Here is a 51,200-nt window from a genome sequence, read left to right as displayed (position 1 = left end):
ATTGTTACACTTGAACACTGGTTTATTTGGCTTGTACGTATGAATACGGTTGGTGCAAGAAATGAGTAACCCCCTTCCCTAGTAGGGAAGGGGGAAAAGTTAAAGCTTAAGTAGAAAACAGGAGATAAACTCTATTTTTTCAGGAGCAAGAATATTCTTACTAGCAAATATACGTAAATATAGCTTGAGAAAGAAAGTTTTTTGACTGGAGTGATAGATCGTAGATTGCAACAGGGTAAGTTCGTTTTAGAACAGAGCGATCGCCCTCTACTTACCCCAAACTTCAGGAGAAACCCATGCTCAAGCCAGAATTGCAAGCTAAATTCCTCAGCCACCTCAGCAATCGGAAGAAGAAAGAAGACGAAGGTTTTACCTTAATTGAATTGCTAGTTGTAGTAATTATTATCGGTGTACTTGCTGCGATCGCGTTACCTTCGCTACTTGGTCAGGTTAATAAAGCCAAGCAAGCTGAACCCAAAAATAACATCGGTACTATCAACCGCGCTCAACAAGCTTTCTATCTGGAATACCAGAAGTTTGCAGCAGATATGTCAGAGTTGCAAGTAGGGGTTAAAAGCCAAACTGAAAACTACCTTTACACTGTTGCTTTAGATGGTGCTAATGGTATTGGTTATGCTTTCACATTTAAAGATGCACTTAAATCCTATTATGGTGCAGTAGGTACTATCTCTGGTGATACTGCAACAAACGAGGCTCTCACAGTAGCAATAGCTTGTGAGACTACAGCCCCATCAAAGGTAGCTAATGGTGCGGCAATGATTGCGGCAGTAGCTTCTCCAACCCCTTCAAGCTGCATTGCTAATTTCACAAGTTTAGCTAGATAGAGCAAATAAAAAGAATTCCTTTTTCATGGTCATTTACCCATCTAAATGACATATCCATTACACAAGGTGAGTAGTGTTTACACTGCTCACTTTTATCTTATATATATTGAGTGAGTTGATATGAATAAAGCTCTTTTAAGCTATTCTTCCAATCAATGGCAAAAGCAAGGTGAGAATTTGTTAGTTAAAGGTAACTACCATGAGGCTGCTAGTCTTTATGAACAAGCCATTGCTACAGAACCTCATTTAAAATCCCACTACTGGTATTTAGGTTTAATGTATCTTTTACTAGAGCAAGAGGTGGAAGCACAGACTACTTGGTTAATGGCAATAATGGAAGGAGAAGCAGAACAAGTAGACGAGTGGAATGCGGAACTAACAGATATTTTATACACTGAAGCCGAACGTAGGGAAAAATTAGAAGAATATCTCATTGCTTGGAAAATTCGGCGACAAATTAAAGAAATTTATCCTCAAGATATTCATAATCTTTTACATCTGGTACAACTATCTATCACATTAGAGAAATACACAGAGGAAGAATTGCAAGAATATGGATTAATTGAACTACTTCAATCAGAACCTCAGCCACAAATTAAGCTAGAATTATTAAAATTGGTTCTGCGCTCTGCCTTAGATTATGCTCCTTTAAATAAATCATCTTTAGATTTAGTTACAGCCAGTGTCAGATATTTTAGCAATGATGCTCAAAGTTTAATAGATAAATTATTACCGACGGCGGTAGATATAGCTTACTCTCACTGGAACTCAAGAGTAGCAGCACGTTTATCCGAGATACTGTTAACTCTAGACTATGGCAACAAAGATATATTAAAACATTTAGCTGGTTTTTATCAAAATGCTGGTGAACTAGAACAAGGTATAGAAACAGCTAAGAAATTATATTCATTAGTCGATAAATCATCAGATTTAGTTGTTGCTAATCGGCAAATTCTTAGGGGATTAATGACCGCAGGGGTCTATTGGCAAGAAGCTTTTTATATCAACCAAAGGCATGAGGAATTAATCAATATACTTATAAAAGATTATCCAACTAATCTTGATCAATTGACTGTAGCTAGACTTTTAAATTCTAATTATTATGCTCTATATATTGAAGATAATCCCCATAAAAATAGAATTATTCAAAATCAGATACTTCAACTTTGCCATGCTAACAAAGAAGTCTATGCTCAAGAAAAGTTAGGAAAATATTCTCAAGGAAACTTACGCAGAAAAAAACAAAGTATATCTGATAAAAAAATCAAAATAGGATACTTATCTCATTGTCTTAGAGGTCATTCTGTTGGTTGGTTATCACGCTGGTTATTTCAATATTATGACCATGATAAATTTACAGTCAATGGTTATTTTATCCACAATCAAGCAATAACTGACCCTTTACATATTTGGTATGTTAGCCAAGTAAATAAAGCTTACAAATCAAATAATGTTTACGAAGTAGCAGACCAAATATACAACGATGAAATTGATATATTAATTGATCTAGATAGTGTTACTCTAGACACTGCTTGTGAGATTATGGGATTTAAGCCAGCACCCATACAAGCTACTTGGTTGGGCTGGGATGCTTCTGGCAGTCCATCAATAGATTACTTTATTGCTGACCCTTACGTTCTACCAGAATCAGCCCAGGAATATTATAGAGAGAAAATTTGGCGTTTACCTCAAACCTATATAGCTGTAGATGGTTTTGAAGTAGGTGTACCTACATTAAATCGCCAAGATTTAGATATTCCCCATGATGCAATAATTTATTTTTGTCCTCAACGGGGGTTTAAACTAAATCCAAATATCATCAAGTTGCAATTGCGAATTATCAAAGAAGTACCCAATAGCTACTTTCTGGTTAAAGAATCAACAGATAGACAAGCGGTTCAAGATTTCTTTTATCAACTAGCAAACGATGAAGGTGTAGATACATCAAAATTTAGATTTATTCCAGATGTACCTTCAGAAGCAGTTCACAGAGCTAATTTAGGAATTGCTGATATTGTCTTAGATACCTATCCCTACAACGGTGCTACAACAACCTTAGAAACACTGTGGATGTGTATCCCTATGGTGACGCGAGTAGGTGAACAATTTGCAGCACGTAACAGTTACACCATGATGATGAATGCTGGAATTACAGAAGGTATCGCTTGGACTGATGAAGAATATGTAGAGTGGGGTGTGCGTTTGGGTAAGGATGAAGCTTTAAGACAACAAATTGCTTGGAAGCTTAAACAGTCGAGAAAAACAGCACCACTCTGGAACGGTAAGCAGTTTACCCGTGAAATGGAAAATGCTTATACCCAAATGTGGCAGAGGTATATTAGTTCGTAGTGAGGGCTTTAGCCCTCAAAATTAGACATGACTAAGGGCTGAAGCCCTTACTACAAACTTTTGTAACTAAGTATCAACTTGATCATTCAAGATAGAGTTGATACTCTTTTTGATGGGATATTATTTCATCATCAGTTGACAGCATTGGGACAGTTTATCAACTATAGAGGCGCACTGAGACTACGACAGCCAGAGCGTGTTTTATATTTAGCAGTACCTTTGACAACCTATAAAACATTTTTTCAACTTGATTTCCCTCAAGAAATGATTGAAGAGAATCAAGTCAAAATAATTATTTATGATGCAGAAAAAGAGGTAATTGTCAAATGGAAAAAATAGCCAATTATCGCCAGATAATACAACAAATATTACAGGAGTATAGTCAGCAAAAACCTGCTAACGGAAATATAGAAGTTGAAAATATTTTTGATACAGAACGTGATCATTATCAAATAGTTCATGTTGGCTGGGAGGGACAGGATTGGGTACATAGTTGTATCATCCATATCGATATTAAGGGTCAAAAAATTTGGCTTCAGTGGAATGGTACAGAGGATGATATTGCAGCCAATTTAGTTACGATGGGAGTACCTAAAGAAGATATTGTGTTAGGTTTTCAGTCTCCTTTTATGAGGAAATTTACAGCATATGCAGTGGGTTAACTCCAGATAATTTGTAAGTCTAAAGTAAAACCAATTAATATATCTTCTCCAGATAAGTTGGTAGGAGATTCTAATACTTCTTTTGGTTGCCCTTGACGATAAATTTCTACACGGCGTGTTTTTCTGTCTATCAACCAACCTAGCTTTACTCCCGCATTCATATATTCTTGTATTTTAGCTTGTGTTTCACTCAAGCTATCGGATGGAGACATCAACTCTAAAACAAAATCAGGCGCAATGGGAGGAAATTTTTCTCGTTGTTCTAATGAAAGTGCATTCCATCGGCTAATTTCTATCCAAGAAACATCAGGAGAACGGTTTGCACCATTAGGGAGTCGAAAACAAGTAGAAGAGTCAAAAACTTCACCTAGTTGTGTTTGCTAATTCCACAAAACAAATCTTGTTGTAAGTTTAGCGTTACTTTTTCCAGTTTCTCCCCCTGTAGGTGGCATAACTATCAATTCTCCGTTAGCATTGCGCTCAAACTTAATATCGGGATTATCTCGACATAGCTGATAAAATTGGTCTTCGCTGAGTCTAACTACGTTGTTCAAGTTAATAGTAATAGTAGCCACGGCGATTTTTATAAGATATGGGTATAGTATTGAGATATAGAAGCCCTAGAATTGATCTTAGTTGATCAATACAGACATGGAAACAATGAAGTTGCGATCGCAGTTCGTAGTGATGACTTTAGTCCTCTCAATTCAGTATAACTAAGGGCTAAAGCCCTTACTACAAACATTGTTGCGATCGCAGTTCGTAGTGAGGACTTTAGTCCTCGCAATTCAGCATAACTAAGGGCTAAAGCCCTTACTACAAACATTATAAATCCCAATCTTTGCCATAATCTCGCACTGGATATTTAGCCCAGCAATCACGTAGCCATTGTCGTCCGTAAACTTGTAAATACCAGTGAACACTATTTTCACTCCAGTTATAAGGAGATGACGCGAAACCATGTTTGACTGGGTTGTAATGAATATAGTTAAGGGTCGTATAGTAATGTCTTTCAGATCGAATCATGCGATCGCTCCAAGAATACCAAATTTTTCGCTTGGTTACATTATCTTCAAGATTCCATTGGCGTGAAGTATTACCATGTATTTGGCGAAACAAGTCACTTAAAGCATCAAAATTTACAACCTGAACCAATAAATGATAATGATTTGGTAAAATTACCCAAGCACAAATCGTTATGTTTGTAGTAAGTGCTTTAGCACTTTCTTCTTCATCTCCAGTATCCCCAAATCTGTCAAAAATCATATTTAGCAATTGCTGACGACGAGATTCAGAGTGCATATAACACTGATGTTCATAACAAGCCGCCGTCAACAAATAGAGTCTTCTATCTTTTATTGGATGTGGTGGCGCATGAGGAGGATAACCACGAATCAAGCGATGTTTAATTAGTTCAGCCTGTTGTTTTGGTGTTAGGTTACGATATTCATACATATATTTTCTAAGCACTAAAGTGCTTACTACAAACTTTTTGTTCGTAGTGAGGACTTTAGTCCTCATCTTGGAATCAGCACTAAAGTGCTCACTACGAACTTAATTCAACAACTTGTTTATAGAATCTTTCCAAGCCTGCAACACAAACTTTATCATCAAATAATTTGTCATGACGCTGACTAATGCGTTTTGAAATCTCCCATCGCCAAGCAGGATTTTGTCCTAATTTGACAGCAATATCAATATATTCCGCTTCATTTTGAGCAATAGTATCTGTCACTCCTATCATTTTCAAAAAGCTATCAGAGTGACGACCCCGCATAAATTCGCCAGGACAAGTAACAATAGGAAGATTACAAGCGATCGCTTCTAAGGTAGTATTACCACCAGACCAAGTAAATGTATCTAGATAAACATCTGAAAGTAAATTAATCATCAGATAGTCGAATCTTTCTGGAATACTAAGAAATACACAGCAATCCTCAAATTTTAGCCCTAAAGCAGCAAAAGCTTTTTGTAGGCGTTCTTGAAGTAAAGTACCACGCAAAAATATAAATTTAGCTTGCGGCACACGACACGCTATTTCTGCAAAAATAAAATCATATTGTGGTAAATATTTAAACGGTGCTTGACAGCATAAATAGAGAACATCATCATCTGACAAGCCAAAATCAGCACGACTTTTAACAACTTGTGGAATATAAGGCTTAGGATAAGAAACGCCAATATTCGGTAAGCGAATTAATTTTTCTGAGTAATGTTCTTGAGCATTTTCTGCTTCCATTAATTCGCTAGATAAAAAGTAATCAATATTAGATAAACCAGTGGTTACAGGATGTCCCCAAGCAACACATTGCACTGGTGCTAATCTCAAAGCACCCATGAGTAAAGTTTGGGGATTCATGCCAATTTCTGGATACACTAAAATGTGTAAATTATCCGCAATTATTTGTTGACAAACACCCGATAAGTTGTAAGGAATATGGTGAAAGCAATCACTATATTCTCTAAATTTTTCTGTCACTGCATCTGATTCATTACCTGTGTAATAACAGTAAATTTCAAAATCTTTATGATCACAGTATTTTAACCAGCCAGTTAACCAAAGTGTACCACTATAAGAATGCAGATAATGCGAAACATAACCAACCCGAATTTTCTGATTATGTTGTAGTTTAGGCATAGATAAAGGGGCAACCCATTGAGGAAAATTAGCCGCCATGATTTCATGTACTAACTTCCCATATTGACGTTGTAAATCTATATCATTTTGTGCTTGATATGATAAATAAAAATTAGTTAGCCGACCTATACCAGCTAAAGCACTCTGCTTGTCTTCAAGAGTATTGAGAGATGTTTGCTCAATTAAATCTTGCAGTCCTTGAGTATAGCGTTGGCGATAAAATGGTATTTCTTCTTGATTATTGTAAATACTTGGAACTGTCAAATATTTAAGAATCTTAAATGTATAATCATCAGGTAAATCTTGACAAGCCTTTTCCGCACTTACAATAGCTTCTTGAATACGCCGATTACGCCGCAAATCAATAATCAATGTAAAGTGAAGTCTACCGTCGGTAGGGTAAAGTTTAATTCCTTGCTGTAGAGTCTCAAAATACTCATCTAGCAAGTTTAAATTTCTATAACACTGGCTTAAATCCCAGTAAATATCTGCATTACCTCGGTGTAATTCTAGCAGTTTTTGATATGCGGCGATCGCGTCTTGCCATCTTCCTTGATTGAATAATTTTTTACTTAAGCAAAAAAAAACTCTTCGTCTCGCACTTGGCTAAAGCTTGCTAATTCGTATGATGTCAGAGTCTCGGCTTTTGCTTGTATAACGGCTTGTTGATTGTCATGTTCCAAAACAATTCGTCCATGAATTTGTGGGAGTAAAGCCCTCCACTGGATCTCAGCCAAATTTACCAGCAATGTAATTTCTAATCCATCAGTAATATCTAAATCTTCTTCCATTAAAAGACTCATGGTGACGCTAGATAACAATAAATCAGCGTCTTCATCTGAAATACTAGTAGTATCAATCAGTAAAGTTGTCTTGCTACTCTCAGTATTAGTTGCTAGTGTCTTAATTACTTGTGCTAGTTCTAAACCTATCGAATCTTCAGGTTGTGACCAATCAGGGAAAATAATTAAATTAATCTCTCTCAGATTTAAAGATAGAAGCGTCGCATCAATTAAAGCAGCACTAACAATTTCTGCCATTTTTGACCAAGAAAACTTTTGTGCTTGAGCTAAACCCGCAGTAACTAATGATTGACGAATAGCAGGTTTTTGTACTTCACATAGTGAATTGGCTAATCCATCTACATCATCATCATTGATATATATTGCAGCTTTTTCCGCCACCTCTGGAATCGAAGCATTAGGACAAGTAATGACGGGACAGCCACAAGCCATAGCTTCAATTATTGGCATTCCAAATCCTTCATATTTAGAAGGATAGACTAAAGCTACAGCACCAGAATAAGCTATTACTAAGTCTTCATCACTAAGTTGCAATGTATGAACAATACTACCAGATGTATAGGCTCTATATTCAGGTGCTAATACCCCACCGCTACCTGTTAAAACAATATCAAAACCATAGTTACTAGCAATCTGAGAAAAAGCCTGGAAGAATAAAATACTATTTTTATAACCAGACCCAGCGCCTACTAAAATAAAGTATGGTTTTGTAATTCCATACTTGTTTTTAAACATACTAATATCTTCAAGTTTAGCTGGTGCAAAAATATCGTTAACTCCACAATGAGCTACAGTGATAGCCTCTCTTGATCTATCTGTAAAACATTTTTCCAAGTCATGCGATGTATTTTCTGAAATTGCTATATATGTAGACGCGTGTTGAATAGCTTTATGCTTTTCTCGCCACATCGGATTCCTCAAATCCCATCCCATTACTTCTGGTATCATGTCATAAGCCATGAATACAGAAGGAGTTGCAATTGGCGTTGTATAGTAAGAGGATATAAATAAAGCTGCACCTTCCTCATCACACACTTTCTGTAGCATCTCTCGATCACTATCAGTCTTGTCGTATTCGTAAAGTGGTACAGTTATATACCTAATACCATTAATTTTGGGAATGCTTCCAGCACGATCAAGCACAATAAGATGTTTAGCAAAATCACTGTTTGCCCACTCTTTTAATAGTGAACTCCAGACGCGTGCAATTCCAGTTTGATAGAGTTGGAAAAATACGCCGTCAATGATGATTATCGGCGATGGTTTACTGATTTGTAAAATCTGCTTTTGTATTTCTTCTGATTGTAAAAATTGCCACTTATTACTGCTATTATCTTTTTGAGCAATTGGAACTATGCTCCGCCTATTTGCAATATCTACTTGAGTATCATCTTGCACCCAAGGAAAATATTCCCGTAATAAAATTGGAAATTTAGTATTTTTTTGTAAGGTGTTCCATTGAGAAACAGCATGACTATAACCGTAGTATTTTTCTTTAAAACTCAATTGTTCTTGAGTAACATAAGCAAAATGCTGAAATACTAAACCATGCTGTTCTGTTTCTTGATGCAAGAAAGGATTTTCAGCAGCTACATTTTTATATTGACCATCTGCTAAAGTTTCTACCAAAACAGGAGGCTCATGTGCAGCCCAAATATATCCCGGTTTAAATCGCCAAGTCCTTAGCCACTCTTGTTGAGGATTCTGTGCATAACAGTTACGAGTGCTAATAATTAGTTTTTCACCTACAAAATACCAACACCAATAGAAAGCAGCAGTTTTATTGGGATTGCTGATGAACATTTCCCTAGCACTACAAATTTGCTCTAAAGTCCATAATTCATCTACATCTACCTGCCATAACAAACATTCTTCTTGAATACTTGCTAGTGGTGCGTTAACCATTTCCCGCTTTCCATCCCAGAAAACACCTTCTGGTTGACGGTAAATTGTGATGTTATCTGGATAAAGTTGCGCCAATTCATCTATATATTCTGTAGTACCGTCACAACTCAACCCATTTTTATGCAGTTCATCGCTAATACTTCCACCCAGTTTTATACTCCAACTTGTGTCATGTTTTAAGTCAGCTACACCTTCAACAATATGCCAATGCCATTTAAAAGGTAGTTGTTTAAAAATTTCAATGTGGTAACGAATAAATGGTTGTCCATTTAGGACAATAGTAAAAAAGTTAATAGGTAATTCTGTGTTTGAATGATCGTTTATTATTGGCTGTAATGAGTTTCTTTCAAATATTGCATAACCATTACGTAGAGTTAAATTCGATCTAATCAACGTATAATGAGAATCTTTCAACAGTCTATGGAAATTTTGATAATTCTTAAATGTATTAATATCATCTAGACAAATATATTTAGCCCCGTATACTTCATTTAATTCAGCCACACCAGTAAATTCAGAGCCATCTATTAAAACAAAATCAAAAAACCTAATTTCATTTTCTTGCTTAATATTTTGAATACCTTCTTCAGAAACTCCAGAGTTTTTTATATAATCTATATCCTGCTGTAACCAACCAAGGATACGTTCAATATTGTAAAAATTTAAATTAGTTTTAACGCTATTATAAAAATCTATAATTTCTTGTTTGTCAGGAAATTTATTCAAAGAAATAGACGACATATTATAACATTTTACAAACCAGTCATCTTTATAAGTTTTTACTAATTGACTAAACCTATTATTTGAAACTTCCATGCAAAATAATCTCGGATTACTAGGATTAATACGAAGACCTTTAACCAAAGCTTCTGTACTTCCACTGCCTGAAGATGATCCAATCTCTAAAACCGTTTTAATATCTTCTCTCTGAACAATTTCTAAAATTGTATAATAAAATTCATCATTCTTAATCTCTGCGGGGATTAAATTATTTAATTCTGATTTTTCAATATTAGGATTAGATAAATTATTCAGTAGATTTTTTACTTGAGTTTTAATATTTTCCATATCTACTTTTTCCAATTTTATTTCTTGCATATTAGGTAAGTAGTATTTGGTTGAAGCATCTCGTATATCTGATCCAGAATAATTACTTACCTTTCCTTTCCGCTTTTTTTCACTATTAACAAATAAATCTAAATGGTATATACCTAGTTTATGTAAAATTTCTCCCTGATGAGTTAAATTAAAAATAGTTTCATGGATTAGCCCTTGATAGTAAACATTTTTGTTATATTTAAACAATCTACGTTGGTAATCAGGATAATGAGGTTGACTCGCAATGTAGTAATCTTTTTGATTTGGACTAATCCATAGTCTAGGAAACCAGAAATTATCAGTAGGTATATATTCGTTAGATGATTTCATTATCTTGATGAAATCTATTAAATTATTATCAACAAACTCATCGGAATCAATAGCAAAAACCCAATCTGTCTTGACATTTGCCAGATATACATTACGCTGTTGAGCATGATTACCGCACCAAGGAGAATATATAAGTTTTGCTCCATATTTCAATGCTATTTCACAAGTAGAATCATTGCTGCCACCATCAACAATTATTAATTCATCATAAATATAATTAAGAGATTCCAAAGCAATATTTAATGTTTTTTCAGAGTTTTGCACCATCATACATACAGAAAGACTAGGCATATCATAATCTCACTTTTTTTATGGGTTTAATATTTTGATGAGGCTGTTGATTTTCTAAACTAGCGATCGCTCTCTTTTTCGCGCTTCTTAATATCCTCCAAAATAACCTTATAATCTTGTCTATCAGGATGCAGCTTAACTAGCTTCTCTAAAGATGCGATCGCACCTTGAAAATCTTTCAATTGTACCCGCACTAAAGAAAGCTTCTCCAACGCGATTTGGTTATTTGGTTCTCGCTGTAAAACTAAGTCGTAACCTTTGGCTTGTTCTTGTAATGAAGACTCAAGAGATGTAGTGGTAGTTACTGGCTGCGGATTCTGGATAGCCTGTTGAATTGCTGGAACGACTGCAAAAACCGTTGAACCTACAAAACCAATAACCGAAACTATTGTTACAATCCTTGTTTTCCGTTCAATTTGCTTTTTACGAGCAATTAAATATTCTTCTCCTGGACTAGCCATATTTTTACATTACTTGTGGTAAATACTTAGTTACAGCAATCTTCTAGATAAGAGATTACCCATTACCACCCAGAAACTAACATCTGAACTAAAAACTTTTCATGTTTGAAGGGAAATAGTGCCGCAAGACGGAAGTCAAAATTCAAAAAGTTTGTATATCAAGACTTTTGCCTGTTTGAAATGGTAGCTTGATTTACTCCGTGCTGTACGAAGGGGATTGCACTTCCCAGAGGGAACGGAGAGAACTAGTAGGCTCAGTGGGGACTGGAGACAGGGGAGAAAATTTCGATACCCAATTCCGATATGTCTGCTTAATCTCTAGAGAAAAATTAAATCTATGTTAAGATTTGCTATGGTTTGATTTAACTTTAGATGTTTGCGTTATTGTGTATAACGGTTGAACCTACAGAGCAAACATTCGCTCACTGTTCTTTCGACATCTTCAATCAGCCAGTATTTTATGGGCTTTATAAAAATTGCACAGATTCTGGTAGATACAAAAAATAAGTTTTTACGCGTCGTCCCTGCTTGTGCTGTTATTGCAACCTTGAGGACGGCAGATTTTTACTTCCTGCATTCACCATATGTGCTTGATGAAATCTAAGTTTTGTGGAGTAATTACCGTACAAAACCGAATTTCATCATAAATGAGCAGAGTTTGTTATGGTATAGTAAGAAAGTTAAGACTAGCTTTGCCAAAAACACACTCTACGCATTGTTGACATTTGCAAGACGGAAAGCAGTTTTGATTAAGCATTTACCCAATAAAATTTTCAATTGATATAGAGGTTATGACTCAGCAAGTAATTCACCCAATGGTGAAATTGCAGCGTAACGTGCAATCACTCCTTGAATCGAATATTATCAAGCCAAATGATAGCATTTGGAAAATCGCGCTGCTTTATGGCAATGACTGGCAGCACTGGAAACAGGAACTGCTAGATTTCGGTTTCACTATGCAAGACCCAATCGGCGATTTACTTGATGTTGAAACGTGGGATGAGGAATAGATTGGGGACTGGGGACACGAGCAATATACATGAAGCGCAATCTATCTAAATAGTGATAGCGTCCGTAGCCCTCAGCTATGTTCAGCAAAACGCTAGAAGCTGCTCTGCGTGAATGATCGCTCAGATTGTAACGTTCACAATCTGGTAATCTATTTGCCAGTCGATAAGCAAGGCTTTCTGATAAGATATCGAGTATCTTGACCACCAATGCCGTAAGCTAAAAACAAGCTAATAGGTAAGTGTCGCCAGGAAAAGATTTGGGTCTTGGGAATCAGGACTCCTGCCCTTGGAGGGAATGTCAGACCAATAGAATTATGAAGTTCTGGAGGCTATTCCCGATGAATTGGGAAGCCCACACTGTACCTTCAAGTCAGTGTGCGTAGTTCACTAACTTGAGACTGTCTTGATAGAAGTCCAAAGACTCAAAACCCCTATCTGCCATATCATGCCAATAAAAAGTCCTTCAATTTTATGAAGGATTGTCACCAATTGCCCAATCCCCAATCCCCAGTCCCTTAATGACAATTAGCTAATACTTGGGCTAATTCCTTCGCCGTTTGATAACGATCGCGTGGTAAAGGTTCGGTAACGCGCTCGATAATCTCTCTTAGTTGGGGCGTAACAGTGGGAATTTTGCTCACATCGAAGTGAAAGTTACGTCCTTTTTGGCGATAAAACTTGAACGGGTTTTCACCTGTAAGCAGAAAAATTAGTGTTGGTCCGATCGCATATAAATCAGATTGTGTCAGAGGTTGTCCCCGTTCCTGTTCGGGAGCGCAATAACCCTCTGCACCTATACGAGTACCTGGCGTTGTGCCAATTTCCTTAACTGCGCCAAAATCCAGCACAACTATTTGATTATCTGCATTCCGCACCATCAGGTTAGCGGGTTTAATATCGCGGTGGATTAGTGGTGGTTCTTGGCTATGAAGGTAATCTAGAATATCGCAGGTTTGAATCATCCAGGCGATCGCTAGCTTTGGTGTAACTGGCCCAGTGGTATAGATTCGTTTTTCCAAATCCTGTCCATGAACTAATTCCATTGCCAAGTATTTTTTACCAGCTTCTACAAAAAAGTCATAATACTGAGGAATTCCCTGATGATTCAGGCATTTAAGGGTGTTAGCCTCCCGTTCAAACAATTCCTGAGCTTTAGCAATTTTCGCCATATCAGCATTCATTTGCTTCAACACGAATAATTGCTGGCGTCCCGCAATCAAGCTATCTCCATCCCAAGCCAGATAAGTAGTACCCATACCGCCCTGTCCCAGAGTTCGCAACACCTGGTAACGGCGAATTGTCTGCTGTACAGTGATAGGCTGACCACAATGAACGCAGAACAGATTCCCAGGAGCATTACCTTCATGCTTACAACTGTGGGATGAACCACTCGATTTGGTACTAGAAACAACTGGTTTAGCAATATTTCCCGGTATCTCGCCAGCAGCAGATAATGGGTTATGCCCCACCGTAGGCGTTGGCAAATTAGGATTCGGTGTTGTCTCCTCCTGAATCTGGAACTGCAAGATTGGCCCACCCTGCGCCAGTTGTAGCTGGGCATTATTAGGCAACGAACCCTGAATTACCAGTACACCGTCTAGAAAAGTGCCGTTTGTACCTTTACTAATTATTTGCCATGAGCCAGCATTCTTAGCAGAACTAACTTGCCGAATTTCGAGATGATGCCGGGAAACCAAACTATCAGTTAAAACAACATGATTATCCGCCGCTCGACCAATCCGAATCACGGCGGAATTTTCAAAGCACCACTGTTTGAGGGGTGTTTTTTGTTGCGGTTCTAACAAAGTGAGAGTAACCACAATACAACCTGGATAAGAGTTAGGGACTAGGGACTGGGAATTTTAGATTTTGGGTTTTGGATTAAATAATCTAAAATCCAAAATCTAAAATCTAAAAGTTGGGGACTGGGGACTGGGCAAAAAAAGTTAAAAATAAGAAGATTCTTTTTTTGTCTTTTAACTTCTACCCGTTGATTTCCTAGTTCCCCAAAAGGGCTTAAATTTTGAATTTTGAATTGATTACTCCTTACTTCCCACATTCGGGCGCACTTTTGCCCGGATTAGTATAGCAGTAATGTTGTCATGACCGTTATATTGGTTTGCCAAGTCGATTAATCCTGTGACACCTTGTTCCAAGTTATTGGCAAAACTTAATAAGGGCTGGAGGTGCGTTTCCCAGTATGTTTCTAGTAAGTCATTGTCTGATAGACCATCAGAAACCAGAATAAACAGGCTATCCTCATTAATATCGAAAAACTCGACATCAGGATTGATGGCACTTTCGTCACGAGGCCCCAAGGCTTGAGTCAGTTGATAAGCATCAGGACGAGAATAAGCGATACTAGCTTCTACACCTTTATTGATTTCCCGTTGACCAACTTCATGATCTACCGTCAATTGTTCCAAGCCCCGCTTGCGAGTCAGGCGGTAGAGGCGACTATCTCCCACGTGGGCAACGGCGGCTTGATTACCTTGAATCAGGAGCATCACCAAGGTAGTACCCATGCGTCCCACCCCAGAACGGGCATCTTGTTGATTCTGCTGGTAAATTGCCTCATTAGCTAAATAAACCGCTTCCCGAATGATTTCTTCGGTCGGTAGTTGATGAGTATTCCAGTGTTCTTGAAAATATTGCCGTAGGGTCTGGACTGCCAATTCACTGGCTACCTCACCGCCAGCGTGTCCGCCCATACCATCGCAGAGAATATATAACCCTTGTGCTTGTAAAAAGCGGTTTTTGGGTAAATCTACTTTTTCAATTTTAGTTGCAATGCCGAAGCAGTCTTGATTATGCTGACGTTGACGACCAACATCAGTACATCCTGCATCTTCTAAACTGCTTAACTGTACTGATAAGACAACTGTCGGTAGGTCATCCGCTCTACTGGCAGAATCTTCAAAATCATCTACTTGTAAGAGAGTGGGTGAAGTTGTTTGTTCTGCTTCCATTGGCTGAAAAATGGGGGATGTTGTAACTTCTAATTCTGTGGCTACTTCTTGTAAACGCGATCGCAATTGTGCGATCGTTTGAATAGTACCTTGCTCTAAATCATCCAAAACTTGTATTAATAACCCAAATTGAGTACGTTGTGAACTTCTAAACAACGCCTGCCAAACTCGCCCCAAGGCTTTCAAAGTTAAAGGCTCTGCTGAAAGCCCCAAAGGTTCTTCTTCCTCCTCTTGTAATTCAGACGATATTTGATTATCTCGTGTTTCTGCGTACAGTCTTTGTAGCCCTAATGACTGGTCTTCATCCAAACGCAGATTCGACAAATCTAACAAACTGTAATGACAGTTAAGTGGTTCTAGTAAAACCCAGAGTTGGGTCATTTGATAACACCAGTGTAAAATTTGTGACGAACTGGTTGTTTCCTTCTTCCACGAATCTAGTAGAGACTGCCAATCAGAACGGTCTTCAATGAGTATCACCTGAACATCACCATCTTGCCAAGCATCATGAATTTTCGGTATTTCTGGGTGATGGGGGGATTGTAAAGAAATATAAGCCTCTGCAATTTTGGGAATCCCATTGGGTTCTGTCACTGGCGCAATCAAGCCCTGTCGTTGATTAGCTAATATAGTCTCCACTAGTGAGACTTGATAAGGTTGACAATCTAAAACCCTGGCACACACTTCAGCATTTTGGGGTAATGGCGTTGCCAAAAACTGATAGCGTTGCTCTTGATCTAAATAAGAGCCTACAGAGAATTGTGGTGACAAAACTGGATCATTGGGCATTGGGAACAAGGCATCGGGCATTTCCTCATCGATGTTCTTCTCCTCCCCTGCACCCCCTGCTTCCAATCCCCATTGCCCCTTATCCCCAGAGGGGGCCGCGAGTTCCCCAATCCCTTCTTTCTTAACAATCGCCCACCAAACTGTTCCACAGTCTGCACCACAGTTATGGCACTGTAGAGCATTGACAGGAACATCGGTACTACATTTAGGACATACCTTGTAGGACAAGGAAGCACCACATTTTTGACAGAATTTGTTAGCGTTAGGGTTTTCAAATTGACACTCAGGACAAATTAGCATAGTGGAAGTTCCTTAATTCCTGTTCCAAGGTGCTTCTAGCCACTAAGATCCAAAGTGCCACAATTGGCCGCACCTGCCTACAGTAGACCTACAAAAAATTGTGGTTTCACCCGTGAATTTTGGTGGCAGTATTAATTGTGACGCATATTAGCTAAATATTTCAGACATCGACAAGGGAATTTTGGTGAAATGGGGGAATGGGGATTGGGGATTGGGAGCAGGGAGTGCAGAAGGGCAGAAGTTATTCAATGCGTGAATTTATCCTTTCAGCGAAAGTTGGATAGTAAAACAGGTACGATTTGACCTACTCTCAACTGTAATTGTACCGCCCAATTGTTGGGTCAGTTTCTGCACTAATGCCAATCCTAAGCCTGTACCGCCTTGCTTGGTAGGGTCGTTAGTAGGAATGCGATAAAATTTGTCAAAAATGCGGGGTAATTCAGTGCTAGGAATTTCTACACCGGAATTAATGACTTGCAAGAGGATGTTGTTGGCTTTTTTCTCGGCAGAAATGATAATGGCTGTATCTGGAGGGCTGAATTTACAGGCATTGCTGAGTAGTTCTATGAATATACGTTCTAAATTAGATGAATCGCAGGCTAGAGGCGGTAGAGAGTGAGGTATCTTGATGCTGAAATTTTGTTGACAAAGGTGAAAATTAAGTTGTTTAAATTTCTCCACCACTTGCCATAGCCATTGCTGGATTTGAATTGTTTCTAATACCAAAGGTTGAGAGTCGCGCTCTAGACGCTTTAAATCAAGAAAATTATTAATAAGATTTATTTCGCGATCGCACTCATTATTTAAAATCTCAAAATAGCAAGCTGCTTTAGAAATTTCTGTATTCCCTTCAAATTTCTGCTCTTTACGTAGTGCGATTCCCAACATCTGAATCGCCATTTTCATATTAGTGAGGGGTGTACGTAATTCGTGGGAAACCGTACTGATAAATTCTTCTTTCAGACGAGTGAGGCTTTCTAGTTCTTCTAATTTATCTGGTATTAATACTTGATTATGTTGTTCATTGTGTATCAGCGTATGGCGGGATGATTCATTGGCTCGCCAAGTGTCTTCCGCTTGCTTGTGAGCAGTAATATCTTCACAAAGCATAATAATTACTGGCTTGTGAACCTCATAATCAGGTATAAACCGCAGTGTTACTTTTACCCATTTTATTTGACTTAGGGGACAGTTTAAACGAAAATCGCCACATTTAACTGCACTTTCTGCGGCATCTGTCAATAAAGCTTTAAATTCATCAGCTAGCCTTTGTTTCTCTGACTCGCCAAACAATTTTAACATGGGCTGTTGAATTAATTGTTCTCGTGTGTAGCCGAGACAATTAGCTCCAAACTGGTTAACAGATAAAATTACCCCTGTTACATCTAAACTCAAGTACACAGACGGGATATTGTCATACAGCATCCGATATCGTTGCAGTTCCGCTTGGGTATGGCGTAGCTGTTCGGCTAACCCCATATCTAAATCAGAGACTGGTTCAGGTACAAGTTCTAAGCAACTAGGATTTGCAGACAAGATATTTAGTTGGTGAGTTTGAGTCCAGAGCGATGTCTGAGGAGAAGCAGCTATGCGTCTACGCTGATTTAGGCTCATAAGAGTTAAAATTGCGCTCCAAGGCGGATGTTGACTATTTGGGAATAAAAAAACAGCATTATAGTGTTTTTCCTGGCTTTCTGGTAAAAATCAGCAAATAAAAAGATTATTATGCTTTCTGCACCTTGGAAAATTTTCTATCTACGCCTAGCTATGATTCTTTTCCCGCTTTGCAGGCGAATTATGTAGCAGTTTAACTTCCGATGGCGTTAAATCTCGCCACTCACCCAAAGCTAGACCATCTAAGCGCAAATGAGCTATGCTCACCCTGACTAAACGCAAAGTCGGAAACCCCACCGCCGCAGTCATGCGCCGTACTTGGCGATTTTTACCTTCTGTTAAGGTCATTTCTAACCAAGCTGTAGGTACATTTTTGCGAAATCTAATTGGCGGATGGCGATCGCACACAGGCGGATCTGCTGGTAATAACCTGACCTGTGCTGGTCGCGTGCGGTAATCTTGAATTTCTACCCCTGTTTGTAATCTGGTTATAGCATCTACATCAGGAATACGCTCTACCTGTACCCAATAAGTTCGTTGATGTCCAAAACGCGGATCAGACAGACGATGCTGCAACCTCCCATCGTTGGTTAATAGCAATAACCCTTCACTATCCCAATCCAATCGCCCCACAGCATAAACATCCGGTACATCGATATAGTCCTTGAGGGTCTGATGTTTGGGAGTTTCCTGAGTAAACTGGCTCAAGACACCATAGGGTTTGTGAAAAATAATATAGCGATAGTCATTAGTCATTAGTTATTTTCCCCTGCACCTCTACTGAATTGTCTCCCCAATTACCTAATAGTCAGCTTACCTAAACAGCTTCACACCTTATAAATTGTTAACCTTCTTGTCCCCACCCATAAACAAGGTGATACACTACATCCATGCTAGGGGTGCTTGCACCAACAGGCTGAGATCACACCCTTAACACCTGAGACTGGGTAATACCAGCGAAGGGAAGCTGTTTATCGAGGGAATTTCATATGCGGAAAGAATGGGTTGCTAAACGTGGTGGGCAAAGCAATGTAACTCAAATGCACTACGCACGTCAGGGTGTCATCACCGAAGAAATGCAGTATGTCGCCCAACGAGAAAATCTACCTGCTGATCTGATTCGAGAGGAAGTGGCGCGGGGACGAATGATTATCCCTGCGAATATTAATCACACCAACTTAGAGCCAATGGCGATCGGCATTGCCTCTAAGTGTAAGGTTAATGCTAACATCGGTGCTTCACCCAACTCTTCCAATCTTCAAGAAGAAGTAGACAAATTGAATCTAGCGGTGAAGTATGGTGCTGATACCGTGATGGACTTGTCTACAGGCGGCGGTAACTTAGATGAAATTCGTACTGCTATCATCAACGCCTCCCCCGTTCCCATTGGTACAGTGCCAGTTTACCAAGCTTTAGAAAGCGTCCACGGCACAATTGAGAACCTCACGCCAGAAGACTTTCTGCACATTATCGAAAAACACGCCCAGCAAGGGGTAGACTATCAAACCATCCACGCCGGGATTTTGATCGAACATTTACCTTTAGTAAGAAGCCGCATTACTGGTATTGTTTCCCGTGGTGGCGGTATTTTGGCGCGGTGGATGCTGCATCACCACAAACAAAACCCACTTTACACCCATTTCCGCGACATTATTGAGATTTTCAAAAGATATGATGTCTCCTTCAGTCTAGGGGATTCTCTCCGCCCCGGCTGTACTCATGATGCCTCCGATGATGCCCAGTTAGCCGAACTCAAAACCCTCGGACAACTCACTCGCAAAGCTTGGGAACATGATGTCCAAGTCATGGTAGAAGGGCCAGGACACGTCCCAATGGATCAAATTGAGTTCAACGTCAAAAAGCAGATGGAAGAGTGTTCTGAAGCCCCCTTCTATGTACTTGGCCCCTTGGTGACAGACATTGCACCAGGTTATGACCATATCACTTCCGCAATTGGTGCGGCGATGGCTGGCTGGTATGGTACAGCAATGCTATGCTACGTTACACCAAAAGAGCATTTGGGACTACCCAATGCCGAAGATGTGCGAAATGGTCTGATTGCTTACAAGATAGCCGCCCATGCTGCCGACATTGCTAGACATCGCCCAGGCGCAAGAGACAGAGACGATGAACTCTCTCATGCTCGTTATAATTTCGACTGGAATCGTCAGTTTGAATTATCACTCGACCCGGAAAGAGCGAAAGAATACCATGATGAAACTTTACCAGCAGATATTTACAAAACTGCTGAGTTTTGTTCCATGTGTGGCCCTAAATTCTGCCCCATGCAAACCAAAGTTGATGCTGATGCGCTGACTGAACTAGAGAAGTTCTTGGCAAAAGAACCTGTAACGCAAAGTTAGTGACTTAGGGTGGGCAGCTTGCCCACCTGATTAAATACCAGAGATTACTATGCTCCCCTGAAGAATTACTCTGACAGCATTCCAAGCTTTGCCTGCTGTCTACTGGCTTTTTTAATTGTATTTATGGATTGCTTAAAAAATTGGGGAGATTCAATTGTCGTACCATCTGTTCGCGTAGCGTCTCCGCAGGAGAAACAAATGAGGAATGTACGCAAACCAAAATCAAAACCAGCGATTTTACCCGTCTTAACTTCAATTTCTGATTTACTACCCTCATCAACAACTACAACCATAAATAACTCACCTAGTGCAGTACGTTTTATGGTTAGATTTTTGATTGTCCCCTCAATTTCTCTGGACTTCCAAAAGTAAATCTTCAACTGTATTGGCAGTTTTAATTGCTTGTTGAATTGATTTTAATTGCTCTAAATCATTAACTTGAGAAATTGCAGGCATCAATTCTAAACCTTCACTACCAAACTTCATCTCTAACAGCATTTCAATACCCTGTAATGCTAATTCAGTACCTTCTTGTCTTCCTCGGTCTAAAATTTCTTTATACCAAGGCGATTCGCGTAATACAGCCATATCCCACCTCATAATTTCTTGAACTAGGGAGCTTTCTAATACAAAAGTAGCAAAAAATGCTAATACCGTCTCAAGTTGGTTTAACTGTTCATCAGACCGGAGTATTTGTAGAGCTTCTCGAATTGTAGACTCATTCTCACCACCTTTGAGAATTGGTACAAAGGGTAATAAAGATGGTAGTGGTTGATCAAAAGCGATATTTACATCGACTTCCCATAAATTGATGACGCGATAATCTTGAATAGCCCGTAAACCAGCAATATTTGATTCATAAGTTGCAGATATTTCTGAGTTTATAGTTTTGAGTATGTTGATTAATACAGGATATGTAAGTAATTTATATTTTTCCTCTGCAAGTGCTGCATAAGCACGCATTCTTCGTGGCATTTCCAGTGTCGGACGCAATTGTAATTCGTTGAGAACAAGAAAATTACCATACTGGGGATTTTTTACACGAATTAAAACGTCACTTTCTCGACTTATCCACTGAAATTCTGAGTTGAGTATTTCCCCTGCTGTAATATCAGGAATTTGCGTTACCCATTTCACCCAGTTATCAGGTGCGAGGCTAATCAAGCGTTTTGTGCTGACATCTGCGGCTTTTGTCATCAAGTTTTAGGTACGCTTATTATCAAGATTTGACACTACTGGAATTAGTAAGAAGTATCCCAGAACGAAATCAAAAATTTGCTTGGGAGAGTCGCTATGCGACCCTAAAATTCCCAATTAATTGCTTAATTCCCGATACCGTTCTTGAAGGTCTTTAATTGTAAATACCACCTCAAACTTCAACCCGACAGACTGGTAAAATTCTGCTCCCCCTTGTTGTCTGTCTACTAGTGAAATTACTTCATCGACGACATAACCAGCCGCCCTGAGTCGTTCAACTGCTTTCATCGCAGATTGTCCAGTCGTGACGACATCTTCCAAAACCACCACCTTTGCACCTTCCGGTAAGTTAGGTCCTTCAATATACGCTTTAGTCCCATGACCTTTAGCTTCTTTGCGAATAATCAAGGCTGGGATTGGTCGATTTTCATAAGCAGAAACTACACTCACCGCCGATACAATTGGATCAGCCCCCAGTGTTAAACCCGCTACGGCTTGAGTATCTGAAGGTAATAGAGATAAGAGAATGCGACCAATTGCTAAAGCACCTTGGGGATGGAGTGTTACCTGCTTACCGTTGATGTAGTAAGAACTGGGTTGTCCAGAAGAAAGAATAAAATCACCCTCTTGATAGGCGAGTTGACAAAATAAATCCAGTAGTTTTTGACGCAGATTAGTGACATCCGCAGTAGCTGCCCAATTATCTGACTGGGTAAGGGTTTCAGTAGAATACGTCATTACAAAACGGTAAAAGTTATGCTACACCAAAGGTTGAACTCATAAAAGTTCTGAACTTAAGCATAAGTTAAGATTTACCCAAAAATTGAGGAGTAAACAAGATGGGTATAAAATTTAAGTCTCTTAGTGGTTTGTTAGTGCTTTTAGCTACTGGTATGGCTTTTCCCGCGATCGCTAATGCTGAGTCAGAAGTACCCAATTATGAAAGCACAAGTGATGTATTTGAGCGTGCTTATTTCCGCCATGATCGCAATTTTTATGAAAATACTACCCCCAAGCGTCAATTAGACTCATTTTTGGGTTCTGGATCTGGTTTTCGCAATTCCTTCCCCGAAAACGAGATTGCCCGTGATGCTGAATTGCTAAACACTCTTTATAAAGATGTCTTAACACAGCAGTCAATGAATGATCCTTATCTTCGTACACCAGATTTACCCAATCCTTACAATTCATCTCTACTCATGTCCCCCCGCTTGAATGCTAATAAGTTAAAGGTAGGGACAGAATTCCGCTTTGATACTTCACTACAAAGATAGGAGTGGTGAGTGCTGAGTAGTGAGTAATGAGTTCTGAGTGCTGAGTAGTGAGTGAAACAATTTATAGTATTTGGCTTTTAGACCTAGTTTTTGTACTGTAGTCACTTAAAAATACTCTTATTGATCACTTAAGGCTCATAACTCAGCACTCATAGCTCATAACTCAGCACTCATCACTCATCACTCATCACTGATTAAATCCAGGGTGCAGGAGTTGAACCTGCCTTGGGCGAATTATGAGTTCGCTGCCTCAACCGCTCGGCCAACCCTGGTTAGAATTAGATTGTATCCTATTGTTTAGGCTTTGTGTACCATCGCAAATGGTCTTAATTGATTTTTATACTACACAATTTATTTATGGCATAGTGCAGACTATGATTAATTAAGTTATCTTAAAGATTTTAAGATACAGCTTTAACACTCTTAATATACTCCAGCTAATATAGACCAGCATTCTTTTGCAATAGCTTGTCAGCAATGAAGATAAATTCTACTGTAATTCTTACTCTGGTTTTGTTAATCCTCATGTTGGGGTCAGGTTCTGTCAGTGCATTTTTGGGGTTTAACTTGGGAAGTTCTGCACTCAAAGGTGTCACCACGCCAGATAGTCGTCCCCCTAGCAAATTTGCTAGCACTAAGTCCAATAGCTCCCAATCTGGAGAAGTGACACTCTTAAAAGAGGAGGACATCCTGAAAACTGTTAAGGCGCGAATTGAAGGTAAAGCTAAAGTCGCTAACTCAGACAAGCTAGATGAAGACGATGAGGAAATTAACAACCGCAAGCAGAAGCAAAAACAAAAAACGGAGGTAGTAGTTGAAGAGAAGCCCCAAGCAGGATTTCCTGTGACGGCTGAAAGTGAAGGTGTAACTTTCGCCGTGCAATCTGCTCGATATTCTGGTGGTGATTTACTACTGAAAGTCAAAATGCAGAATAAAGGTGCTGATTCTGTGCGCTTTTTGTATAGTTTCTTAGATGTGACTGACGATCAAGGTAGAACTCTGAGTGCAAGTACAGAGGGATTACCAGCAGAATTACCCGCAAGTGGCCCGGCATTTTCTGGTACAGTGAGCATCCCTACAGCTTTACTAGATGATGTGAAGAAAGTCTCCCTTGCGCTGACAGATTATCCTGATCAAAAACTGAAGCTAGAAGTATCAAATATTCCTGTAGATAGATAGGGACTGGGGACTAGGAATTTTAGATTTTAAATTTTAGATTTTGGATTGAATAATCTGAAATCCAAAATTGCAAATCCAAAATTGAAAAGCTGGGGATTGGGGATTGGGGAAGGGAGGAAAACTAATAACTTTTGACTTTTTTCTGCTCAATTCCCCAATCCCCAAGAGGAAGAGTTTTGTATGAGCTGTGGCGGTGAATGAATTTCCTAGTTTGAGGTTGACAGATGTGGGGCTGCGGTTGTTATCGGTACTCTTACTGATTTTAATCAATGCTTTTTTTGTAACAGCAGAATTTTCTATGGTGACAGTACGCCGATCGCGTATTCATCAACTAGTTCAGGCTGGTGATATCCCAGCGATCGCAGTCGAAACACTGCAACGTAGTATTGATAGAGTATTATCAACAACCCAGCTAGGTATTACCCTCTCTAGTTTGGCTCTGGGGTGGATTGGTGAAAGTTCGATTGTGGTGGTCATCGGTTCATGGCTCAAATCCTTTCCTTTAACCGCCAGTATGAGTAGTGCGATCGCTCATTCCATATCAATTCCTCTCACCTTTTTTTTAATTGCCTATCTGCAAATTGTTTTAGGGGAGTTATGCCCTAAATCAGTAGCCATGCTCTATTCTGAGCAGTTGGCTCGGTTTTTAGGGCCTTCAGTTAAAGCGATCGTGCGTTTTTTCAGCCCCTTTATCTGGATTCTCAACCAATCTACTAGTTATCTGTTGCGACTCTTTAGGATTGAATACACCGGCCAAAGTTGGCGGCCGCCTGTAACGCCTGAAGAGTTACAGCTAATTATTTCCACAGAATATGAATCTACTGGCTTAGAAACCACAGAACGAGAATTGCTCAATAATGTTTTTGAATTTGGTGATGTCACAGCCCAAGATGTGATGATTCCTCGTACTAGTATTGTTTCTTTGTCCAAAGATGCTACTTTTGATACCTTACTCCAAGAAATGCTCTCTACTGGGCATTCTCGTTATCCCATCATCGGTGAATCTTTAGACGACATTCGAGGAATTGTTTACTTTCGGGATTTAGCCAAACCCTTAGCTACGGGACAACTCAATTTAAACAGTCAAATTCAAGCTTGGATGCGTCCAACTCGGTTTGTACTAGAAATTACGCATCTAAGTGAACTTTTACCAATGATGCAGCAAGAAAAGCCAGCTATGGTGATAGTCGTAGATGAATTTGGGGGAACAGTAGGGCTTTTGACTATCCGAGATGTAATTGCGGAAATTATTGGCGATGTGGGCGAATCTCAAACCAGTGACGATTTGCTCATTGAGATGTTAGATCCGCAAACATTTTTAGTACAAGCCCAGGTTAACTTAGAAGACCTCAACGAAGTGTTGCATCTCAATTTACCCTTAACCAAGGAATATCAGACTCTAGCTGGTTTTTTACTCTACCAATTACAGAAAATGCCTCATATGGGCGAACTTTTTCGCTATGAAAATCTTGAATTCACAGTTGTATCTGTTGATGGGCCGCGCCTGCATCAAATTCAACTGCGTCGGTTAATTGAATAGTGACTGGGGAATAATCCAGTCAAAAGTCAAAATTAAATAATGCCCTATTCCCATTAAGCATAGGGTAGTGGATCAACAAGTCCTAATTCGGCGAAAGCGGCTAGTCGCAAACGGCAAGAATCACAAACACCGCAAGCGACATCACCACCGGCATAGCAAGACCAAGTGAGATCCCAAGGTACTCCTAATTGGTTGCCAAGCTGGATAATTTCGGTTTTTTTCAGTTCCAGCAAGGGAGCAACAATTTTGATTGGTTGCCCAACCCGTCCTTGTTTCGTTCCCAGTCGGAAAACTTCTTGCATTGCTTGGATATAGTCAGGACGACAGTCAGGATATCCTGAATAATCTAGGGCGTTGACTCCAATGTAAACACGTTCAGCTGCGATCGCTTCCGCATAGGCTAGAGCAAAACTTAAAAATATTGTGTTCCGTGCAGGTACGTAGGTTACAGGAATACTTTGTGACATCTGATCCAGAGAACGGTCTTCAGGTAAGGCGATCGCATCGTCGGTCAATGCTGAACCACCCCATTGTCTTAAATCAAAGTTAACTACCTGATGTTGGACAACCTCAGCTTTTTGCCCTACAAGTAAAGCTGAATGTAACTCTCGGCGATGTCGCTGTTGGTAATCAAATGACATTGAGTAACACTCACAACCATCAGATTTTGCTTGGTAAAGAATGGTGGAAGAATCTAATCCTCCCGATAACAAAATTACAGCTTTCATTTCCGCTTCAAATTTTTAATGTAAATCGCCAAATCAAAATCACCGCAAAGAACGTGGTTTTCCTGATGAGCATCCGTAAAAATCATTGGTTAAATCTCTAAGGGATGCAAATAATTATGCAAAAATCACTTGAGTATAACCGTAGTGGACATCTTAGATAAATCTTTTTTTGTGTAAGTATTCCAGTATGATATTGTTGTTAATTAATTTGTAATTTTCCTCACAATGGAATTGCTAATCTTTAATCCAGATAATTTATTGTCTAACTGTCTTTTAAATATTTCCACTTAGAACTACTAGGTTTTTAAAGGTAATAAAAAGGCTGATTGTAGTTTGTGTATAACAGAAAAAACCGTACACTTGAGCAATGTCTATACAAAAGACAGCCAAATTACGGGAACTCATCGCAAACTTTGAAATTCTTCATAAACAGAGCCTCTATGTTACCATCTGGATGGTTTTAGACGGATAATAATCGGCTGTCAAGTATAAACGCCAACGGCCATAGCGTCTCTAAATTTGGTGGTTGAGGAGAGAACAATAGTGCAAAATAGCATGTCAGTGGCAGAACCAAATTCATATACACAGCGCAACCAGCCACGACCGATTCGCATAGGTGTAATCGGCGTAGGCAACATGGGACAACATCACGCCCGGACACTGAGTTCAATGAAGGATGTTGAACTAGTCGGTGTGTCAGATATTAATGTCGAACGAGGCTTAGAAACCGCCAGTAAATACAAGGTGCGTTTTTTTGAAGATTACTGTGACCTGCTCCCCCATGTAGAAGCTGTGTGCATAGCTGTTCCCACTCGCTTGCATTATGCTGTGGGCATCAACTGTCTTTTGGCAGGCATTCATGTCTTAATTGAAAAACCCATTGCTGCTAGTATTTCTGAGGCGGAATCCTTAGTCAATGCTGCTGCTGATTCTCAGTGTATCCTGCAAGTAGGTCATATTGAGCGATTTAATCCAGCCTTCCGCGAGCTGCACAAAGTCCTGAAAACAGAAGAAGTTTTAGCACTAGAAGCTCATCGGATGAGTCCTTACTCTGACCGAGCCAATGATGTTTCGGTGGTGCTGGATTTGATGATTCACGACATCGATTTGCTGCTGGAATTGGCAGCTTCACCAGTCACAAAATTAACCGCCAGTGGTACTCGTTCCTTAGACTCCGGTTATTTAGATTACGTGACGGCTACCTTGGGATTTGCCAATGGCATTGTTGCTACTTTGACAGCTAGCAAAGTCACACACCGCAAAATCCGCCGCATCGTCGCCCACTGTAAAAACTCATTTACTGAAGCAGATTTTCTCAAGAATGAAATTTTAATTCATCGACAAACACCTGCTAACTCTCTCAACGATCATAAGCAAGTTTTATATCGGCAAGATGGTTTGATTGAAAAAGTTTATACTACCAACATTCAACCCCTAAGTGCAGAATTAGAGCATTTTGTCAACTGCGTACACGGTGGTAATCAGCCTTCCGTAGGTGGTGAACAAGCACTTAAGGCTTTGAGATTAGCTAGTTTAATTGAACAGATGGCTCTGGAAGAACGGGTATGGAATCCATTAGATTGGGAGTCTGAATCAAGAGTGCAATCATTGACTCCCACAGCGTAAAAAAGTTAAAAGTTAAAAGTTAAAAGTTAAAAGTTAAAAGGCAAAAGTCAACAGTAAAAAATTTGACTTTTGCTTTTTTATTTTTTAGTTGTTCGTAGTGAGGACTTTAGTCCTCAAAAGCATAAGGACTAAAGTCCTCACTACAAACATCAAGTTTTGAGATAACTATTGTATGTCATCGGATTGGATCAAAAATATTATTGAATCTTTAGGCTATGGCGGAATTGCTCTGTTGATGTTTGTGGAGAACCTGTTTCCACCAATTCCTTCAGAATTGATTATGCCACTAGCAGGTTATACAGCAAATCTTCCAGATTCAAGGCTAAATATCTTGGGTGTGTTTTTTGCCGGACTGTTCGGTTCTGTCACTGGCGCACTTATTTGGTATTATCCCGGTAAATTTTGGGGGGAAAGGCGTTTGAAGGTCTTTGCTAGAAAGTATGGCAAGTGGATTGGTGTATCTAGCAAGGATATTACTAAAGCCAAGCGGTGGTTTGATACTCAAGGTAATAAAGCAGTTTTCATTGGTCGCTTAGTTCCTGGGGTGCGGACTTTGATTTCCGTACCCGCAGGTATGAGCAATATGAGTTTGCTACCATTCTTATTTTATACAACATTAGGTAGCGCAGCTTGGGTTGGTTTGCTAACATACTCAGGATATATGTTGGGTAGTCAGTATGAACTTGTGGATAAGTACCTAGCCCCTGTATCCAAAATTGTACTTGGGATTTTGGTTTTAGCATTTGTCGCCTGGATACTCAAACGTAAGCGCAGAAATAGCAGAATTTGAAAAACAGTTACTTTTAGTTGTCAACTGGGGGTTACATCTGGTAAAAATTCGCCTACACTATGCCAAATAATGCTGAAGAAAGCGATCGCCTAAATTTTATTAAAACTTTAAATTTTGGCGTATTTGTAGTTACACTTGACGAAGCTGAAAATTTCTGGTATCCCGCATATTTGTACGATAGGCATGGTAACTTTTTACAGTTAAGAAAGGACTAGGAGCTTGTATGACTGACCAACCTTCCGCCGCTACCCCGATGAATGCTGCTGCCATCCCTCTCAACAGGGTATCAGCATCTACCCCCCTCAATACCACAGTGCCTAAATCTAATAATGGTTTGGGCAAATCTATTCTCAGTGTCGATTTGGGCAGAACCTCCACAAAGACCTGTGTGAGCCGCGAACCTAACAATGTGATGTTCGTACCTGCCAACGTCAAGCAAATGTCCATCGAACAGGTACGCGGTGGCGTGTTTGAAGCTCGTGCTACTGACCCTCTCATGGACTTATGGCTGGAGTATCAAGGCAAAGGCTACGCCGTTGGTCAACTAGCAGCAGACTTTGGGGCTAACTTAGGAGTTGGCCAGTCCAAAGTGGAAGATGCACTGGTGAAAGTTTTGGCGTGTGCTGGCTACTTCAAACTCAAAGATGAAATTTCTGTAGTCCTGGGTCTACCTTTCCTCTCGTTAGAACAATTTGAACGAGAAAAAGCCCAGATAATCAGCCAAGTCACCGGGCCTCATATGTTGAACTTCCGGGGCGAATCTTTATCTTTGAATATCTCTAAAGTTTGGGTAATGCCAGAAGGCTATGGCAGTTTGTTATGGTCAGAAGCCCAACCCAAAAAAGGTGGTAGCAGCCCTGATTTTACAAAAATATCTGTGGCGATCGTCGATATCGGACACCAAACCATTGATTTATTGATGGTGGATAACTTCCGGTTTGCTCGTGGTGCTTCTAAGAGTGAAGACTTCGGCATGAGCAAGTTTTATGAGATGGTAGCAGCTGAAATTGAGAGCGCAGATAGTCAATCTCTAGCGTTAATTTCTGCCGTTAACAAACCCAAAGGCGATCGCTTCTACCGTCCCAAAGGCGCAAGCAAGCCTACTAACCTAGATGATTTTCTACCCAACCTCATTGAGCAGTTTTCACGAGAAATTTGCAGTCGAGTTTTAGCTTGGTTGCCAGAACGTGTCACCGACGTAATCATCACCGGCGGCGGTGGAGAATTCTTCTGGGAAGATGTGCAACGTCTACTCAAAGAAGCGAAAATTAACGCTCATCTATCAGCTCCTTCTAGACAAGCTAACGCTTTGGGGCAGTATATTTATGGAGAGGCGCAATTATCCTCCAGTCGCTCTTCTAGGGCTTAAAAAGAATGTTCCAATGGTCAAAAAAGGTAGTTAAATCGGTTACGTTCAACCCAGAGGTTGCTGACGAAAGTTTGTTGGCGGTTGTAGAAAATTATTTAGAAAAACAACCAGAAAAAACTTTCAGCGACCTCTGTAAAGAAGCCTTATGGCAAACTCTATGCGTACCGGAATCCGTAAAACCTGGTCTCAAAACAGCAGAGATAGCTTCGGTTGAACAAAAAATCGATGACCTGCAACGTCAAGTGGCTGGCCTTGAGGAACGTTTTTTTGCCAAAGAATCCCATCGGTTGGAGGCATTGGAGAGCCAAATTTTGCAACTAACGCAGCAAATGGCGCATCTGGCAATTATGGTGACAGAACGACCTGTAATATACTCTTCGCCTCCACCCGCACCAGCAGCAGATGTAGTCAACACTACTACCTATCCTGTTGAACCACCAGAAGAGGTTGACCCAGTTATTAGTCGTTTAAGTCAGTTTCTGGATGATTTTTAACGAAGCACCATAAATTGTGAGCATCTCATGCTCCTATAAAAACTCCTTAATAGTTTTGACTATTAAGGATTATTAATATCTATAGATTGGGAATTTTGAATTTTGAATTAGTTTGAATCTAAAATCTAAAATCTAAAATCTAAAATTCACCTGTCATCTATCACCTTCTTACGCTTCTTTTGCTACTGAGCCAACTGTACAAATGCTAGAATCCTCAAGTGTACTACCGAGGATACCTGAATGCCAGTTATAGCTAGCCCCATCAAGTTTGGTACAGACGGCTGGAGGGGCGTAATTGGTGATGAATTCACCTTTGAACGTCTAGCTTTGGTCGCGCCAGTTGCAGCAAAAGTATTATATGATACATATTTTTCGGAAGTAGGTAGCCGCACTATTATTGTGGGTTACGATCGCCGATTTATGGCAGAAGACTTTGCCCGTGCCGTTGCCAATTCTGTTACAGCCATCGGCTTTGATGTTCTGCTGAGTGAAAGCTATGCCCCAACCCCCGCTTTTAGTTGGGCAGCAAAACAACTCAACGCTTTAGGTGCGTTAGTAATTACAGCTAGCCATAACCCAGGTGCATATTTAGGATTAAAAGTCAAAGGTTATTTTGGTGGTTCAGTATCACCAGAAGTTACAAAAAATATAGAAGAACAGTTATCAGTAGGTGTACCACCAGCAGCTACCCCCGGTAAGTTAGAAACATTTGATCCTTGGCCGAGTTATACCCAAGGTTTAGAAAAAAAAGTTAATATCGCCAAACTCCGAGAAGCGATCGCCTCTGGTAAACTCACCGTATTTGCTGACGTCATGCACGGTGCAGCTGCGAGTGGTTTGGGCAGATTATTAGGTGAACGTGTCCAAGAAATCAATAGCAGTCGTGACCCCTTATTTGGTGGTGGTGCGCCAGAACCCTTACCTAAATACCTATCTGGGCTATTTGATGTCATCAAAACTCACCGAGAGAGCAATAAATCAGGTTTAACAGTAGGGTTGGTATTTGATGGAGATTGCGATCGCATCGCCGCCGTTGATGGTAACGCTAACTTTTTAAGCTCCCAAGTTCTCATCCCCATATTAATCGACCACCTCACCCAAAGACGCAACTTTACAGGCGAAATCGTCAAAACCGTTAGTGGTTCAGATTTGATTCCCAAGGTAGCCGCACTACATAACCTCTCAGTATTTGAAACAGCAGTTGGGTATAAATACATTGCTGACCGGATGTTAGCCGCACCAGTTTTGTTAGGTGGGGAAGAATCGGGAGGGATTGGTTATGGTAGCCATATACCAGAAAGAGATGCCCTATTATCAGCATTGTATGTCTTAGAGGCGATCGTGGAATCTGGGCAAGATTTAGGAGATTATTATCGCCACTTACAACAGCAAACAGGCTTTACCTCAGCCTATGATCGCATTGATTTGCCCCTAGCCAGCATGGAAGTAAGAGCGCGTCTTTTGCAACAACTGGAAACTCAACCATTAACAGAAATTGTCGGTAAAGCTGTAATTGACTGTAAAACCATAGACGGTTACAAATTCCGCCTCGCTGATCATAGCTGGTTAATGATCAGATTCAGTGGAACAGAACCAGTTTTACGCCTCTACTGCGAAGCTTCCAGCTTAGAAGAAGTACATAAAACCCTAGCTTGGGCAAAACACTGGGCAGAGTAAGATTAAATAATTCGTAATTCGTAATTCGTAATTCGCAATTATGAACTACGAATTAGAAATTACGAATTTTCTCAGAACTAATGACTATACTTATCGTAGCTACAAGTAATCCTGGTAAGTTGCGGGAAATGCAAGCTTACCTCAAAGATACCGACTGGGAATTAAAACTGAAGTCGGAAGAATTAGAAATTGAAGAAACCGGTGATACTTTTGCGGCAAATGCTTGTCTGAAAGCCTCTGAAGTAGCGAAAGCGACAGGAAATTGGGTGATCGCAGATGATTCTGGTTTACAAGTAGATGCCCTCAATGGCGCACCAGGGGTATATTCTGCCCGTTATGGTGCATCTGACTCAGATCGCATTGCCAGATTACTTAGGGAATTAGGTAGCGAAGTTAACCGCAAAGCTCAATTTGTGTGTGTAGTGGCGATCGCTTCTCCTGATGGTAATATTGCTATTCAATCTGAAGGTATTTGTCCTGGCGAAATTCTTCATGCACCGCGTGGTGATGGTGGTTTTGGCTACGATCCAGTTTTCTATGTTCCGGAAAAACAATTGACTTTTGCCCAGATGACGCTAGAAGTAAAGAAATCAGTTAGTCATCGAGGTAAAGCTTTCGCTGCTTTACTTCCTCAATTGACCGCACTAAGTGCTGAGTAAGAAAAACGTGAGTTCGATGACCTCTCCCCAACCCCTCTCCGACGCGGAGCTACGGTGTACACACAAGTGCTACCCGCATAGATTTTGCATCTGCTGTTGGCGCAATGCGGTTGATTTTTCTAAGCTCGTGCTAGTAGGGGAGCAGCAGCTAGGAGAGTTTGGGTGTAGGGATGTTGCGGGTTAGCAAATATCTGTTTGGTGGGGCCAAGTTCGACAATTTTACCACCGTGCATCACGGCAATACGATCGCACAAAAATCTTGCTAACCACAGGTCATGAGTAATAAACAAATAGGTCAACTCAAACTCATCTTTTAATTGCAACATCAATTCCAGCACTTGGGACTGTACACTCGCATCTAACATACTCACGGGTTCGTCGCAGATTAATAGTTTAGGACGAGTAATTAAAGCCCGTGCGATCGCTACCCGTTGCTGCTGTCCCCCAGACAAGTCTGATGGATAACGTTGATAATATAATTCCGTTGGTGTTAAGCCGACTTTCTCCAACATCCATAACACCTGTTCTTTGGCTTTGGTTGCATCAGCTAGATGATGAATTAATAAAGGATCGCCTATACTTTGTCCCACCGTCATAGCTGGGTTAAGACAAGCATGAGGATCTTGAAACACCATTTGGATTTGTCGCCGGGAAGCACGAATTTCTGGACGGGACAGCTTAGTTAAATCTTGTCCTAAAAACTCTACCTTTCCAGATGTCGGACGAATTAACTGTAATATTGTCCGCGATAGGGTACTTTTACCACATCCAGATTCACCTACTAATCCCAGAATTTCCCCTGGATACAATTCCAGATTAATTCCATCTACAGCCTTAATAGTTTGACTTTCCGCCTTAAACAGTCGTTCTATAAAGTTAGGTTCGATAGTGTAATACTGCTTAAGTTCCGTTACTCGCAGGATTGGGGATTGAGTGTGATTTTCTCCAGTCGCCAGTCCCCAGTCGCCAGTCCCCACCTCATCAACTGATTGAATGTGTAACGCTGCTTGCAAAAGCGATCGCGTATATTCATGTTGGGGATTCTTAAAGACAGTATCTGTATAACCCATCTCTACCATTTTACCTTGGTACATTACCCCAATGCGATCGCAATATTCCGCCACCATTGCCAAATCGTGAGAAATTAGCAGCAGTGCCATATTTTCCTCACTACAAAGGCGGGTTAATTCTTGTAAAATCTGGGCGGAGACAGTGACATCTAAGCTAGTGGTAGGTTCATCAGCGACAATTAATTTAGGATTTAGAAGTAAAGCTAGGGCGATCGCTACCCGTTGACGCATCCCGCCGCTAAACTCATGGGGGTACTGATTCCACCGACTAGCGGGAATCTTCACCTTTTCTAAAGTAGCCAGTGCTTGTTCCTTGGCTTCCTTGGCTGATAACTCTGGTAAGTGGGCTTGCAAAGTTTCGATGCAGTGATTCCCAATTGTCATCAGAGGATCAAGCCGCGTCATCGGGTCTTGGAAAATTAATGCTACCGCTTCTCCCCGAAATTTCCGCAATTGGGTTGGTGTTAAATCAAATACCGATTCTCCTTGAAATGTCACGCGCCCTTCCACTTGACTAGAAGCTGGTAGTAGACGCATTGCCGCCCGTCCCAAGGTAGACTTACCACAACCCGATTCACCAACTAACCCCATTTTTTCACCAGGTTGTAAGGTAAAAGATACGTCATCAACTGCCCACTGTAGTTCTTCCCCGTTACGCTGCGGATAAGCGACACGCAAATTTTCGATACAAAATAACTCTTTACTCATAGTTTATTTATCAGCCCAAAGCTACCAGCTTGGATATTTTTAAATTTAAGCTAGTGTATCAAATTCTTTAAATTAAAGTATTGGATTTGAATAGGGAAATATAATCAAATATTATTGCTACTGATGCTAAAATCTGGCTTCATATTCAAATAAGAATAGATTTTCATTTCCCAAATTAGTCGCGCCACGTACAAGAATTTCGTCATTGAGACGATAAAGCAAATTGTAACGGAAAGACTCATTGGTAGCAAAAGCGCGTGATAAGGAGACAGATAAGTTACGGTTGACGTTAAACACACCCTCTGCTGACAAATTGAGAACTGAAGATGTAGTTGATTCTTGACTAGTAGCAGGAGTAGGAAATATCCGAAATTCGTTAAAGCCAACCGCCTGTCCGATAGCAGTGATAGTTCCTTGCAAACCACCTAAAACAGTAGAGCCGGCGAAATTAGTCAATCCTTGTGTTAAATCTCCTGGCTGACTGAGAGAATTAAGAATCGAGCCACCCAACAAACCAACAATTTCTCCCTGACTTCGGCGAGGTTCACTCGTCAATTCCAAATTGTCTGCTAATTCACTGGCCTTACCTGTCGCCCTTGCTTGGACGCGAACGGTACGTAAAGTCCCAAAGTTGTTAGCGGAAATATCGCTAATTTCCGAAGACAAAGGTGATTCTAAGATTTGACTACCTGTTGCCGATGTCTCAGATACAATTGTCACCAATCGGACATCTAGGCTGGGGTCAAGTCCTTGGCTGGGAGTAAACGTCGCTGTTTGTTCATAGCCCCGCGCCAAGGTAAACTCTGTAGAAAATAAGCTGATTCGTCCTCCTGTCAAACGGATGACTCCTTGAGGGAGGGGCTTGGCTAGAGTACCATTGATAGTCAGGTCGCCTTTAGCATCAAAGCTCAGTACAGGTTGACTAAATGCCGATGCTCCTGGTATAGAGCTGAGTAGAGACTCAGTTGTAACCCGAATATCGTCGCCCAGAACCAATCGTAAATCTGCAAACTCTATAGGTAAGTTGGGTGTAGTGCTAACCTCTGTTGTAGTTACTGGATTACTGCTAGCCTCTGGTGTATTGAGAGTAATAGAAGTAGGCTCTGGTGTCGTTGCAGTCGTGTTTGCTGGGTTTGAGCTATCAGCCGCAGATTTGCCAATAATGACTTGACCATCACTCAGTTCTATCTCTCCACCAATTACAGGTTTTAGTGCTGTTCCCCGAATTACGGCATTACCGCTAACATCACCTTGATACAATCCTGGAACTTGAAAATCTAGTTGTTCTTCTATAGATACGGTTAGGGGATTGGATGCGTCTGGCTGAGGAGTAAAAATAGGTAAAATTCCTGTGACAGCTACTAGCCCTTGATTATAATTGGCTTGAATACCCTCTACATTTAGCGTACTACCATCAAATACCAGTGTTCCTGTGACATTTGTGAGGGGTTCGGATAAAGCTTGAGCGCGAATAGTAGCATTATTAACTCTGGTAGTTCCATTGATAATTGGCTCTTTTAACGTACCCTGAACATTAACATCTACTTGGCCTTGACCATCTACCCAACTAACTTGATTATTGGTAAATACATTTAACAGTGCCAATCCTTCATTATTCAAACTGGCGTTGACACTGAGTTGATTATTATCTGATGGCACTGCCGCAAAAGGTAGCGGTGCAGGTACGCTACCTGTAATTGATAGGGGTTGTGTCCCAGTCAATAACAAGGTGCTATCAAAACCCAGACGAGCATTGTTGTAATTAAATTTTACCTGTCCTGTTTGCACAGGTTGCTGATTTACAGTGGCATTAGCTAACGAAACTTCACCATTAACTTTAGGGTCATTTAAACTACCTTGCAAGTTAGCTACAGCATTTACTTGACCTGTGACATCTACAGGGTATTGCTCGATAAAAGGCTGTAAAAGTGACAGGGGTAAACTTGCTACATTTAAGTTTCCAGATAGTTGTTCTGTTCCTAACTGTCCAGAAAAAGCGATTAATCCTTGATTTATCCCCAGAGTTAATGGTGAGAGTGTAACTACACCATCTGCAAAATTACCTTTAGCTGTGACTTGATTAATCGAATATTCACCCCATCGCCAGTTATTACCCTGGAAATTAAAGCCGACATTCAAACCAGATTTTAATGAACCACTAGCTGTAATTCCCCCACTTAAAGCACCTGTTAATTCTGCAAGGGTAGGTAAAGAGGTTGCTTGTTCTTTCTCTTGCTGCTGTTGTTGTGCTACCGATGTTTCAATTTGGGAAAAATACTCTAACTGTGTTTGCAAGTCTGCATTCGGTAAACTCACAGGTGTAGTGTCGAGTACCTCTGCTCCGGCTAACGTTGGAGACTCCAACCCGCTACCAAGGTCTTGGAGGTCGAAGATATTAAATGCTTGCAAGATTTGCTCAATTTTAGTTGGCTCTAAATCAGCTTGTACTTGAAATTTGGGGTCATTACCGGTTTGCAAATTTCCACTGAGAGCTATGCTGCTGTTTCCTAACCGCAATAGACCATTAGTTAAGCTAGCAGTCCCATCGGCATAGTTGATATTAGCTCGAAATTCTTCTGCTGAGACTCTAGCAACACGGGGTTTAATTATCTCTATGTCTCCACTTGCTGCATAACTATTCAGGTTAACAACTAAATTTCCCGATAGTTCTCCCCCTAGAGGTTTCAAGCTATTGTCAGGTAAAAAGCCACCAACCAGAGCTATAGGAAACTGTTGGGCGTTGATAATTAAGTTATCTGCTGCGATTCTACCTGTGCTAATCGCCTGACCGCACTTGAGTAAAAATGAGGTGGGGAGATAATCTGCACCCAGATTAACTGCTATTTTGTCTTGTCTCCCTGCAAGTTGCAGTGTTGCTCCTTGTCCTCCTTGAAAAATCACGTCTCCAGTTAAAACTGGGTCAAATGCTAAGTTACCGACATTGAAATTCCGCAGCTTGATATTACCAGTAGCCTTGGGAGTTTCCAGAGTCCCTGTAACTTGCCCATTAAAATCAAGTAAACCTGCTATTGCTATATCTCCAGGGACTTGCAAGCCAGTGTTTTGCAGGTTGAAATTCTCTGCTAGGACATTCAAATTAAACCCAGTGATTTGGGGTGTACCCGTCTGGGGTAATTGTACAGCGATCGCACCACTAGCACTAAATCCTGGAATACTCGCACGTTGGACTATAATCTGCTGTCCATTCCACTGAAATTGGGCTGTTAGCGGTTGCGCTAACTGGGGTACGACTTGGGAAGCGCGGATTTGTCCGGCTGCGCGAATATCTGCAACCTCGAAAGACTCCGTTGTCCCTGTCAATTTGATATCGCTGTTCAGCCGTCCTTGGAGTTGTGGTGAGAAACGGTTGAGTTGTATTTGGTCAGCGTTGACAACGGCTTGCCAGCGACCAGCATTGAGGTTAATGTCTCTCAGATTAACGCCACCTCCTGCTAAACTCAAGCTGGCCTCTCCTGTAGCTTGAATATTTGCAGGTTGAAAAGCCGTAGTGCTTCCTGACAAATTTACTGATGCACTATTTACAACTCCCTGGAACTGTGGTGGTATCTCCTGAAAACGATTTAATTGTAAACTTTGGGCATTGACAGCAGCTTGCCAGCGTTGTTGAGTAAGCTGACCATTGGCTGTAATTGTACCACCTACTACGTTAAAAACAGCACTTGGCAATAGGATATTCTGCCCTTGTTGAGTAATCACAACTCGCCCCGTAGTTGGATAGGTAGCAGTAGGTGCTTGCAGTTGTGCTACTGTCCGCAGATTGCCAAGAGTACCGGAAATTCTCGCATTGGCTGATATAGAACCGACTTTGATTGTAGATGCAGGGGTGTTGGTTTTAGCGATCGCATCCCCTGGTAAATTTTGGGCTTTAATATTGAATAATACATTCCCTTGGGGTGCTAGCTGAACTTGACCACTCCCCACGATTTGTCCCCCGGCTGGCGGCTTCACCTCTACACTAGAAATGTTCAGTGCCAAAGATTGTTTATCTAATGAGCCAGTAATTTCTGCTTCTGCTGAGACATTACCCACATTGATGGGAGGAGTCAAGCCATAGCTACGTGCTAGTATATCCCCGGATATATCGACTGCTTGAATCTTAAAATTTACTTGATCACCCAGAGTAGCTTCACCGCTTCCTGTAATTTCACCACCTGCGGCGGGGACTAGTATTAAATTTGAGACAAAAATTCGAGAAGCATTTTCAGATATACTCAAACGAAAATCAGTATTGACGGTTTTAAATTGAACACGGTCAACTTGAATTGGTTTGGTGTTGCTGGCTGTACCGCTAAGAATTGGCTGCTGAAGTGTCCCCTGCAACCTAATATCTGCTTGCACTTCGCCAGTAGCTATCACTGGTGAATCTACTTTGAGTGTGTCTAAAATATTTTTCGCACTGACTGGTTTTACCTGGGCTGAGATGTTAAAACCTGTTTGTGTATTAACTGTTCCATTTGCTACGATGGGGACTTGACCAAGGTTTGTCGTGAGATTATCTAGAGCGATCGCCTGACCTTTAAATGTCAAGTTACCATTAGTATTAGTAAACTGTTGGGGAATATCTTGGATTTGAGCAGTCACCCCACTAGGAGTAGCTGTCCCCGTAATTACTATATCTGCGGAATTGGAGAGGATTTTCAGTCCTAAATCGGCATCTATACGTCCTGCTTGTAAAATAATTGGCAATTGAATTAGGCGACTGACATCAGAAGCTTGTAAACTTTGTGCTACAACCTTGAGGCTAGTTGCTTGTGTTTTCAATTCTGTTTCACCAGAGATATTAACTGTACCGCCTCTGGTAAGTTGACCATTTATTTCATAACCAACCCCTGTGTTTTTAGGTGAAAATCGCGCAATACCACCAAATTTATCTATAACTACAGAACCTTTCGGCTTAATTGATGTGGATGCTGGTAATAACTCTACATTCCCATCAACAAGCTTGAGTGTTTGTAACTCAATTTGAATAGCACCTTGACCTTCTCCACTCTTAACATCAGCCGTAACCCAACTACCATCTTGATCTTGTTGGATGTAGACCTTGGGCTGAACTAATGTGACATTTAATGGTAATGTTCGGGTAAGTAATATTTGTAAGGGTGAAAACTGCACATCAACGCTCTCTGCTTTCACCCAATCTTGATCTGTAGAAGTTGCTGGTATCGATAGAGAGCTAAATCTCAGACTAGAGAATGAAAAAGCTGCAATTTTGCCTAATTTTATTGGTCGCCCCAGCAATTGCTCCAGATTTGTTTCTACTAACGGGGCTAAATCGTTGTATACATATTGTCTTACCCACCAAGTACCAGATGCGATTCCAGTGAGCAAAATAATTCCTACAACTAGGTTGGTACGTCTTGAAAGGAGAAGATTTAATAAACGACGGTTCGCTGACTCCTGATCATTTCCTGATTTTGGTGAGTGCGTCATTTTTATTATTAGTGTCTGCTTACTAGGCAGTAAGTGGATTTCTTGAGTGCTTGATGATCCTTCAACTATGGTGATTGTACCATCTTGACGCACACGGAATCCGCAACTAGTGCCGCATCTCCAATAAAATTTTGATGACAACTTATCACCAGAACGCGATGGTTTCTGGAATCCTCAGTCAGATATAAGTTTGAGTTAAGAGGAAAAGGGTTGTTCTATGTCATTATTTACTACTTTTGCTAGCTTAAAAATTCACATTTTTAATAATTTTTATATGAAAATTGCTTGTATTTTTCATGGGAAAGATAATAAAAGAAGATGCTTCTTCCTTTATTACTTTATTCTTGTTGTTTAACTTTCTCACAAGATTAAGAAAAAATACGGAGGTGCGTATAATTATTAAAACAGACAATATTATTTATGGTTAGACAATAATAATACTTCCTTTGGGAGTAGTAACTGCAATTCCTAGAAAAATTTGACTTTTATGCGATCGCAGATAGAATTTATATTCATTTATTCATAATGAGTTCAACCTAAATCCTTTGACAACTATTCATCTAGAATCACTATTTTTAGAAAAGTAATATAGATTTTTATCATGTTTCAAAAAACAAATATTAAATCAATATGTTTAAAATTATTTCGGCTTCCATTTAAACTCCTTCCATCTCAGTTAATTACTATCACTGTTATACTAACTCTAGTTTTATTTTTACCTCAAACATGGATTACTTGGCGAGCTTATAATGATTTTAATAATCTTCTTGAAAACGAATTAAAACTACGAAGTTTGAATGAAAAAATTACTTATTATGATGAAGTTCTTACGATGTCAGCCCGCATGAATGCTGCTACAGGTGATTCCATTTGGGAAATAAGATATCGTAAATTTGAACCTTTACTAGATGCAGCCATTAAAGAATCAATTAAACTTGCTCCCCAAGCTTATAATAATCAAGATGCACAAGAGACTGATGCTGCGAATCAACGTTTAGTAGCGATGGAATATAAATCTTTTGATTTAGTTAGAACAGGTCAAAAACTAGCAGCTAAATCCCTTTTGTTAAGTCAAAAATACGAATCAGAAAAGAAAAAATACGCATCAGGAGTTAATAAAATAAATCAAAGTATTTCTCTTCAAATATATAATAGAGTCTTCCAATATCGCCGATATCTATTATGGTCAATTTGTGCTTCCTTTATTAGTTTAGCTTTCCTTATCCCTTCATGGTTATTAGTTTTGCGTTTATTAAAGAACTATTTAAAATCTAGTAAAATTGCTCAAAAAGCATTAACAAATATCAATCATGAATTAGAAGTGCGTGTAGAAAAAAGAGCAAAAGAGTTGCAAAATAAAAATACTCAACTCACTCAAACATTACAAAGATTGCAACAAGCTCAAATCCAATTAATTCAGACAGAAAAAATGTCTTCTTTGGGTGAAATGGTAGCTGGTATTGCCCATGAAATCAATAATCCAATCACTTTTGTTAAATGCAATATTGACTATGTAAAACAATATTCATCTAACATATTAAAGCTTATACATAATTATCAGCTATATTATCCCCAACCTCCAGATCATATTCAATCCCAAATCAAAGAGATGGATTTAGAATTTGTCCAAGAAGATTTTATCAAAATCCTTAAATCTATAGAAATTGGTACTGACAGAGTTGAGAAAATTGTTAAATCCCTGCGTAATTTTTCTCGCCTTGATGAAGCGGAAATCAAAGCAGTAGATATTCATGAAGGTATTGATGGTACTTTGATGATTTTATCTCATCGTCTGAAAGCTATGGACAAAAATCCAGAAATTTCGATAATTAAAGAATATGCTTTATTACCATTGGTTGAATGTTACCCTGGTTTACTGAATCAGGTATTTATGAATATTCTGGCTAATGCCATAGATGCTTTACATGAATATAACTTACAACGTACAGGTGATGAAATTAAAAATAACCCTTCTGCAATTCGTATTTGCACTTATCAACTAAATGAATCTTGGATACAAATTCGGATTATTGATAATGGTATAGGTATTCCCGAAAATATTCGTGACAAATTGTTTGACCCATTTTTTACTACTAAGCCTGTAGGTCAGGGTACAGGACTAGGATTATCGATTAGTTACCAGATTATTGTGGAGAAACATTCTGGAAAGCTATATTGTAATTCTAATCAACCAAAAGGCATAGAATTTGTCATTGAAATTCCTATCGTTCAGCGTTTAGCTTAGATAAATTATTGAATTTATATTACTTAGCATTCCTTAACGGTAGCAAGTGTGAAATTTTGGCTTACGGGAATCTGAATAATAAACTCTGTTCCCTGACCAATAGTAGAGAAACAATCTAATTTCCCCCCGTGTTTTTCGGTAATAATTTGCAGGCTGATAGACATTCCCATTCCTGTACCTTTACCGGATGGCTTCGTAGTAAAAAATGGCTGAAAAATTTTGCTTTGAACATCTTCAGGGATACCAGAACCGTTATCAGCGATCGCAATTTGCACCCACTGAGAATCTTTAATAGATGTACTAATAGTAATCTGATTCTTTTTTTGCCTACTTTGTTGTTCTTCTAGAGCATCAATAGCATTGACTAAAATATTCATAAATACCTGATTGAGTTGCCCAGGATAACACTCTATCAAAGGTAAATTACCATAATTTTTAATGATTTGAATAGCGGGGTATTCTGGTGTATCTTTCAGACGATGTTGTAAAATTAGCAAAGTGCTATCAATCCCTTCATGAATATCTACCGCTTTGAATGCTGATTCATCAAGACGTGAGAAGTTCCTCAATGACAGCACAATCCGGCGAATCCGATCTGTACCAATTTTCATTGAATCTAACATTTTTGGTAAATCTTCCTGGATAAATTCCAGTTCGATATTTTCTGCTTCATCTACTATTTCTGATACTGGTTCAGGGTAATATTTTTGGTACAATTGTACAAAATTCAAGAGATTTTCAGCATATTCTTGGACATGAGCCAGATTGCCGTGGATAAAGTTAACTGGATTATTAATTTCGTGGGCTATCCCTGCTACCATTTGCCCCAAAGCAGACATTTTTTCGCTTTGCACCATTTGCAATTGAGTACGTTGTAATTCCTCTAGCAGTTGTTGCAAACGGATATTTTTTTCACTGAGTTCTTCGGTTCTTGTCTTTACCTTGTGTTCTAGAGTTTCGTTATAAGCTGCTAGTTGTTCGTTAGCTGCCTGTTGCTGGTTTAATAGTTGTTTAACTGTAGCAATTAATTGATTGAGAGAGTTGCCAAGCACACCAATTTCATCATTACTATCAATATTCACTTGTAAATTGAAATTCGACTCTTCTGTAGAACGTCTAGCTATATTAGTTAATGTTTGAATAGGTCGAGCGATCGCTCGACTAGTAAAAAGTGCTAAGAGAATTGAAATACCCACTGATAAGGTAATACTAGTAAGAACAATTTGTTGAGATAATTTGGTGGATTGTTCATGCAATTCATTAGTTTGCTTTGTTGTTAAATAAGAATTTTTAATAATATCTACTAAATCATCAGAAATGCCATCAAAATTAAGTGCTAAATCACTATTTGTAAATTCAATTAATATTTTTTGAGCTTGTTCAATATCTTTTGGTGTATTCAAATTTAATGTCTGTATCTGCTTTCTCCGGTATTCTAGTTCTTGAAAATACTGTTGTGGAACATCATTATAAGTTTGCAAAAATTTTGGTATTTCTGTAAGATTTATATCTCCCGCAGGTTTAGACTTTATCTTCACAAAAGCCTTTAACTTAGCCCAATGACTTTTTATTTCAGCTTCATGGTGCAGCAAATGAGCATATTCCTCATTATAACTTTCTGGGTTTTTGACTAAGGGAATGAGTTGTTGTTGATGGGTACGCGCCTGAAGAACACCAGCTTGCAAACGATGCAGTAATTCAACTTCATTGCGGATGTATTGTTTCCTTTCGCTAGCTTGTTGGTAATAGTGACGACCAATACCAAAACCAGCAACCGTTCCAGAAACAGCAATACCTAGGGTAATGGCATATCCTAGACTAATCCTTTGCCCAATTCCTAACTTAATTTTCAGCATAGAATCTTCACTACCTAAAAGGACTTTTGTTGATTCTATGATTCCCTTTATCCCTTGCAGTCTAACAGCAAAGCTTGATCACAAACTCATGATTCAGATGCGTCTGGAGGTGTTTTGTTGGAGTATGGCGCAGCAATAGCGAATCAAACTCATGAGGCGATCGCTAATTAAGTAAGTACAGCATTCCGCATTCCATGAAATTCGTAGTCAACCCTCCGCGTACCTCCGCAATTACCTCTCTTCCCCTCTGCGTTTAAATTTCCACTCTCCCCAACTTTTGGGAACTATAAAGTTACAGTCTTGTTTTCTGACAACACTGTAAACATTTATCTAATTTATCGATCTAAAACTGGGAATGTGACAACTGGATTCTGTAGAAGCATTAATAACTGCTAATAGGAGGGTATCAAGCTGTGAAGATTTTTTGGAATACTACCTTTTACGCCATATTTTGGCTGTGGAACTTAACATTTTTAATGTTTGTCTATTTCGGGATAATGCCTTGGATAGCTGTACCATTATTCCAAGCCACCTTACAGGGTGATATCCCCGCAGAATTTTCTCTAACTCTAGTTACCTTAATCGCCATACCAACAATTTCTTCTCTTATTGGAGGTAAGTTTTTCATCACACAACCCCTACAACTCATCCGCTTATTTTATGGGGTAGAAGCACCACTATTTGTTTTGTGTTTGTTGCGGTTGTTTGTCATTCGGGAATTGACACCTGCTAGTACCCAGATTATCGCCACAATTGGTATATGTATTGCAGCATTTGGCGGAGAATTATTTTTTGGGTATGCTTCTAGACGAAAAAATACTCTGCAATGGGTGCAAATGCTAGCACATAGTTTAATGCTGCTATTCGGCATCTATGCAGGTGTAATCTTACTATTTTATGCCTTGCCTTTAGCAGCGTTTTTGGTGCAGGAGTTTGTTAAATTTGAGTGGTTAAAAGGTTTATGGTATATATTGACTGATTTCTCGTTAATTGGTGGTTTATGGTTGGTTGCCCTTTGGTTTCTTCTCTTTGCCTTTAGTGCCACTTTATTTATTTTCATGCCTTCCGCACTAGCAGCAATGTATGTAAATTCTGGCTCTAGAATTTTACAAGCTTTTGCTAGAGATTACGGAAATAAAAAGACTTTAGCTGGTGCTAGTGCTGTTGTAATTGCTTTTTTTATCACCTTTATATCTCTACAACAACAGCCTCAAGCTTTGGCTTTTTCTCTATTAGCTGATTCTTCTAATAATGAGCGCAATCACCAAACCATTTTAGCTAAATCAAACGAAATTCGCGATGGTTTAGTCAACGCTTATTTATCTTCTTATCGCTATCTCAGTAGTAGAGAAGAAAATAATCATATCAGTGCTATGTATCGACAGGTACTAGGCTTAGACAAATCAGTAGCTAATAACATCCAAAATGGCTATAACTTCTTGATGTCACCATTTTTATATCAAGGTTCAGAAAAAGATGCTGAAAAAGCCGAAAAACTTTATGCAGAATTTTTTGATACCCCACTACAAAAAGCAGAAAAAGCAGCAGTTAGTCATGCTGTACAATCTACTTTTAACCAGCAAGAAGTTAAGGCTGGTTTATTAAATATCAACGAGAAAAAAGTTTGGTTAGCATCACAACAAGTCACAATTAAAGAACATGGTGATTGGGCTGATGTGGAGTTATACGAAGTTTACAAAAACCAAACTCGAGAAGTTCAAGAAGTTTTTTATTCGTTTTCTTTGCCAGAAAGTGCTGTAATTACCGGATTATGGTTGGGAGATACTAACAAACTATCCCAACGTTTCCCTTTCACTGTTTCTCCTCGCGGTGCTGCCCAAAAAGTTTACAATTCCCAGGTGAGAAGAGAACGCCCTGTAGATCCGGCTTTACTGGAACAAGTAGGGCCAAGACATTATCGCTTGAGGGCTTTTCCCATCCCTCCCAATAATGTGCTACAAATCCAAGGACAACCACCACGCGCCACGGAAATGCACCTATGGCTAACTTACAAGGTGATGGGTAAAGATCAAGGTTGGGCGATGCCAGATTTAGGGGAAAAACGCAATATTTTCTGGAGTCAGGATACTAAACGTACCCGTAACGGTAAAGCTATCAACTTTAAACAGGATGATTGGTTAGAAGAATTTGTCCCCGCCAGTAGTAAAGTACAGCCTGCACTCCATGAAGTGAACTTAGAAAATGGCGATCGCATTATCGCCAAGCCTTTATCCCCAAAAGATTATTCTTTACCCAAAACCCAACGCATCGCCTTAGTTTTGGATACTTCCCGCAGTATGGGTAGTCATACCAAGGAATTAGCACAAACTTGGGATTGGTTAAAACAGCATGGCTTTGCAGACAAGGATTTAACTAATAATGATGCTGATTTATACATCAGTGTCGCTAAGGGTGCAGAACCCCAACGGCTGGATGATATCCAACAATTCCAAGCGGAAAAAACTACCTTTTACGGTACACTTCAACCCCAACAAATGTTGGAACAGTTTAATCAACTGCGCGGTGACACAGCCTATGATGCAGTATTACTCATTAGTGATGAGGGGAGTTATGAGTTATCCCGTAAGAATAAGATTGTAGTTGCCTCACCTGCGCCTCTATGGATGGTGCATTTAGGTGGATTACCCGCAGCCTACAACGATGGGATGATCAAATCGATCCAAGATACTGGCGGTGGAGTCTCGGAAGATATTGCAGAGGTATTGCAACGAATTGCTACGAAATCAGCGTTAGGTGACTCTGTTGTGAGTGTAGTAGATAATTATGCGTGGTATCTGCAAAAAACTGATACCGCAGAGGTAAATAACCCTCAACCGTCAGCAGATTTACAACCATTAGCCGCCCGACAATTGATTTTAAGCTTGAGTAAACAAATCAAGTTAGACAACCTCAAAAGCTTAGATGCAATTCACGCGATCGCGAAAAAGTATGAGATTGTTAGTCCATACTCTTCTATGTTGGTATTAGTCAACGACGAACAAAGACGGTTACTCAAAGAAGCCGAAGCCGCAAGCGATCGCTTTGACCGCAAAATAGAAGATGGTAAAGAAACCCTCACCAAACCCAATAATCCCTTGAAAACCAGCACCAGCATCCCCGAACCTTCCGGCGGCTGGATTTTAGCTATTGGTGCAGCCGCTATATTCATCCTGAAACGGCAAAAACGGACTGCGAATTAAAATCAACATCAGATTTTTCTAAACTCTAATACGTAAGTTCGATGACCTCTCCCAAACCCCTCTCCGATGCGGAGAGGGGCTTAAATAATAAAAAATTAGCTTTTTAAGCCTCCTTGCAGGAGAGAAGTTTGGAGAGGGGTTTTTAAAATTCGTCGAACTCACGTTCAATTATTGACTTAAATATCAGTAGTAGATCAACCAACTATGGAAATATACCTAAACGAAAGGCAAGATTAAAATCAACTCAGGCGCATGACAATATTCACAGCGATGATTAGCCTGGTCTGCAACCAAACTATAGTAGGGGTTCATGGGCTGATTTGCTGTAGTAGAGATGCTGTCCGTGCTGTAGAAGCTTTGAGTTCAGCATCAACAAGACTGTCTAATTCTGCTTGTTCCTCAAAAGAAAGCTCTTGTCCTTTGTCGCGTGCTGTCCGCCATAAACTCATCATTTCAGATAAGCGTTTTTGCTGCTCGGCACTAAAGAACTGATCAGGGCGAAAACTTTGAATCACCAACAAAGCACTAAATCCCGTTTCACCTAACTCAGCAGTTAAAGCATCTAGAGCCTGTCCCGCAGTTTTACATACAGAAGACTTATCGCCGGCGATCGCTTGATAACATTTTTCACCACTGGCATCTGATATCGGCAAGATAACAACTGTAGTCATAATTTTTGTTCCTGCTTAACCCCTAATTATAACACCAGCGTAGGAGGGCATAGGGGATGAAAAAGTAAAAAGGTAAAAGAATCTTTTGACTTTTGACTTGATTTCGCCCCTACACTCCTGCTCCCTTGCCTCATTCTTGTGTATCTTGTTGCAGTATGGCGTGGCAATATTGAGTTAGTGTTGTGAGGCGATCGCTAATTGTCTTTAGTCTTGTTTGTACCGTCGATGTTTGCCGCGCCCCTTGTAAAAACATCACATCTACTTCCAACAGGCGTAACTGCTTGCTTATTTCCGTCTGGTAAGATTGCTCTCGCGAGTTTGCATCTACCGCCAAAGGGACGATTTCTTGAGCAAACAATTGTTGTAAGCTGGCTACACGCTGTTTCATATCAGGTGTAGTAACGTAAAGATTGCTGACATCTGTACGCAATTGTTCAAGTAAGTTTACCAGTGCTTGATATTTATCAGAACTTAAAGACATTCACTGCTATTTAAGATAGTATTAATGTCAAGAAAATTTTCTTCTACAATAATCTATCTTACGCTCTTACTTGTATTATCAGCCTCAGACTTTGCTTTGAGGCTGTGTTTGCAATCTACGTTTTTTTCCACATATGATCATGAAAACCCGCAGTGGATGAGTACCATAGGTATATAGGGAATCATCCTGTTACTATTTTCATCCCCCCACCAGGACAGCAACATCATAGACTGATGATGCTGCCAGTTGCATCTATTTCCCACTTATCCAGAGATCACCTCTCCTATTGTATGAGCAGCATAGCTATAAGTTCCCCGACTGATCTTTCCCTTCCCGAATGGCTGAAGAAATCTTTGCGGGAGACATCAGCCCAGCACAACGCAGCAGAAGATGACCGCCTCTATAGTGATAACACGTTAATTTGCCGGGCGTTTGAATTTGCTTATCAGCTGCATAAAGGTCAATATCGCAAGTCAGGAGAATTATATATTAGCCATCCTGTGGCTGTAGCTGGTTTGCTGCGCGACTTAGGAGGCAGTCCCGCTATGATAGCAGCTGGATTTCTCCATGATGTAGTTGAAGATACAGATGTCACAATTGAAGAAATAGAGCAGCTATTTGGCGCGGAAGTGCGTCAGTTGGTGGAAGGTGTCACCAAGCTTTCTAAAATTAATTTCAAAAGCAAAACTGAAGGACAAGCTGAAAACTTTCGGCGAATGTTTTTGGCAATGGCGCAGGATATTCGGGTAATTGTGGTGAAGTTGGCAGACAGGTTGCATAATATGCGAACTCTGCAATATATGTCTGAAGACAGCCGCCGCCGTTCAGCCCAAGAAACCAGAGATATCTTTGCACCTTTAGCCAATCGTTTGGGGATCTGGCGGATTAAGTGGGAATTAGAAGATTTAGCCTTTAAGTATTTAGAACCAGAAGCCTTTCGCGAAATTCAGCAGCACGTTTCGGAAAAACGGACAGCCAGGGAAGAGAAATTAGCTAAAGCTACAACAACTTTGCAGCAACGGTTACAGCAAGCAGGAATTCGTTGTTTAGACGTTAGTGGTCGTCCCAAACATCTGTATAGCATCTACCAGAAGATGCAGCGACAGCAAAAGGAATTTCATGAAATTTATGATTTGGCAGCCCTGCGGATTATTGTAGAGACAAATGAAGAATGTTATCGGGCTTTAGCTGTAGTACACGATGCCTTCCGCCCCATTCCCGGCAGATTTAAAGATTATATCGGCTTACCCAAACCTAACCGCTACCAATCGTTGCATACAGGGGTCATTGGCTTAACCGGTCGTCCGTTAGAAGTGCAGATTCGCACAACAGAAATGCACCACATTGCAGAATACGGGATTGCAGCCCATTGGAAGTATAAAGAAACGGGCGGGTCTAATAGCCTACTGACAACCAGTGATGACAAGTTTACCTGGTTGCGGCAGCTATTGGAATGGCAAAGCGACATGAAGGACGCACAAGAGTATCTTGATAGCGTCAAAGATAATTTATTTGAAGACGATGTTTATGTCTTCACCCCCAAAGGGGATGTTGTTTCCTTAAATCCAGCTTCAACAACAATAGATTTTGCCTATCGTATCCATACAGAAGTAGGAAATCACTGTGCTGGGGCGCGGGTGAATGGTAGGATTGTCCCCCTGTCAACACGACTACACAATGGTGATATCGTCGATATTATTACCCAAAAGAATAGTCATCCCAGCTTAGATTGGCTAAATTTTGTCAGGACTTCCACAGCCAAGTATCGGATTAAACAATGGTACAAGCGATCGCGCCGGGAAGAAAATGTGGCTCGTGGGCGGGAGTTATTAGAAAAGGAACTAGGGAAAACAGGTTTTGATAATCTGCTGAAGTCAGAATCCATGCAGACCGTATCAGAAAAATGTAATTACCATAGTACAGAAGATTTACTAGCAGGTTTAGGTTATGGGGAAATAACCTTAAATTTGGTGTTGAATCGTTGGCGAGAAGTCGTGAAAGCGCAACAACCAACAGCAGAAGTCATCCCCTTACTACCAAAAGAGTCATCCACGCCCAAAACATATCCAACGACTTCCCGTGCTACAGACTCGCCAATTATCGGTGTAGAAGGATTAGTATATTATCTTGCCGGTTGTTGTACCCCCATTCCTGGAGAACCAATTATTGGCGCAGTCACAAGGGGTAGAGGAATTTCCATCCATCGCCAAGGATGTCATAATTTAGAACCAGTAGAAGGCGATCGCCTAGTACCAGTGCGATGGAATCACAGTGTAGAAAATAGTGGTCGTCCCCACACCTACCCAGTGAATATCCAAATTGAAGCCCTCGATAGAGTAGGGGTACTCAAGGATATCCTATCAAGATTAAGTGACCAAGGGATCAACGTGCGTCACGCCCAAGTTAAAACATCCATTGGTCAACCAGCATTAATGGACTTAGGAATAGAAATACGCGATCGCCCCCAACTAGAACAAGTATTCACTCAAATCAAAAAAATGAGCGACATCCTCAATATCCGTCGTGTTGGTCAAAGCGACGATTGATTGGGGACAGGT

Annotated in this window: 35 protein-coding genes, 1 tRNA gene, 3 pseudogenes and 1 riboswitch; of the genes and pseudogenes, 19 read left to right on the top strand and 20 right to left on the bottom strand. The window is 40.1% G+C overall.

The features are described from left to right. The first annotated feature begins 296 nt into the window (after positions 1-296). The 4 genes and pseudogenes from VB693_RS17010 to VB693_RS16995 all read left to right on the top strand — a co-directional run bounded on the left by VB693_RS17010 (position 297) and on the right by VB693_RS16995 (position 3,856). Positions 297-845: a type IV pilin-like G/H family protein gene (locus tag VB693_RS17010; RefSeq protein WP_323267286.1), complete on the top strand. Its 549-nt coding sequence runs from the start codon at positions 297-299 to the stop codon at positions 843-845. Between the two features lie 120 nt (positions 846-965). Then, on the top strand, positions 966-3,194 hold the full coding sequence (locus tag VB693_RS17005; RefSeq protein WP_323267285.1) for an O-linked N-acetylglucosamine transferase, SPINDLY family protein: 2,229 nt from the start codon (positions 966-968) through the stop codon (positions 3,192-3,194). Between the two features lie 138 nt (positions 3,195-3,332). Then, a pseudogene (locus VB693_RS17000) lies at positions 3,333-3,533 on the top strand (element excision factor XisH family protein); the annotation flags it as partial. Continuing rightward, complete coding sequence (locus VB693_RS16995) at positions 3,521-3,856, top strand: XisI protein (RefSeq protein ID WP_323267284.1); 336 nt, start codon at positions 3,521-3,523, stop codon at positions 3,854-3,856. The pseudogene VB693_RS17000 and the gene VB693_RS16995, both read left to right, overlap by 13 nt. Here VB693_RS16995 and VB693_RS16990 read toward each other — a convergent pair. From VB693_RS16990 to VB693_RS16970, 5 genes and pseudogenes are all read right to left on the bottom strand, one after another. Further along, a pseudogene (locus tag VB693_RS16990) lies at positions 3,853-4,431 on the bottom strand (Uma2 family endonuclease). The gene VB693_RS16995 and the pseudogene VB693_RS16990 sit on opposite strands and share 4 nt — an antisense overlap. A 250-nt stretch (positions 4,432-4,681) precedes the next feature. Then, positions 4,682-5,311 (bottom strand): transposase, encoded by a 630-nt coding sequence (locus VB693_RS16985; protein ID WP_323267283.1) that lies wholly within the window; start codon positions 5,309-5,311, stop codon positions 4,682-4,684. Between the two features lie 91 nt (positions 5,312-5,402). Further along, complete coding sequence (locus VB693_RS16980) at positions 5,403-7,010, bottom strand: O-linked N-acetylglucosamine transferase, SPINDLY family protein (RefSeq protein ID WP_323267288.1); 1,608 nt, start codon at positions 7,008-7,010, stop codon at positions 5,403-5,405. Positions 7,011-7,066: 56 nt separating this feature from the next. Beyond that, complete coding sequence (locus VB693_RS16975) at positions 7,067-10,921, bottom strand: glycosyltransferase (RefSeq protein ID WP_323267282.1); 3,855 nt, start codon at positions 10,919-10,921, stop codon at positions 7,067-7,069. A 59-nt stretch (positions 10,922-10,980) separates the two neighbouring features. After that, complete coding sequence (locus VB693_RS16970) at positions 10,981-11,382, bottom strand: tetratricopeptide repeat protein (RefSeq protein ID WP_323267281.1); 402 nt, start codon at positions 11,380-11,382, stop codon at positions 10,981-10,983. A 791-nt stretch (positions 11,383-12,173) separates the two neighbouring features. Between VB693_RS16970 and VB693_RS16965 the strand changes: the two genes are divergently transcribed. After that, a complete protein-coding gene (locus tag VB693_RS16965) occupies positions 12,174-12,392 on the top strand; it encodes a DUF4327 family protein (RefSeq protein WP_190698503.1) in 219 nt (72 codons plus the stop codon). Here VB693_RS16965 and VB693_RS16960 read toward each other — a convergent pair. From VB693_RS16960 to VB693_RS16940, 5 genes are all read right to left on the bottom strand, one after another. Continuing rightward, positions 12,337-12,597: a four helix bundle protein gene (locus VB693_RS16960; protein WP_323267280.1), complete on the bottom strand. Its 261-nt coding sequence runs from the start codon at positions 12,595-12,597 to the stop codon at positions 12,337-12,339. The genes VB693_RS16965 and VB693_RS16960 overlap by 56 nt on opposite strands. Before the next feature lie 310 nt (positions 12,598-12,907). Further along, entirely contained in the window at positions 12,908-14,212 is a 1,305-nt protein-coding gene (locus tag VB693_RS16955; RefSeq protein WP_323267279.1) for an FHA domain-containing serine/threonine-protein kinase, read from the bottom strand. Between the two features lie 219 nt (positions 14,213-14,431). Next, positions 14,432-16,450 carry a serine/threonine phosphatase gene (locus VB693_RS16950; protein ID WP_323267278.1) on the bottom strand — a complete coding sequence of 673 codons (2,019 nt, stop codon included), beginning with the start codon at positions 16,448-16,450 and terminating at the stop codon, positions 14,432-14,434. A 258-nt stretch (positions 16,451-16,708) separates the two neighbouring features. Further along, the gene (locus tag VB693_RS16945) at positions 16,709-18,064 is read right to left on the bottom strand and encodes a PAS domain-containing sensor histidine kinase (protein WP_323267277.1); all 1,356 of its coding nucleotides are present in this window, start codon (positions 18,062-18,064) and stop codon (positions 16,709-16,711) included. 147 nt (positions 18,065-18,211) lie between these two features. Further along, entirely contained in the window at positions 18,212-18,820 is a 609-nt protein-coding gene (locus tag VB693_RS16940; protein ID WP_323267276.1) for an rRNA large subunit pseudouridine synthase E, read from the bottom strand. Between the two features lie 129 nt (positions 18,821-18,949). Continuing rightward, a riboswitch (TPP riboswitch) is annotated at positions 18,950-19,046 on the top strand. A gap of 7 nt (positions 19,047-19,053) precedes the next feature. Here VB693_RS16940 and thiC point away from each other — a divergent pair. After that, positions 19,054-20,427: a phosphomethylpyrimidine synthase gene (gene thiC / locus VB693_RS16935; RefSeq protein ID WP_323267275.1), complete on the top strand. Its 1,374-nt coding sequence runs from the start codon at positions 19,054-19,056 to the stop codon at positions 20,425-20,427. Positions 20,428-20,513: 86 nt separating this feature from the next. Here the strand turns inward: thiC and VB693_RS16930 are convergent. The 3 genes and pseudogenes from VB693_RS16930 to pyrE form a co-directional block, all read right to left on the bottom strand. After that, positions 20,514-20,798 (bottom strand): annotated as a pseudogene (locus VB693_RS16930) (RNA-guided endonuclease TnpB family protein); the annotation flags it as partial. Next, positions 20,773-21,624 carry an Rpn family recombination-promoting nuclease/putative transposase gene (locus VB693_RS16925; protein ID WP_323267274.1) on the bottom strand — a complete coding sequence of 284 codons (852 nt, stop codon included), beginning with the start codon at positions 21,622-21,624 and terminating at the stop codon, positions 20,773-20,775. The gene VB693_RS16925 and the pseudogene VB693_RS16930, both read right to left, overlap by 26 nt. Before the next feature lie 117 nt (positions 21,625-21,741). Beyond that, positions 21,742-22,362 (bottom strand): orotate phosphoribosyltransferase, encoded by a 621-nt coding sequence (gene pyrE / locus VB693_RS16920; RefSeq protein ID WP_323267273.1) that lies wholly within the window; start codon positions 22,360-22,362, stop codon positions 21,742-21,744. A gap of 101 nt (positions 22,363-22,463) precedes the next feature. On the opposite strand from pyrE, the gene VB693_RS16915 reads away from it, so the two are divergent. Further along, on the top strand, positions 22,464-22,898 hold the full coding sequence (locus VB693_RS16915) for a hypothetical protein (protein ID WP_323267272.1): 435 nt from the start codon (positions 22,464-22,466) through the stop codon (positions 22,896-22,898). Positions 22,899-23,097: 199 nt separating this feature from the next. Here VB693_RS16915 and VB693_RS16910 read toward each other — a convergent pair. Then, positions 23,098-23,170, bottom strand: a tRNA-Ile gene (locus VB693_RS16910). A 205-nt stretch (positions 23,171-23,375) separates the two neighbouring features. On the opposite strand from VB693_RS16910, the gene VB693_RS16905 reads away from it, so the two are divergent. Together VB693_RS16905 and VB693_RS16900 are read left to right on the top strand one after the other, a co-directional pair. Continuing rightward, a complete protein-coding gene (locus tag VB693_RS16905) occupies positions 23,376-24,077 on the top strand; it encodes a hypothetical protein (protein ID WP_190698471.1) in 702 nt (233 codons plus the stop codon). Positions 24,078-24,270: 193 nt separating this feature from the next. Next, on the top strand, positions 24,271-25,617 hold the full coding sequence (locus tag VB693_RS16900) for a hemolysin family protein (RefSeq protein ID WP_323267271.1): 1,347 nt from the start codon (positions 24,271-24,273) through the stop codon (positions 25,615-25,617). A gap of 53 nt (positions 25,618-25,670) precedes the next feature. Here VB693_RS16900 and queC read toward each other — a convergent pair whose 3' ends face one another. Then, positions 25,671-26,345 (bottom strand): 7-cyano-7-deazaguanine synthase QueC, encoded by a 675-nt coding sequence (gene queC, locus VB693_RS16895; protein WP_323267270.1) that lies wholly within the window; start codon positions 26,343-26,345, stop codon positions 25,671-25,673. Between the two features lie 543 nt (positions 26,346-26,888). Between queC and VB693_RS16890 the strand changes: the two genes are divergently transcribed. From VB693_RS16890 to rdgB, 7 genes are all read left to right on the top strand, one after another. Further along, positions 26,889-27,971 carry a Gfo/Idh/MocA family oxidoreductase gene (locus tag VB693_RS16890; RefSeq protein WP_323267269.1) on the top strand — a complete coding sequence of 361 codons (1,083 nt, stop codon included), beginning with the start codon at positions 26,889-26,891 and terminating at the stop codon, positions 27,969-27,971. A gap of 172 nt (positions 27,972-28,143) precedes the next feature. Further along, positions 28,144-28,761: a DedA family protein gene (locus VB693_RS16885; RefSeq protein ID WP_323267268.1), complete on the top strand. Its 618-nt coding sequence runs from the start codon at positions 28,144-28,146 to the stop codon at positions 28,759-28,761. A gap of 59 nt (positions 28,762-28,820) precedes the next feature. Beyond that, a complete protein-coding gene (locus VB693_RS16880) occupies positions 28,821-28,976 on the top strand; it encodes a hypothetical protein (RefSeq protein WP_190698456.1) in 156 nt (51 codons plus the stop codon). Positions 28,977-28,984: 8 nt separating this feature from the next. Next, entirely contained in the window at positions 28,985-30,130 is a 1,146-nt protein-coding gene (locus VB693_RS16875) for a ParM/StbA family protein (protein ID WP_190698453.1), read from the top strand. A gap of 5 nt (positions 30,131-30,135) precedes the next feature. Next, positions 30,136-30,624, top strand: coding sequence for a plasmid segregation centromere-binding protein ParR (locus VB693_RS16870; RefSeq protein ID WP_323267267.1), 489 nt, complete (start codon positions 30,136-30,138; stop codon positions 30,622-30,624). Positions 30,625-30,864: 240 nt separating this feature from the next. Continuing rightward, positions 30,865-32,301: a phosphoglucomutase/phosphomannomutase family protein gene (locus tag VB693_RS16865; RefSeq protein ID WP_323267266.1), complete on the top strand. Its 1,437-nt coding sequence runs from the start codon at positions 30,865-30,867 to the stop codon at positions 32,299-32,301. 80 nt (positions 32,302-32,381) lie between these two features. After that, positions 32,382-32,960 carry an RdgB/HAM1 family non-canonical purine NTP pyrophosphatase gene (gene rdgB, locus VB693_RS16860; RefSeq protein WP_323267265.1) on the top strand — a complete coding sequence of 193 codons (579 nt, stop codon included), beginning with the start codon at positions 32,382-32,384 and terminating at the stop codon, positions 32,958-32,960. Positions 32,961-33,079: 119 nt separating this feature from the next. On the opposite strand, the gene VB693_RS16855 is transcribed toward rdgB, so the two are convergent. Further along, a complete protein-coding gene (locus tag VB693_RS16855) occupies positions 33,080-34,738 on the bottom strand; it encodes an ABC transporter ATP-binding protein (protein ID WP_323267264.1) in 1,659 nt (552 codons plus the stop codon). A 126-nt stretch (positions 34,739-34,864) separates the two neighbouring features. Then, positions 34,865-40,189, bottom strand: a complete 5,325-nt coding sequence (locus VB693_RS16850; RefSeq protein ID WP_323267263.1) for a translocation/assembly module TamB domain-containing protein — start codon at positions 40,187-40,189, stop codon at positions 34,865-34,867. 601 nt (positions 40,190-40,790) lie between these two features. Between VB693_RS16850 and VB693_RS16845 the strand changes: the two genes are divergently transcribed. Beyond that, on the top strand, positions 40,791-42,434 hold the full coding sequence (locus tag VB693_RS16845) for a sensor histidine kinase (protein WP_323267262.1): 1,644 nt from the start codon (positions 40,791-40,793) through the stop codon (positions 42,432-42,434). Between the two features lie 23 nt (positions 42,435-42,457). Here VB693_RS16845 and VB693_RS16840 read toward each other — a convergent pair whose 3' ends face one another. Beyond that, on the bottom strand, positions 42,458-44,290 hold the full coding sequence (locus VB693_RS16840) for an ATP-binding protein (protein WP_323267261.1): 1,833 nt from the start codon (positions 44,288-44,290) through the stop codon (positions 42,458-42,460). Between the two features lie 413 nt (positions 44,291-44,703). Between VB693_RS16840 and VB693_RS16835 the strand changes: the two genes are divergently transcribed. Further along, positions 44,704-47,490, top strand: a complete 2,787-nt coding sequence (locus tag VB693_RS16835; RefSeq protein WP_323267260.1) for a TIGR02921 family PEP-CTERM protein — start codon at positions 44,704-44,706, stop codon at positions 47,488-47,490. 308 nt (positions 47,491-47,798) lie between these two features. Here VB693_RS16835 and VB693_RS16830 read toward each other — a convergent pair whose 3' ends face one another. Next, positions 47,799-48,161 carry a hypothetical protein gene (locus VB693_RS16830; protein ID WP_323267259.1) on the bottom strand — a complete coding sequence of 121 codons (363 nt, stop codon included), beginning with the start codon at positions 48,159-48,161 and terminating at the stop codon, positions 47,799-47,801. Positions 48,162-48,291: 130 nt separating this feature from the next. Then, complete coding sequence (gene patD, locus VB693_RS16825; RefSeq protein ID WP_323267258.1) at positions 48,292-48,642, bottom strand: heterocyst frequency control protein PatD; 351 nt, start codon at positions 48,640-48,642, stop codon at positions 48,292-48,294. Between the two features lie 290 nt (positions 48,643-48,932). Here patD and VB693_RS16820 point away from each other — a divergent pair, with 290 nt between their 5' ends. Continuing rightward, on the top strand, positions 48,933-51,188 hold the full coding sequence (locus VB693_RS16820) for a RelA/SpoT family protein (protein WP_190698425.1): 2,256 nt from the start codon (positions 48,933-48,935) through the stop codon (positions 51,186-51,188). Positions 51,189-51,200: the final 12 nt, after the last annotated feature.

This window comes from Anabaena sp. UHCC 0399, assembly GCF_034931465.1.
In the GTDB taxonomy this organism is placed as follows: Bacteria; Cyanobacteriota; Cyanobacteriia; order Cyanobacteriales; family Nostocaceae; genus Trichormus; species Trichormus minutissimus.
This window is presented reverse-complemented; position numbering and strand designations above follow the sequence as displayed.

Excerpts from the sequence above, each read along its gene's own strand:
- VB693_RS17010 (WP_323267286.1), top strand. The coding sequence starts at position 297 with ATGCTCAAGCCAGAATTGCAAGCTAAATTCCTCAGCCACCTCAGCAAT.
- VB693_RS17005 (WP_323267285.1), top strand. The coding sequence starts at position 966 with ATGAATAAAGCTCTTTTAAGCTATTCTTCCAATCAATGGCAAAAGCAA.
- VB693_RS16995 (WP_323267284.1), top strand. The coding sequence starts at position 3,521 with ATGGAAAAAATAGCCAATTATCGCCAGATAATACAACAAATATTACAG.
- VB693_RS16985 (WP_323267283.1), bottom strand. The coding sequence starts at position 5,311 with ATGTATGAATATCGTAACCTAACACCAAAACAACAGGCTGAACTAATT.
- VB693_RS16975 (WP_323267282.1), bottom strand. The coding sequence starts at position 10,921 with ATGCCTAGTCTTTCTGTATGTATGATGGTGCAAAACTCTGAAAAAACA.
- VB693_RS16970 (WP_323267281.1), bottom strand. The coding sequence starts at position 11,382 with ATGGCTAGTCCAGGAGAAGAATATTTAATTGCTCGTAAAAAGCAAATT.
- VB693_RS16965 (WP_190698503.1), top strand. The coding sequence starts at position 12,174 with ATGACTCAGCAAGTAATTCACCCAATGGTGAAATTGCAGCGTAACGTG.
- VB693_RS16950 (WP_323267278.1), bottom strand. The coding sequence starts at position 16,450 with ATGCTAATTTGTCCTGAGTGTCAATTTGAAAACCCTAACGCTAACAAA.
- VB693_RS16945 (WP_323267277.1), bottom strand. The coding sequence starts at position 18,064 with ATGAGCCTAAATCAGCGTAGACGCATAGCTGCTTCTCCTCAGACATCG.
- VB693_RS16940 (WP_323267276.1), bottom strand. The coding sequence starts at position 18,820 with ATGACTAATGACTATCGCTATATTATTTTTCACAAACCCTATGGTGTC.
- thiC (WP_323267275.1), top strand. The coding sequence starts at position 19,054 with ATGCGGAAAGAATGGGTTGCTAAACGTGGTGGGCAAAGCAATGTAACT.
- VB693_RS16925 (WP_323267274.1), bottom strand. The coding sequence starts at position 21,624 with ATGACAAAAGCCGCAGATGTCAGCACAAAACGCTTGATTAGCCTCGCA.
- pyrE (WP_323267273.1), bottom strand. The coding sequence starts at position 22,362 with ATGACGTATTCTACTGAAACCCTTACCCAGTCAGATAATTGGGCAGCT.
- VB693_RS16915 (WP_323267272.1), top strand. The coding sequence starts at position 22,464 with ATGGGTATAAAATTTAAGTCTCTTAGTGGTTTGTTAGTGCTTTTAGCT.
- VB693_RS16905 (WP_190698471.1), top strand. The coding sequence starts at position 23,376 with ATGAAGATAAATTCTACTGTAATTCTTACTCTGGTTTTGTTAATCCTC.
- queC (WP_323267270.1), bottom strand. The coding sequence starts at position 26,345 with ATGAAAGCTGTAATTTTGTTATCGGGAGGATTAGATTCTTCCACCATT.
- VB693_RS16885 (WP_323267268.1), top strand. The coding sequence starts at position 28,144 with ATGTCATCGGATTGGATCAAAAATATTATTGAATCTTTAGGCTATGGC.
- VB693_RS16880 (WP_190698456.1), top strand. The coding sequence starts at position 28,821 with ATGCCAAATAATGCTGAAGAAAGCGATCGCCTAAATTTTATTAAAACT.
- VB693_RS16875 (WP_190698453.1), top strand. The coding sequence starts at position 28,985 with ATGACTGACCAACCTTCCGCCGCTACCCCGATGAATGCTGCTGCCATC.
- VB693_RS16870 (WP_323267267.1), top strand. The coding sequence starts at position 30,136 with ATGTTCCAATGGTCAAAAAAGGTAGTTAAATCGGTTACGTTCAACCCA.
- VB693_RS16865 (WP_323267266.1), top strand. The coding sequence starts at position 30,865 with ATGCCAGTTATAGCTAGCCCCATCAAGTTTGGTACAGACGGCTGGAGG.
- rdgB (WP_323267265.1), top strand. The coding sequence starts at position 32,382 with ATGACTATACTTATCGTAGCTACAAGTAATCCTGGTAAGTTGCGGGAA.
- VB693_RS16855 (WP_323267264.1), bottom strand. The coding sequence starts at position 34,738 with ATGAGTAAAGAGTTATTTTGTATCGAAAATTTGCGTGTCGCTTATCCG.
- VB693_RS16850 (WP_323267263.1), bottom strand. The coding sequence starts at position 40,189 with ATGACGCACTCACCAAAATCAGGAAATGATCAGGAGTCAGCGAACCGT.
- VB693_RS16845 (WP_323267262.1), top strand. The coding sequence starts at position 40,791 with ATGTTTCAAAAAACAAATATTAAATCAATATGTTTAAAATTATTTCGG.
- VB693_RS16840 (WP_323267261.1), bottom strand. The coding sequence starts at position 44,290 with ATGCTGAAAATTAAGTTAGGAATTGGGCAAAGGATTAGTCTAGGATAT.
- VB693_RS16830 (WP_323267259.1), bottom strand. The coding sequence starts at position 48,161 with ATGACTACAGTTGTTATCTTGCCGATATCAGATGCCAGTGGTGAAAAA.
- patD (WP_323267258.1), bottom strand. The coding sequence starts at position 48,642 with ATGTCTTTAAGTTCTGATAAATATCAAGCACTGGTAAACTTACTTGAA.
- VB693_RS16820 (WP_190698425.1), top strand. The coding sequence starts at position 48,933 with ATGAGCAGCATAGCTATAAGTTCCCCGACTGATCTTTCCCTTCCCGAA.